The sequence below is a fragment of the Tamlana sedimenti genome (assembly GCF_038148895.1).
In the GTDB taxonomy this organism is placed as follows: domain Bacteria; phylum Bacteroidota; class Bacteroidia; order Flavobacteriales; family Flavobacteriaceae; genus Tamlana.
This window is the reverse complement of sequence record NZ_JBBVGQ010000003.1, coordinates 403700-461370: the sequence shown is the minus strand read 5'-3', so window position 1 is coordinate 461370 and position 57671 is coordinate 403700. Positions and strand designations below refer to the sequence as shown.

Here is a 57671-nt window from a genome sequence, read left to right as displayed (position 1 = left end):
CGTTAGCCACAATGTGCCTTTTAATGTGCCATTGTCACTTGTTCCTATGGAGATTTTGTAACAGGATTTTTTTCCAAGCGATGTACTAATGGTTTCTTTTCCCAAATAGGTAATCATGCCCTTAAATTCTTCATTATCAAAAATAATGGGGAAGGTCTTGATAGTTCCGAATGACATGCTTTCAAAATCCATAATACGGATGTAATACAACGTTGCAATAACGTCCTTTGTGTTGCTTCCAATGCTAACGGTTTTATTTAAGGTGTTGTTTTTTTTCTTCATCACCGATTTTACCGTTTTTGTTTTGTGGCTGTAGGTGTATTTCATGTTTTTGTAATAACCACCTTCATTGATGTCTCTGTTATACAGATAAGGGGTTAAGCTTTTTGGGCTAACATAACTTTCGTATAAATCCCTGATTTTGAAAAAAGTATCCCATTTGCTGTATGTAGTTGCCGTGCATTTTAATTTTAAAAGTGTTGCCGAAGATGTTTTTACCGGACTTGTTTCCATGGTAACTTCGGCCAAATCGGTTAGGATGCCAGACATATTATATGATGCCGTGTAAGTGAGTTTTTCGTTAAATCCGATGGCGTTATTCTGTGCACTTAAGGTTAAGGAAAATAAGCATATAAGTAAAAGTGATATGTGGCGCATGTATTTAAGTTTAAGATATAACGTGTTGCTTATCATTTATTGTGCCGAAAATACAATGCTTAAAATTATTATGCTAATTTTTTGTTTGCTTTAAACACGGTGGTTGCCACCTGATTTTTGTCATAGTTTTATTTTTATAACTCTTCTATATTTACTTGACAAACTAATTTTTTACAATAACACCCACCCATGAATCAGTGAACTAACTGAATGAAATTTAATTTTTTAAGCCGAATTAATACCTCAAACCGATGAAAAATATTTTACTGCCAACCGATTTCTCTAAAAATTCTATAGGTGCTATAAATTATGCCATGCAATTGCTTAAAGATGAAGCCTGCCATTTTTATATTCTAAATGTGCAAAAGGCATCGTCGTTTATTACTGACGACCTTATGGTGGTAAATTCATCAGCTACGGTTTATAAAACATTGATTGATGCCTCAAAAAAATCTATGGAAAACATTGTTTTGAGCATTAAAAAGAAGTTTAAGAACAGCAAGCACGAATTTCATACCATTGTGGATTACGACAATTTTGTGGATTCCATAAACCAAGTTTGTTCGAACCAAGATATCGATTTGATTATCATGGGTACGCACGGCGCATCAGGACTTGAAAAAGTTTTTTTTGGAAGCAATACAGCACATGTCATGCAGCGCAGTAAAACCCCAGTTTTGGCTATACCCCATGGCTACAAATTTACCAAGTTGGATGCCATTGCCTTTACCACCAGTAACCTAACATTTTTTAAAATAAAGGATTTAATGGCCTTAAAGTATTTGGTGAAATACCATCGGGCAAAGCTAAACATTTTGCACGTGGCCGACGAGCAATCAGCACAAAACCAAGCTTTAAATGAAGGCTTTTTTCAAGTGTATTTTAATGATGCCAATAATGAGCTTGTTAACCTTAATGGCAAAGATGTTTTTGATGTGATACATGATTACATAAAGAATCATGATATAAAAATGCTGGCCATGATGAACAAAAAACATTCGTTTCTTGAACGATTGTTTACAAGACACCCTGTTGAAACCTTCGCCTTTAAAATAGATATCCCGCTTTTGGTGATGCATAAAAATAACTAGAAAGGCATTTTTTCAATTGAAAATTTAATCTGAAGTCATCAGTTAATGCTTAACAATTTTTGTTGTTAAATATTAACCACTAACTTTATAAAATTATAGACCAACCTTTAATTTTATATGAAGTTAAGACCCCTCTTTTTTCTGTTTTTTATTTGTCTTCATAACCTATTTGGCCAATCCGCCAAGCTTGATAGTTTAAAAAACTCTTTTGAAAATAATAAGTTGACAGATTCCATAAGGTTTGAAGCTGGTTTGGATGCTTTTATGCTGCTGTTCAGACAAAATCTTGATACGGCAAGAGTTTATGGAAATGAGGTTTTGGAATTTTCTAAACAAAAAGGAAACAAAAATTGGGAAGCAACTTCGTTGCGCCTTTTGGGCAATACTTATGCGGTACAAGGCAATTATAATGAGGCCTTAAAGTTTTTTTATTCCAGCCATGAAATTCTAGAGGCATTGGACGATAAAAAGGGTTTGACCACCACTTATAACAACATTGGAAGCATTTATTATGAACTGGGCAATTTTACGAAGGCCTTGGAATATGAGCTAAAGGGGCTCAAATTGGCTGAGGAGAATGACGATAAGGTTAATTTGGCGCGCCTATCCAATAATTTGGGAAATGTATTTATTCGGCAAAAAAATAATGAAAAGGCTCTGGAATATTATACGTATAGCCTAAACATAAAAAAAGACTTGGGCGATAAATATTCCTTGACACATACGTACAATAATTTGGGATTGGCGCATCAAAACTTAAAGAATTACGATTTGTCCTTGAGCAATTTTTTAAAGTCGGCCGAGATTGCTGAGGAAATAAATGATGCACGTTCAGAGGCAAGGGCTTACAGTAATATTGGTGAAATGTATAGTGTGCAGGGGAAGTTTGCCGAAGCACTGGAATACTTAAACAGAAGTATGACGATGCACCATGAAATTGGCGATCGCGAGGGTATGATAAGTACCTATTTATATCGAGGAGCAGGAACTTATTTTCATCAAGGTAAATATCTTTTGGCGCGAGACGACTGCAAAAAATCATTTGATTTAGCTACAGAAATGGGTGTTCTAATCGCCAAAAAGGAAGCCTGTGATTGTTTGGCAAAGGTTTATGAAAAACTGGGCAATTACAGTGAATCCCTTAAATATTTTAAGATGTCTTCTATTGCGAAAGATTCCTTGTTCAATAATTCAAAAACACAAGAAATAACACGCAAGGAAATGGAATACCAGTTTGAGAGACAGCAACTGGCAGACAGTATTGCGTTCAACAAGGAAAAGGCGAAACAAGAATTGCGTTATTCGGAAGATTTAAGCAAGCAGCGCAACAAGGTCAATCTTGTCATTTTTGGCACCATTGGTTTGTTATTGATTGGTGGTGTTTATTGGCGGTCTAGGCAAAAAAGTGCAAAGTTAAAACAAGAGCGCAACGTTATTTCAAGATTAAAGCAGATAGACCAGCTAAAAGATCAGTTTTTGGCCAATACATCACACGAACTGCGAACACCACTTAATGGTATTATCGGACTTTCCGAATCCTTAAAGGATGGTGCAGCTGGCAAATTATCTGCAAAAGCCATGGAAAATTTAGATATGATAGCCAATAGCGGTAAACGCCTCTCTAATTTGGTGAATGACATTCTGGATTTTTCAAAGCTTAAAAATCAAGATTTAAAATTGGCACTACAACCAGTGGACCTTTATTCAGTAACGAAACTAGTACTGAAAGTTTCAGAGACTTTGGTTGATGGAAAACCCATAAGGCTCATCAATTCCATACCAAAAGATATTGCTTTGGTAGAGGCCGATGAAAATAGAGTGCAGCAAATACTTTATAATTTAATAGGCAACGCCATAAAATTTACGGAGGAAGGCAAAGTAGAAATTCAAGCTGCAAAATTAGACGATATGGTGGCTGTTGCCATCACAGATACTGGAATTGGCATTCCTGAAAATAAATTTGAGGATATTTTTAAATCTTTTGAGCAGATTGATGGCTCAAACATTCGGGACTATGGTGGCACAGGATTGGGGCTTTCGGTTACGAAACAATTGGTGGAGCTTCATGGTGGCGATATTAAGGTAGATTCCAAAGTAGGTGAAGGTTCAATGTTTACATTTACCTTGCCGATAAGTGACAAAACGCGAGAAGATTTGAGTGAAAAGGATATTGTTGGGATAGAGGAAAAAGTTCAAAGAACAACTCCTGAAAATTCACAATTGGCATCACCCTTGGAAAATAGGGATAGTTCCGATATTAAAATATTGATTGTTGATGACGAGCCCATAAATAGGAGGGTGTTGGAAAACCATTTAAACCTTGCGGGCTACCAAGTTTTTGAAGCCAGCAATGGCAAGGAGGCCCTAGAGCTGGTTGATAATAATGATTTTGATTTGATTCTATTGGATATTATGATGCCCAGAATGTCTGGATATGAGGTTTGCGAGATTATTAGAAAAACCTATTCGCCAAGTGAATTACCCATAGTCATGCTCACTGCCAAAAACAGGGTTAGTGATTTGGTGACGGGCTTTAATTTAGGCGCCAACGATTATTTGACCAAGCCTTTTTCAAAAAACGAATTGCTAAGCAGAATAAAAATGCATTTAAATTTGTATGGCATTCACAAAGCTACAAGTCGTTTTGTGCCATCTGCGTTTTTGAAATCCGTTGGAAGAGAGGCGATTACAGATGTGGTTTTGGGTGATTTCACAGAAAAGGAAGTAACAGTAATGTTTGCCGACGTTCGAGATTACACAAACCTTTCAGAATCCATGACGCCAAAGCAGAATTTTAAGTTTGTAAATGCTTATGTTGGTCGCATGGGGCCATTGATTCAGAATAATGGCGGCTTTGTCAACCAGTATCTTGGTGATGGCATTATGGCATTGTTCCCCGAAAATGCAGGTCACGCTTTACAAGCTTCTATTGAAATGCAAAAAACCATTCATGAATATAATAAAAGGAGAATTTCTGAGGGGTTTAAGCCGATTTCAGTCGGTATAGGTCTTCACACTGGCGATTTGGTCATGGGTATTATTGGTGACAGTGAAAGAAATGATACAGCCATTATAGCCGATACGGTCAATACAGCTTCCAGGATGGAGGGCGTTACCAAGCATTATGGTGCAAATATTATTGTTAGCGAAGATGCTTTAAACACCATAGAAAACAAAGATGATTTTAACTTTAGGTATCTTGGTAAAGTTCGGGTGAAGGGTAAGAATAAATCGGTTGGTATTTATGAGTGTTTTGATGGGGATGAAACTGAAAGTAAGGAGCAAAAGTTAAAAACAAAATCCACTTTTGAAAAAGGATTAAAATACTTTTTTAATAAAGAATTTCCCAAGGCATCTGCAGCATTTGATAAAGTTTTGAGCAAAAATCCACAAGATTATGTGGCAAGCTACTTTATTACCAAATCTGCAGAATATACCATTTCAGGAACTCCAGAAGATTGGGATAAGGTTAATGTGTTCGATAAAAAATAACCCAATAATTAAGGGCAATATACTATTGACCTTCCTTTATGTATCCCCAGCCTTCTTGCTGTTTTTCTATAATTTCTAATATACCATCCGGTACGGTTTTTACGCCTTTTATGAGTTTTGATTCGTCAACATTATGGCGTTTCATGGTCCCTTCGCAAATAACAAAGTCAATATTGTCTTTTTGTGCCAGTGCTTCTAAATCTTCTGCAACTGAAGATTTGTCTTTAAGCACCATGTCCATGGCACCACTGTACATAACAACTTCAAATTTAGAATCCGGGTAGGCATTAGACATCGCTTTAACGTGTCTTACAGCAGATTTATGCACTTTTGTGTCATTACTGGTTACGTCAAATACTATTTTAACAGGTTTGGCTTGTGCATAAGCCACTCCTGTAAAGGCCAATGCCAAAACTAGATTAATTAATGTTTTCATAATTTATTATTTGTTTTTATTCTCCTGCAAATATGTATCCGCAGCCATGTTCTTGAGCTCTACCTAAAGCCCAAACCCCTGAAGGTACTGGTTGTATGCCTGGAAGAATACCATCTACCCATTCTTCGTAAACTGCTTTAGGGTCTAAATTCATTTGGGTTGCTACTGCGTTACTGTATACCTTCGTTGCTAAATCACATGCACAGAACATAGCACCTCTTTCTTGTAGCCTTTTGATGCCCTCAATCATGGGAAGGGGGAAGTCGCCTTCTTGAGGTTCATAATATGGGTTTCTTTTATAAGGGGTTCCATCCGCTTTCTTAACATTAAAGACTTCACCTAACGGGTATTTTTCCCATAGACTATCTTCTAGTGCCAATCCTAGTGCGCTATGTCTTAAAACAGTCATGGCAGTCATGTCTTCATCAGGTGTGCCAGTGCCATTATTGGTTAAATAAAAGGCCCAGTTCCATGTAATGGGAAACCCCATATGAGGTGTAGAACCATCATACACGATTCTGTGTGATCCTTTAATGTTGTCAAACCAGTTTTCAGCGTCATTCATTTTCTTTGTGTCAGAAACAGGAATATTCGCGTAAATTGGATTGGATAGCACAGAAAAAGTGCTTGCTGTTGCGCCAAGGGCTAAAGCTCCTAGGAATTGTCGTCTGGAATTGCTGTTGTTTGTTTTCATAATTACTTGGTTTTGGTGATGTTATACTTCTCTTTATAAAATGCCATAATGGGCTGAAATGGACCTAGTTGATGTTGTTCAATCGAAAAATCGTCTGCATAAGGAGGGTAAGGTGTAGAGACCGGTTTTTTCTTTAAGTCTGGAAAATCTCGTTCAGGATTTTGCTTTTGGGGTCTTGGTTTTTGGTTGATATAACCCGCTACATCATAAGCTTCTTCATCGGTTAAAACGGGCACATCATATGAGGCTAGCTCAAAAGGCATGTTACCTTTTATAAATTTAGCTGCTGTGATTACGCGGTTCATGCCAGCACCATTATTAAAAGAGTTTTCTCCCCATAAAGGTGGATATTCGTAAGTATATCCGTCAATTGCCTTTTTACCCTGACCATTCTTGCCATGGCAGGTAACACAATGTTTGGTGAATACCTTGTTGCCATTATCCAGATTTACGGCTCTATTGGGAATTTCTAGTTTAACAAACCCTGTACCCTTAATTTTGCCATCTTTTGGGGCGTGTCTGCTTAACCATTCTAAATAGCTTACTATGGCTCTCATTTCTTTACTGTCTTCAGGTAAAACCCTACCATTCATACTACGTTCCATGCATCCGTTAATGCGTTCTTCAATAGTACCTATTTTATTTTCCCTTCCACGGAATTGAGGAAAACGCTGAATGATGCCAATCAAGGGGGCAGAAAAAGGTTGTGTTCCCAGATTTAAATGGCAGTTTCTGCAGGCTAGTCTGTTGCCTTGATATACCATTTGGGGGTTTCCATTGTCTGGACCTAAATACTTTGGCGTTTTTGAAAATAGTTCATAGCCATATTTTAGCATTTCATTATCTTTTGAATTACTAACTAATGAAACGTCATAATTCTTGTCATAAATACTGGATAGTTTATGGCCTGATTTGAAACCACTAAGCGGTATAACATCAAAACAGCAAAACAAAAAAAGAACAGCCAATATTATAATAGAACTAAAGTAAATCAATACCAGCCTGGTAGCTTTTTTATACATATGAAAGGCATCATCCTGCATTCTACTGTTTTATATAAAGTTATTTAAGCCAAAAATTTCATTATCCTTTAAAGGGCAACATTTAAATCTTAGTCTTTTAAGATCTTTTAAAACGTTAACGAATTTGGGGCGCGTTATTAGTAAACAGTCTTGAGAGGTTGAATGGCTAACTAGGGAGATTTTTCAAATAATTGAATAATACCTGACCTAAAGTTACAAAAAAATATGTGTTGATTGGGAAAACCAAGGTTTTTATATCTATTCGTTTTGTCATTTCCTCTTAAGGGTTCAATTTTTATTTGTTAGTTGTTGATTAATCTTTTTGTTCTGTAAAAGTTTAGCTCTATTCATAAATGGAGGGCAAGAAAGTGCTAGATATTTATCAAACCTTCTATCTATATGCTTTTGGATTTGCCGCGTTTTACTGTTGAATTGTAATGGGTCAGTGTAAAGAAGTTTTGAAAACCTGTCCTCCAATTTCAGATAATCTTGAATTTTAATTGATGGTTCTTTGGAATCCAATTGTAAAGTGTTCAAGCCTTTTTCAGCACGTCTGAGGTCATTTCTGTACAATAACCATTGCCCAGAGTCAACTGCAGCTTTGTGGTATTGTGAGGGGTTTTTCATGTCTATACCATGTGACTCACTGTGGCAGTAAGCAATTATTATTGAGGGACCATCAAAACTTTCAGCTTCGTTAAAAGCCTTCAAGGTTTGTTCTTGGTCGGCTCCAATGGCTACCGATGCCACATAAACATTGTTATAAGTCATGGCCAAAAGTCCTAAGTCTTTCTTGTGTTTTTGTTTTCCGTTGAATGTGAATTTTGCTTCTGCTCCAAAAGGTGTTGCTTTTGAGGCTTGTGCACCCGTATTATCGTAAACCTCATTGTCCAATACCAAGATGTTTATGTTCTTTCCGGTGGCAATAGCATGGTCTAATCCACCATAACCAATATCGTATGCCCAGCCGTCGCCGCCAACAATCCAAACGCTTCTTTTAATTAAACTATCAACAATAGCCAAAAGTTGTTTCACTTCTGGTTTTTGGATTTTGTTCAATAAACCCTTGAGCTTATTAACCCGGGCTCGTTGGCTGTTTATTTCAATTTCATTTTGTTGGGACGCTTTAAGAATATCATTCACTAAATCAATCTCTAAATGAGGCGCAAGTTTTATTAGAAGTTGTTTTGCTTGGTGTTCTTGTTGGTCTATGGACAACCTATAACCTAATCCAAATTCGGCATTGTCCTCAAACAGGGAATTTGACCATGCTGGCCCTTGTCCGTTCACATTTTTCGCCCAAGGGGTTGTCGGTAAAGCACCTCCAAAAATAGAACTCGCACCAGTTGCATTGGCAATGAGTAATCTGTCACCGAATAACTGCGATAATAGTTTTAAGTAAGGCGCCTCACCACAACCTTCAACACCGCTTGAATATTTAAATAAAGGTTCTTGTAATTGCTGTTGGCTTACTTTGTTTACATCAATTTTCGTTCTGTCGAATTCTGGAAGGGTTTCAAAATAGCCCCAGTTTTTGTTTTCATCGTTTAGCGTTTCGGACTTCTTAACTAGTTTTAAAGCTTTAACAGGACATGCATCAACACAGTTGTTGCAGCTGTTGCACTGATTGGGATTGACTTGGATGGTGTAGTTCATCAAGTCAAAATCTTGAGAAACAACATAGTCGAATTTTTCGGGTAAAGATGCTGCAAACGAATCGTCAAAAACTTTAATTCTTAATGCTCCTTGTGGGCAGGCCATACTACAGGCTCCACATTGTGTGCACAAATCGGTATTCCATTCTGGTAAAAAATGGTTGTTTGTTATTTGGTCATACTTTGAAGTACCTGTTGGATAGGTGCCATCTTTTGGAAGAATACTAACCGGTATGTCGTTGCCTTGGTTGTTTAAAAGTTGCCCTAAAAGGGATGCGTTAAATGCATCATCAAAGGGAATTTCATTTGATTCCTCTTTAATAACTGTTGTGTCAACTTCATAAATGAATTCCAATAAACTAGTTTGATTGTCATTAATGAGAATGTCATTTTTTAAAGCCAAAAAACAAGCATGAAATTCTGAAATATTTTTTTCGTTCAAAACAGTACTGGCTTTTATTTCATCTGTGTTGACGACTAAGAGTTGTATTTTTTTCTTAGTAATTAATTTTTGAGTTTTTGCCGTTAGCGATTGCCAAAATGCTTTTGATGTTTGTGAAGAGTTAACCAAGAGCGTGCCTCCTGTTATAAGTTTTTTTATGACATCAGTATTTTGTGTGAAGTGTGCATGTTGGCAACCAATAAAATTGGCCTGTTCTATTAAATAAGGTGCTTGAATTTGTTTTTTGTCAACGCGCAGGTGAGCGATGTTATGACTGTTTGATTTTTTATAGTCACAAGCAATATAACCTTGAACAAATAAGTTTTTGTTTTGTCCAATGTGCTCTACGGTATTATTGAAGCTTTCGGTGGCTAGTTTGTTTTTTTCTTGATAAAAAATGGCTTGGTAGTGACTGTTTTTTAAAATGACGGTTTCTGAATAGTCCAAACTTAAATTTGTTATGTCGTCATTAATGCCAATGGTAAAATTATTTTTTGGCTGCTCGTGTTTTAGGTTGTTGAAAATAGCCGCAACCATTGAAGGGGTAAATTCTTTTGAAGATAACCCATAGCGACCTCCAATAATTCTGGGGGTCGAGCTAATCTCACATTTTTGATAAGCCTCTGAAACAGATTGTAGTACATCTAAATATAAAGGTTCGCCGGTGCTTCCAGGTTCCTTGGTTCTGTCTAAAACAGCTATGGATTTCACCGATTTTGGTAATGCTGAAATAAAATGTTTGGTGCTAAATGGGCGAAATAATCTGACTTTTACTAAGCCGTATTTATTGCCGTTTTCATTCAATTGATTGATTGTAGTTTCAATAGTTTGAGTTGATGAAGCCATTGAAATGATGATGTGTTCAGCCTCTTCATGTCCAACATAATCAAAAAGTTTATACGTTCTGCCTGTAAGATTGGCGAACAAATCCATTTTGTTTTGAACAACTTCTGGACAGGAATTATAAAATGAATTGATGGCTTCCCGACTTTGAAAAAACACATCCGCACCTTGTGATGTGCCCCTTAAAACGGGATTGTTGGGGTTTAAAGCCCTTTCACAATGTTTTTGAATGTGTCGTTGATCAATTAGTGAATTGATAGTTGTATCATCAATGATTTCTATTTTATTGATTTCATGCGATGTTCTAAATCCATCAAAAAAATGTACAAAGGGAATTCTTGATTCAAGAGAAGCTGCCTGTGAAATTAAGGCGAAATCATGGGCTTCCTGAACGGATGCACTGCCTAACATGGCATATCCAGATTGACGAACGGCCATAACATCACTATGGTCACCAAAAACGGAAAGTGCATGGGTAGCAATACTACGGGTCGCTACATGAATAACATTGGGTGTAAGTTCAGCGGCTATTTTGTACATGTTGGGTAGCATCAAAAGCAAACCTTGTGATGCCGTAAACGTTGAAGATAACGATCCCGTTTGCAAGGCACCGTGCATGGCTCCAGCAACGCCTGATTCACTCTGCATTTGAAAAACTGATGGTACATAACCGTCTATATTGGGCTTGTTTTCTGCGCTCCATTGCTCTGCCAGTTCACTCATTTCAGATGCTGGCGTAATAGGGTAAATAGGAAACACTTCGTTAGTTTTGTACGCTATTTGAGCCACGGCTTGATTGGCATTCAATATTTTCGTAGTAGTGGATTTCATCTTGATGGTGTTGAAAAATGGAAGTGAAAAAAAATGGCTGCTTCATGTTGAGCAGCCATTTTTTTAATTGTTGTTACCCTTTAATGATTTCAATTTTTACAGGGGTTGGGTTTGTAATCATATCGAATACTGGAGAAAATTTGGCTAAATTTTCTAATTGCTCAGCACTTGCATCCGATTTAACCTTCAATTGCATGGTAATACCGTTAAAACCGGTTCTTACTTCTGGGTCTAATCCTAAAAAACCGTGCAAATCAGCAGTACCTTTAATTGTAGATTCTGCGCCTTCAATATCAATACCATTTGCTGCTGCATGATAAACCATGGCTCCTGTTAAGCAAGAACTTAAAGCATGCAATACTACTTCTGGTGGAGTTGCGGCTTCGTTTTTACCTAGCAATACATGTGGGTGGCTACATTCCATGGTGAATGTTTCTTCACGTGTTGCATCTTCTTGGCCTGCGCCATAGAATCCTTTGATGCTGGATACACAATGTCCGCCATCAATCCAATTGTTTTTTGCTCTGAATTCGAATTTTGCTAATTCTGGTTGTTCTTGAATGTGACCGATTGTTTCTACTAATTGGTCTACGTTTACTCCGTTTTTTACATTTGCTGTTGTAATCATTTTTTTAAAATTTAAATTGTTAAACATTATTGTTTGGTTGTGGTAAAGCCAATGGCGTGCCAAACCATATAACTAATTTATAATCAGATAAATACAATAAAATGCACTATGTAAAAATATAACGACATTTCGATGATTAACGAAATATCGTTATTTGATTAACGAGATATCGTGAAATAATTTGCAGTTTTAAAATAAGAATGAATTAAACAGGCCTTTCAATACCCAAGGCTTTAATTCTCGATGCAAGGGTTGTTGGTGGTAGTTGTAATAATTCGGCAGCACCGTTTTCACCAGAAATTTTCCATTTGGTCTGTTTCAGGGCTTTCAAGATGTTTTTCTTTTCAAGAGCGACCAGTTCTTTTGAAGTCAATATTTTTTCTTGGACTGGCTCTATTGCTCTTTCATCTGTACCAAGATTATTTGGGATGATGGTTTGCCAATTAATGTTCCCTTTTTTGGAGACAATAACGGCACGTTCAATCAAATTTTGAAGTTCCCTAACATTGCCTGGCCATGAGTAGGAGGTTAGTAGGGTCTTGTCATTGTCTGATAGTTCAGCAATGGGTTTATTTAGTTTTTTTGAAAACTGTTTGATCATTTCCTCGGCAATTAAACAAATATCATGGCCTCTGTCACGAAGCGCGGGTATTTCAATGGGAAAGACATTTAATCTATAATACAGGTCTTCTCTAAATTTTCCTTCTTTTGAAAACTCAAAAAGGTTTCTGTGTGTTGCCGCGATAATCCTAACATCAACTTTAATGGTTTCTGAACTTCCCACAGGGTCAAATTCGCCTTCCTGAATGATGCGCAGCAGTTTAGGTTGGAGTTCTAAAGGCATTTCACCTATTTCATCTAAAAAGATGGTGCCTTTGTCAGCCAATAAAAATCGCCCTTTTCTACTTGCAGTAGCTCCAGTGAACGCTCCTTTTTCATGGCCAAACAGTTCACTTTCAATAAGGTTGGCGGGAATGGCACCGCAATTAATCCTTATCAGGGGTTTATCATTTCTGTTGCTTTCTTTGTGTATGGCTCGGGCAACAAGTTCTTTACCTGTTCCTGTTTCGCCATGAATTAAAACAGTAGCGTCGGTTTTTGCGACTTGCTGAATGAGGTTCAAGGCATTTTTCATGCTTTTATCCTCGGCAATTATTCCATAGCTATTTGTGAGCTCCTGTATTTCTTCGGTTAAATATTCAGTCTGTTTGGTGAGCAAATTGATTTTATCTTCGGCAATCAAGCGTTCCTCGATATTTCTTAAAATAAGTGTGTAAAAGGTTTTGGAGCCTTCACCATATTTGCTAATTGTACCTTCGTTTAGGGTTTCTGTATCTTCTGACCCAATAACTTTAACAAAATTTGGTAAGTATTTGTTAATGGATTTACTGTTATTTTCTTCCCTAACAATGTCCTCAATTAAATTTGCACTGTTCTCATCAAAGAAAAACAAAACGTTGCGCTGCAGGACATCTTCATTTTCCAGTATTTTGTTAGCCGAAGGGTTCGTCAACAGTATTTTAAAGTCGTTACCAAACATAATGATGGCATCCATGGCACCGTTGATTAGGCCACTCAATTTGCTGTTTGCCGCTTCAATTTCCAATTTTGATGAAGCCAGTCGCTCTTGAATGGTATCAAGCTCCCGATGGCGTTTTATCATAACGGCCAAAATACCTTGTGCAAAACCACTATCATTTTTTATCAGATCTAAAAATTGTTCACGTTCAATTTTTAAAACTTTCGTATTCTCCAAGGCCGTTACTGAGGCCGAACGGGTTTCATTATCTATTAAGGCGTATTCACCAAAACAATCATTTGATTTTAGTGTGTCGTAGATATGTCCTTTTTCATGGACTTTAACTTTACCGTGGGTAATGACGTACATCGAATCTCCAGTATCTCCTTTTTTAAAAATCGTTTCATTTTTAATGAAAGTTTCCTCAGTAACGTTGTTGGATAAGTGTAGAAGGGATTTGTGAGATAACTCTGAAAAAAAAGGGGTTAGGGATAAAAACTTAGTGATATTTTCTGATGCTGCCTCGGCCATAGCATTGATTGTGTTATGATAAAGATATTAATTATTATGAGGTTTTTTGAGCTTTGTTTTTTTAACATTCAATTTCTAAAGATAATTAATTAAATTAGTTGTTTAACTCAACATACACAATGCCACAACATAGAGAACTTGTTGCGATTATGTTTACCGATATTGAAGGGTATACCTCATTGATGCAAGACGATGAGAAAGAGGCCTTATTGATAAGAGAAAAGCATCGAGAGATATTTGTGAGATGTACCAATAAATTTAAAGGAGAACTCATTCAATATTATGGTGATGGTACGTTAAGTACTTTTAGAAGTTCGGTAGAAGCCATTAAATGTGGCATTGAAATGCAGAAAGCATTTAGGGCTGAGCCATCTATTCCAGTTCGAATCGGTGTACATGTTGGTGATATTATTAGAACTGAATCAGATATTATAGGAGATGCAGTAAATGTTGCTTCTAGAATTGAATCTTTAGCAGTTGCAGGCAGTATATTGATTTCAGATAAAGTAAATGATCAAATAAGGAATCAAAAGGATTTATCTACACAATTCATTGATGCTGTACATTTTAAAAATGTAGATAAGGTTATTCCAGTTTTTGCAGTTGCCAATGCAGATTTAGTAATTCCTGATAAAGAACATCTTAAGGGAAAAACTAAACCAAATGATTTTGAAGTTTACAAAAGGTATAAGAAGAGGAGCTTTATTTTTTTAGGAATTCTATCACTTATTTTTTTCATTTTACTTTTTACCCTTAAGAAAGGAGATAAAGAATATGGACTTAAGCAGCCTACTTTGGCTGTTCTTCCTTTCAATAATATGAATGATGATGAACAATCCAATATTTTTACTGATGGAATCACTGAAGATATTATAACGCATCTTTCAAAAATTCAAAATTTACAAGTTATTTCAAGGGCATCAGCCATGCACTATAAAGGAACCAAAAAATCCATACAAGAAATAGCAAAAGAATTAGATGTGAATTATATTTTAGAGGGCAGTGTTAGGGTTAATAATAACCAAGTGCGCATTAACGCGAACCTTGTTGATGCGGATAACAATAAAAATTTATGGGCTGACAATTATGATAAGACCCTAGTGGAAATTTTTAAAATTCAGAGTAATGTATCTAGAGATATTGCAAATGCATTGAAAATTACCTTAAGTGAAGGAGAGGTACTCAGAATAGATAACCAACCAACTACAAATCCCGAAGCTTACAAAGCATTTAAAGAAGCTCAAATGTATTTTCACAGAGGAGGCGGCAAAGTAGAGGAATTAAAAATGGCGGAAAATTTATTTAAAAAAGCTATTGAAAAAGACCCCGAGTTTTGTAGGGCTTATGTTGGTGTTGCAGAAACTTATTTAGAATATATTTTTTGGGGAAGAGAATCGCCAAAAAAAATGATAGAAAAAGCTAGTGTACCCGCCTTAACGGCTTTAGCGATTAATTCAAATGATGGAGGGACTTTCGGGGTCTTGGGTGCAATAAGCTATTATAAATATGAAAAGGAAACCGCAATTAGATATTTGAAAAAAGCGATTGAACTTAATCCAAGTTATGTTGGTGCTTATAATAAATTGGCATGGATATATGCTTTTCAAGGTAAATTAGAATTAATGGAAGAAAATTTCAATAAAGTTTTGAAATTGGATCCTTTATCTCCAAAGTATATTGGAGATATGGGGCAGGCTTATTATTATTTAAATGAGTTTCAAAAAGCAATAGATCTTATTGATGAATCTTTGAAGAAGTTTCCCGATGATAATATGCTAATATGGATGAAAGCGACTAATTTAGCGGCCATTGGTAAATATCAAGAAGCAATTAATCTTTACACATCCAGAAGTGTTGCTTCACATACTAATTGGATGCTCGGGTATTGTTACGGTATGATTGGCGAATATGATAAAGCCAAAGAAATTTTGGATTATCAACTTAATAAGAGTGAAACGATTTATGTTCCAGCTTACATGATTGCAACAATTTACATGGGCTGTGGCGAAAAAGATAAGGCGCTGGATTACCTTGAAAAAGATTACGAATTTGGTGGTCAAGGATTGTTTTTTTGGGGATTGAAACAAGATATTAAGTTTAAATCACTTAGAAATGAGCCTCGTTTTATAGCTTTATTAAATAAGGTTGACTAAATACTGTAATACAATTATTAACATCTATTTGTAACATTTCCAATTTGAACGCGTCGTATAAGTGTCAATCAAAAACACAACCATCATCATGAGACAGGATAACCAACTTTTAGTTATTACACATTTAGCCCAGTTGCTCACTTTTTTAACTGGATTTGGCGGACTTATAGTTCCTTTAGTTATATGGGCTACCCAAAAGGAAAATGTTTACAAAATGGATGAACAAGGAAAGCATATTGTCAATTTTCAATTGAGTATGCTTGTGTACACGATAATTTGTATTCCTTTGGTGCTTATATTGGTAGGTATTTTTGGACTGATTATTTTGGGTATTATATCCTTTATATTTCCAATAATTAATGCCATAAAGGCGAGCCACGGAGAAAACCCAACATACCCTTTATCTCTTAATTTTATTAGTTAGTTTAGTTATATTGAGATAGATAAAACGCCCATCAATTTGGTGGGCGTTTTTAGTTTGCTGCCATAGGCAACTTATTTATCTAGTTTAGTTTAGAGGTTTTAAGGGAATTAATTGTTGAGCATTACAGGCATAACCAACATTGTTACCTTTTCGCCTTCATCAAGTCCGTCAATAGGCGTTAAAAGCCCCGCTCTATTTGGCATGCTCATTTCCAATTGTACATCATCGGAATTTAGGTTATTAAGCATCTCGGTTAAAAAACGAGAGTTAAATCCAATTTGCATATCATCGCCCTGATAGTCGCACGTTAAACGTTCTTCGGCTTTGTTGCTGTAATCAATATCTTCGGCAGATATATTCAATTCAGCACCTGCAATTTTTAAACGGATTTGATGAGTGGTTTTGTTGGAAAAGATACTCACGCGACGCACCGAGTTTAAGAATTGATTTCTGTCAATCACAAGTTTGTTCGGATTTTCTTTTGGGATTACGGCCTCATAATTAGGGTATTTCCCATCGATTAAACGACAAATCAATTCAGAATTTTCAAAAGTAAATTTGGCATTGGAATCGTTGTACTCAATGGTTACGTCATCTTCACTCGCAGCTAAAATACCTTTTAAAAGATTTAAAGGTTTTTTAGGCATGATGAACTCTGCTACCTGATTAGCCGAAACATCCTCGCGTGTATATTTCACCAATTTGTGGGCATCGGTGGCAACAAAGGTTAGTCCTTCAGTTGAAAACTGGAAAAACACACCGCTCATTACTGGGCGCAAATCATCGTTACCCGCAGCAAAAATTGTTTTACTAATTGCTGTTGCCAAAATATCGCCTGTTACAACTGTTTTGCTCGGATCTTCCAACGCTACCGCCTTTGGAAATTCATTTCCGTTGGCATAAGCTAAGGCATATTTACCATGGTTTGAACTTATTTCAACCGTATTGTTGTCCTCAACAACAAAGGTAAGCGGTTGCTCAGGAAATGTTTTTAAGGTATCCAATAACAACCTTGCCGGTATGGCCACGCTACCTTCGCTATCACTTTCAACATTTAAGGTTGACGACATAGTGGTTTCTAAATCGCTTGCAGAAACAGTTAATTGGCTGCCATTTAATTCAAATAAAAAATTGTCGAGAATAGGTAAGGTGTTCGAACTATTTATAACGCCTCCTAAAATTTGTAATTGTTTTAATAAATACGTGCTTGATACTATGAATTTCATCTGAAGATTTTATCGTTTTTCTCAGGTTAAAGGAAATAAAGGGTTTAAGCTATTTCTTGAAAGTTTACTAAGAAATCCAATTTATTTCGCCCAACCAGCTTAGTTTAAATTGTCATTATATTACTTACAAATATATCCCAATCAGTCTATATTTCGAAACAAACTTATTAACATTTAGGAAGCAAATTTTTTCCTTCTAACGTAACTGAACACAAACCCAAAAAGCCCCAATAAAACCAATGGTAAGGCAATGTTTATAAGCTGCCAATTCGTTTTTTCGTCCGAAATTTTTTCTTGGTTTAAAAATGCCACGGCAATTTCCTTGGAGCGAATGTTTATAAGTCCATTATCGTCCAAAAGGTAATTTACGGCATTCAGTAAAAATTCCTTGTTACCATACAACTGCCCCGTCCATCTATCAAAGCCCAATTCTTGCGGCGTGCCTCTAACTACGTCGTTTTTAATTACGTCACCGTCAGCTATAACAATCATTTTGGTTGGTTCGCTTTTATCTTTTGCTCCTGACAGTTTAAAAGGCTTAATGCGGTTGCTGTATACCGAGATGAATTCACCTTCCAAAAGAACGGCAAGGGTTTGGTTGCCTTTGTTGAACGATTGCGGATTTTGCTCTTTGGTAACAATGTCCAAACTCACCTCTCGTGGCGTGCCCTCCAATTTGGTCAATGGGGTGGACTCTAAAAGAACGGTTTTTTTAACTTCGTTTTTAAGGGTATCTATTTGGTTGGCAAAATCAAATTTTACTAAATTCAAATTGTTGACAATGGGGTGGTTACTGCTCGAACCCGCCAAGGGCGAATAGGGCCATTTTAGATGTTGAAATTGCGATTCGCTGCCACTACCCATGGCCAATGTAATTGGTGCAGAATATAAAGAACTAACCATAACCGGATTTATTCGAACACCATATTTAAAGAAAAAGTCGGTTAAGTTTAAATCCCTCGTAACAGCATAATTTTTACCCGAAGCATTGTATAGGCTGTCTTTTTCCATGATTACGGCATCAATCAACCAAAGGCTCTTTCCACCATTCATGGTGTATTGGTCCAAAACCAGTTTTTCTTCTTCGGTAAACGCTTTGGTGGGTTTTGCGGAAATTACCAAATCATAGGTTTCAATTTCCTTAAGTGTTTTTTGTGGGTTTGAAGCAACACTGTCCAACGTAAAAGGTGCGATAAAATAGTATTCACCTAGTTTTTTTACGAAGTCGGCTATGTATTTGTCCTCTAGTTGTTTGTTGCCTTTTAAAATGGCTATTTTTTGGTGTTTTGGTTTGGTGAGTTTGTTAAATCCGTCAGCAAAAGCATATTCCAAATGTTGCACGGAATTGGTAACCAATTCTTGTTGTGATGCACCAATTTTGTTTTTTACTAAAGGAATAATAACCGTTTGCCCATTATAACTTGCCAAAGCCCACGGAAAAATGACCGCCTGAGAGGATTTCCCACTTTCTTGAACGCTGAGTTGCATTGGTGTTAAACCACGTTGGGTAAGTTGCTGAATGTTCTGTTCCTTAGTGCTTTCTTCTTCTAACGGGTTGATAAAATGGAAGACAATATTTTTATTTTGTGCTGCAAACTCTTCAAGTAATTGTTGTGTTTCTTTTTGAAGTCGTCTAAATTCCGAGGGGAAATCTTCACCCTCCAAAAAAACGTCAACAATAATGGGAGATTCAATATCCTTTATGATGTTAATTGCCGATTCGCTTAAAGTATAACGTTTATCCGAAGTTAAATCAAAACGTTTGTAAACCTTGTTGCCTAAAAAGTTAACGGCAACCAAAGCCGCGATAAGAATGACGATATGTTTTAAATATTTAGTCAAAAGTTTTTTCTAATTGATATGAGGTAACCGACTTCACTTTGTTGTTTTCAAAATTCAGTTCAATGCATTCTTGCATGTTGTTAAACGCTCCGGGTTTAAAACCCATGTTGTAGTTCCATTTATCCGGTGAGTTGGCTTTTATGGCATTATCCCACCCGTACCATTCGCTTTCACCTAAAAGACTTTTTACTTCATCTTTGTTTTTCTCGATAAAAATGCTGTCGTTTAAAATTTCATGTGCCATTTCGAAGCGTAAAGCGGGTTCTGCTTCCCAAGCCTCGGCATCAAAATGCTTTTCATGATGGTAACTGCTAAAAATATTCAAAATAGGATAAAACACATAAAAATAAACAATTGGCGTCAAAACCAAACTGACCAAAAAAGTCAGCCACTTACGATTGTCAATGGTGTTGACAAACAGCCAAACCAAAACAAAAACCAAAATCAAGGAAATAACAAAAGTGGGTGTAATAATCATTTGCGTTCGGTATTCAATTTTAGTTTGGTTAACATTAAAAAAAACATGGTGATGCTCAAAAAATAAACAATATCACGTGTATCCAAAACACCTCGACCCATGCTCTTAAAATGGGCATTCATACCCAATTGTTCAATAAAATTGCTGGATGCATAATCAGCAATACCTTCAAAACCAATGTAAAAGAAAAAGCAGATAAAAACGCCAACGATAAAGGCCACAATCTGGTTGTCTGAAAGGGTAGAGGCAAACACGCCTATTGAAGTGTAGGCAGCAACCAAAAACAAAAGCCCAAAATAAGAACCCAATGTACTGCCCATATCTAAATTTCCAACAGGGTTGCCCAATTCGTAAACGGTATAAACGTACAACAGCGTTGGAATTAACGCTATAATAATCAAGATAAAGGCACCAAAATATTTACCCAAAACGATATTGAAAGCCGAAATGGGCTTGGTGAGCAACAGTTCTAAAGTGCCTTGTTTTTTTTCATCTGAAAAACTGCGCATGGTTACTGCAGGAATCAAGAATAGCAAAATCCATGGAGCCAAAAGAAAAAATGATGACAGGTCGGCAAAACCGTAGTTTAGAATATTAAAATCGCCCTTAAATAGCCAAAGGAACAAACCATTAAGTACTAAAAAAATTCCAATAACCAAATACCCTATTGGTGAGGCAAAAAATGAATTTATTTCTTTTTTTAAAATGGCTAACATTAAAGGTTTTTGTGGTTCAAGGTTTCAGAATTAAAATTCAAATATCGTTAATTTAATTCGTTATTTCAGTGTTTCCACTTTATCGACACTCCAGGCTTCGGGGCGAATGCTGAAAAGCGGTTTAATCCTGCCCCAGACTTTTTTGAATAAATCCGATTTTCGATATTGTTCCAAATGTTCTTCAGATTCCCAATAACTATAGGTGAAAAATACGCTGGGGTTACTTTTATCTCTGTACAACTCCAAATAAGAACAGCCTTTAAAAGCCCTGATGTCTGCCTTGGTGTCATGAAAATTATCCAAAAAAGCATCAATATTTTGCTTGTAAAATCCCATTTTCACTATTCTTACTATCATAAATTTTTTTGTTTAAAAATCGGTGGCTTTAGACACGATTTGCTGGATATCGATACCTTTCGGTGTCAATGGAGCAGCGATAAAATTAATACTCACGGCATCCATTAATCTAAGTCCCAAAAGTGTTGAGGCGCTGCCTACATTTTCACTGTTACTTTTGTAAACGGCAATTTCCAAAAAATCTCCAGAGTTAAAAACGGCTAGTTTACGGCCCTCGTCGTGTCGTTTGTTTTCGGGAATTTCAAAGTTTACAATGCCGCTATATTTTTTGTGTATTTTTTTAAATGTGTAGTTTCTCGCAGAAATTTCGAAAGACCGACCTTTCTGAATGGCCTCAAAGAAACTGCGTTTGATGTTGGTCACCACATTTCCGTAATTATCCACGTATATCACACTGCCCACAATTTGCGTTTTGTCGTCGTTCACATAAGGCACAATATTCTTGATGGGTTTTATTTCTTCAATGTTTTTGCCAATAACCTCCAAGGTTCCGCCGCGCGCAATATGGCAGGCTACCTTTACAAACACATCCAAAACAGGAAAACTAGTTTGTATCTTATCATGGATGTTAATTTCAACAATTTTTTGTGGTGCAATTTCAGAACAAATCATGCTCATAATACCATTGTTGGCACATATAAAATAGTGGTCGTCCAGTTTTAGGGCAATATGTTTGTTTTCAGGATTTAATTCAGAATCAATCCCAATAATATGGATGGTGCCCTTCGGAAAACTTTTATAAGCATTTTGAATGATGTAAGCCGCCTCAGGAATATTAAATGGCGAAACGGAATGCGAGATATCAACAATTTTCACTTCGGGCAGTTCACTGTAAATAGCGCCTTTTGTTGCGCCAGCAAAGTGGTCTTTTTCGCCAAAATCGGTAGTTAGGGTGATGATTGCCATGGGCAAAATTGTTGATATGTTTTTAGTCCGTGGTCACTCAAATTTAGTATTTTTGAGTTTTAATAACCAATTACAAAACTAAGAAATCATTTTGTCTGATTGGATATAAATCACATTTAATCAAACGGAAATTTTAAAAAATAATTATAAGCCTTTGAACGAAATCATTCTTGAACTTGAAGAGATTGCTCCTAAAGAACTTTTTGGAGCTCAAAATGCCAACATCGAACTTATAAAAAAACACTTTCCTAAGTTAAAAATAGTAGCACGGGGCAATAAAATTAAAGCTTTTGGCGATGAAGAGTTGCTGGAGGAGTTTGACCATCGTATGACTATGCTTTTTAAGCATTATGGCAAGTATAATAAGCTAGACGAAAATACCATTGAACGTGTATTGACCAGCCAAAGCAGTGACGATTATAACACGTCGCAACAAAGTGGTGAAGTTATTGTGCATGGTGTAGGTGGAAGGTTGATAAAAGCCCAAACCACCAATCAGCGCAAATTGGTAGAGCTGATTCGTAAAAACGATATGGTTTTTGCCATCGGGCCAGCAGGTACGGGAAAAACCTACACAGGAGTGGCTTTGGCGGTTCAGGCCTTAAAAAACAAGGAAGTAAAGCGTATTATTTTAACACGACCAGCTGTTGAAGCAGGGGAGAACCTTGGGTTTTTACCAGGTGATTTAAAGGAAAAACTAGATCCATATATGCAACCGCTTTACGATGCGTTGCGTGATATGATTGCACCAGAAAAACTGGCGCATTATATTGAAAATGGTACCATACAAATTGCACCGTTGGCATTTATGCGCGGTAGAACTTTGGATAATGCTTTTGTAATTCTTGATGAAGGTCAAAACACGACCCATGCGCAAATGAAAATGTTTTTAACCCGGATGGGGAAAAACGCCAAATTTTTGTTGACTGGAGACCCAGGGCAAATTGATTTGCCGCGCCGCACCATTTCAGGACTCAAGGAAGCCTTATTGATTTTGAAGAATGTAGAAGGCGTGGGCATGATATTTTTAGACGATAAAGACGTGATTCGTCATAGCTTGGTTAAAAAGGTCATTGAGGCCTATAAGAGTATTGAAAACAGAGAGTAATGAGTAACACCATAATCGATACCAATTTCAATTTTCCAGGACAAATAAGCGTTTACAAAGGAAAGGTTAGAGAAGTTTATAACATAAACGACGAGCAGTTGGTTATGATAGCCACCGATAGGCTTTCGGCCTTTGATGTAGTTATGCCAAAAGGTATTCCGTATAAAGGGCAAATACTGAACCAAATTGCGACCAAAATGATGGCTGCTACCGAAGATTTGGTGCCGAATTGGTTAACTGCCACCCCAGACCCCAATGTAGCCGTTGGGCATTTATGCGAGGCTTTTAAGGTAGAAATGGTGATTCGTGGCTATATGAGTGGTCATGCTGCCCGCGAATACAAAGCAGGTAAGCGTATGCTTTGCGGTGTGCCCATGCCGGAAGGTATGAAAGAAAATGATGCTTTTCCAGAACCCATCATAACACCGGCTACCAAAGCCGAAATGGGCGACCACGATGAGGATATTTCCCGAGAAGATATTTTAAAACGGGGTATTGTTTCAAAAGAGGATTATGAAATCTTGGAAGATTACACCAAAAAACTCTTTAAGCGCGGTACTGAAATTGCAGCGGCCAGAGGCTTGATTTTGGTAGATACCAAATACGAATTTGGTAAAACCAAAGATGGAAAAATTGTATTGATTGACGAGATACACACCCCAGATTCCTCAAGGTATTTTTATGCTGATGGCTATGAAGAACGCCAACAAAAAGGCGAACCGCAAAAGCAGTTGAGCAAAGAGTTTGTGCGCCAATGGCTAATCAGCAATAACTTTCAAGGCTTGAAAGGGCAGACCGTGCCTTTTATGAGCGACGAGTATATTGAAACCGTTAGTGAGCGCTATATAGAGCTTTACGAAAACATTACTGGAGAAACTTTTGTTAAGGCTGATGTAAGCAACATACAGGAACGTATTGAAGCTAATGTTTTGGCTTTTTTGAAAAAGTAAAAATAAATGACATGATTAAAAAAGGCTTTATATTTTGTAAAGCCTTTTTTATTATGTTAATTTTAAGATGCGCTTATCGGTTTAGCATGGTTCCGTTGCGATGAAAATCCGTAGGATTTTAGGAGTAGGAATCGAGCCAAGTTAAAAGTAATGAATTTTGGTGTAGCATGTTGCAAGCAATGGATTATGGCCGTTGCTACCTGTTGGCTTTATTTTTCAAATTCGGATTTATTCTTTGTAGTTTTTTCACATGTTTCACAAGCATCTTCAATTAAATTAAATAATTCTTTAAACTCTTTTGAATATCCTGAAAAATCTTCAAAGAACATATATTCATAGTGTTTATTATTTCTATTATACTGTTTTACTATTATATGAAGAATGATTTTTTCACTTTCTATATTCAATCCAGCACGCTCATTATTAATGGGCTCCTTATCATAATCAAATGAATTCAATAATTCTTCTAATTCTTTAGTAATGTTTTCATTTACTTTAGAAGGATAAAAAACTCTATTTCCATTAGGCAAGTTATCACATCCTAACTTACCATTATTAATGACTAACTTGTAACTCTTTAAGGAGTAAGCATTGAAAACCCTTATTTCATAATTTCTGTCTGATTTAGAATCAGAATGTAAACAAGAGTAAAAAGTAAGGAGTATTAACAAATAAAAGCATTTATGTGTCATTTTTAACAAATTTTCTTGAGGTACTTTTCGCTTGCAGGTAACACATTATTATATGCATTGTTTTTAATGACTTATATCAGTCGATACTGAAACAAGTTCAGTACATGTAAGCGAATTTAGTTTTTTAAAATCAAAAAGTAAATATTTAGGGCATATATCAAAAAGAAAAGTTGTCAACTTTTTAAAGTTAACAGATTCGTTTTTTTCACATTTAAAACAAATCTATCAGCTCCAACGGATGGTTTAATAGGTGATCGGCACCACTTTCAACCAGTTCGTTTTTATCCCTAAAACCCCAACTCACGCCAACAGCAAGCATGTTGGCGTTTTGAGCGGTTTGTATATCTATGGCGGTGTCGCCTACAAATATTATATCTTCTGGCGGTAATTTTAAGGTTTTACTAATTTCCAATGCTTTTATGGGGTTGGGTTTTTTATGCGCTTCATCGCTTAAACCTTCAACCGCTTCAAAATAATTAGGAAATAACGCCAATACGATTTTTTTGGTCAGTTGGTCTGCTTTGTTTGAGAGTACAGCTAGTTTTATATTTTGGTTTTTAAGTTGTTTTAACAGGTCCATGATGCCATCGTAAGGCTTGGTTTTTTGTGTACATCGGGTACTATAAATACGCATCATTTCATTAAAAACAGTATCAATTTGTGCTTCCTCGCACTGGTTTTCTGGTAAAGCCTTTACAACCAAGCGTTTTATACCACTTCCGACAAATTGTTTATAGATTTCATAACCATGCGTTGGGTAATTGTAGCTTTGCAGCACGGTATTCATGGCATCGGCTATATCTTCAATTGAATTTACCAATGTGCCATCTAAATCAAAAATTACGGCTTTATAACCCATATTGCACTAATAATTTAAGGTTACCACCCGGTCGTTTAAGGGTTGTTCGTTACGGTAGTTGTTTAATGGCATGTTGTTTTTAAGTTTTACTACTTCTTCAACCGAAAGTACAATGGGTTGTTTAAAAACCACCCAATTTACATTTTCACTGCATGGTGGGGTGGTTAACGAGCCATTGTAAGAGTAAAAATTATTGTTGCCCTTAAATAGGGAAGACAAATCTATGTTGTGATGAATGTCTTTACTAGCTCCGTTTTCAATGGGTAAAAAGCTATCGAAAAACTCGAACAACTCACTGTCGTCACCTTCTTCTCCCAAAATGCTCAAAACGGTGATTTCCCCTGATTTACTGAGGTGTACCAAATGCATTTCAATAGGATAGATAATGCCGTTAATTCGATGTTCTGAAGGCTCATGAAAATGAATTTGTTTAAGGTAAAAGGTTTCGTTTTTGTAGTTGATGGAATCACCAGTTTCAAAATCAAACTGGATGGAATGCCCATTGTTTTCAACCTTACTGATAAGTGTTGTAGGTGTGTATAGTATTTTCAAATTGTTTTTGGTAGCCGAAGAATCTGTGTCTTTATGAATAATGTTTATGGGTGATTGGTGTTTTCCATCGCAATCGGAATTTTTTTCAATTTCTGCCCAATGCTCCGGTGATGTTTCTCCAGAATAGCTCCAATGTTGTTCGTGCTTAGTTTGTTCGTGGGTGGTTGTGGTTTCTTTTTTACCGTTTTTACAAGATATAGCTAATAATAAGCCGCAAGCCATTAAAGTGAAGGATTTGGCATTCATAATGTTGATTTTGTTTAAACTTCAAAATTAAATAATGTGGCATTTTTAAAACTTGATTTTTATCAGTTCATATTGAATTATTTATTATTCAGAATTTAAGTTTTTAAGCCAAATGTTTTTAAATTCAATTTTCATGGGTGGTCCAGTATGTACCTGTACACCAATAAACCCTGATTGTTTTCGGTTTAGGGTATCGTTATCGGTAACATCGCTCATAAGCTTGCCGTTAACAAAGTGCTGTAATCTGTTGTTTTTTGCAATAATGTGAAAAGTGTTCCAATCTCCATTGTTAATATAATTTAAAAGACTGTCAGGGTTTCCCAAAGATGACACAACCTCTGAACTTTGCCATGCGTTGCTAATGATGTTGTCTTTTAACGAATTTGTGTTTTCTGGGTTGGGCTGGGTATTCACGACTGCTTTTTCGCCACGACGTGCAAGTGTGGTACGGCCACGTTCTTCATAACTCATACCTGTGTATCGGTTTCGGCCATCAATATCACCTTGGTAGCCTTTCAATGCAAATGGTAACGTATCGATTAATGAGCTTCTATAGTTTATACCACTGTTTCCTTTATCGGAAATTTTAAAGTCTAATTTTAATTCAAAATCTGAAGGGGTGCCACCTTTCCAAATAATAAACGTATTTCTTTTAAGCAACGTTTCTGGGGTAATTTCACCAACTAAAATGCCTTTTTCAACACGCCAGTAGGTTGTGTCGCCTTCCCAGTTTTCGAGATTTTTACCGTTAAATATTTTGGTAAATCCATTTGAGTTTGTTTCTGTTTTCGTCTTGCAATTAATGTTTACGGCTAAGGCAAAAGATATTAGCAGTAACTTTATATGACTGTTTGCTACCATAATTATTTTATTTCTGGATTTTGAATGGCGTTTTTTGTAATAAATGAAAAAGCCCAATCAAACGATTGGGCTTTGTTTTATTTGAAAACAATTTTTAGTTTCCTGCTTCTAAATTTTTCATTTCTTTTTCAATCATGTCGTAAAACTGATCGATTTTTGGAAGCACAACAATACGGGTACGTCTATTTTTCGCTCTGTTTTCAGCAGTATTGTTATCTACCAATGGCACATAGTCAGCACGTCCGGCAGCAATTAATTGTGCAGGGTTTACGCTCAATTCTTCTAAAACCCTTACAACAGAGGTAGCACGCTTAACACTTAAATCCCAGTTGTCTAATAAAGGAGGTTTGTTGTAAGGAACATTGTCAGTGTGGCTTTCTACCATACATTCAAAATCAGGCTTACTGTTTACAACTTTAGCAACTTTGGCAAGGACTTCTTTAGCTCTTGAAGTTACGTTGTAGCTTCCGCTTTGGAACAATAATTTATCAGCAATTGAAATGAATACAACACCTTTTTCAACATTAACCTCAATGTCTGGGTCGTTAATTCCAACTTCACGTTTTAAACTTGTTACAAGCGCTAAAGTAACACTGTCCTTTTTAGTAAGGGCATCTTGTAAGCGAGTAATTTTTAAATCTTTTTCTTTGATGCTCTCTAATGTTTTTTCAACGTTTGAAGCACCTTTTGCAGATAAAACCTGAAGATTTTCGTTATAATTTTTCAAAGTTGCTACTTGATCTTCCAAAGCTGTAACCCTAGCAGTTGCAGACGCTCTATCTTCTAAACAAGAATTTAACTTTACGGTGGCAGAGTTTAATAAATCTTGAGTTTCTTTTTGTTTGGCTTGAAGGTCGGTATATAATTTTTTAGATACACATGAACTTAGTAATATCATTGAAGATACACCAAGTAATAAAACTTTTTTCATAATTGTTTAAGGATTAATTTTTCTTGTTAATTGCTTGCACAAAAATATATAAAAATCAGCCGTTATTAACATTTTAACAAAACTTTTACTAACTATTTATAAACTTTTGTAATTAGTTTTCTTATTTACGAAATAATCAATGACAATAGATGATTTTTTGTAATAATTTATTTTCTGTTTTATTGACTTGCGCTGTTTCAATAAACGATAAAAATTTGAATAAAAACCCAAATGGGCCTTTACGATAGCTAATGTGTGTTTAGGTTTCAATTCCAGAAGAAATTTTATTCCGGCAATACCATCTAAAATCAGTCGGGTTAATATTTTTCCAAATAAAATCCCTTTTGCGTTTTTGGTAAGTGTAAATAGACTATTTCTAAAATTTAGATGTGTTTTTTTTGGATTTAAGTTACTGAGTGTGGCGCCTCCAACATGGTAAATTTTAGAATCACCAACATATTTAACGGAATAGCCCATGTTTTTTGCCCGCCAGCATAGGTCAATCTCTTCCATATGGGCAAAAAAATCTCCATCCAAACCTTTTAGTTCTTGAAAAACTTTACTTCTAATAAAGAAGCATGCGCCCGATGCCCAAAATATTTCAGCAACATCATTATATTGACCCAAATCCTTTTCAATGGAATTAAAAATTCTTCCCCTGCAATAGGGATAGCCATATTTGTCTATAAAACCTCCAGCGGCACCTGCATATTCAAAATAATCTCGGTTATTGAAATCCAAGATTTTTGGTTGAATTATGGCAGTTTCAGGGAATTTATTAAACGCTTGAATAACTGGGACGAGCCAGTTTTCTGTTACTTCAACATCACTATTTAAAAGACAATAAATATCTGCTTCAATATGTTTTAGACCGTCATTATAACCTTTAGAATAGCCACCATTTTCAACATTCTGAATTATTTTAACATCGGGAAAATTTGATCTAACGAAGGTAACAGAGTCGTCCGATGAAGCATTATCAATCACATAAACCGTGGCTTCTCTAGAATATGTAACCACAGAAGGCAAAAACTGTTCGAGTAATTTTTTTCCATTCCAATTTAGTATGACAATGGCAATATTCATGATTTGTAATCTGGTATGTCCTTTAAAAATTGGTAGCGTTCGTTTTCAAAATCCATTTGGCAATAATAATGATTTAATCCGTTGGTAACCATCAAATAGGTAGCATTCAATTCCAAATTATAACGCGCAACTTGGTCAAAGGTATCTTGGTTTATGGTTATAGTAGGTGCTTTGCATTCAACAATTAGATGAATGCTTCCGTCTGAATTAAAAACAACAACATCATAACGTTTTTTCAAGTTGTTTATAGTCAGTTCCTTTTCAACGTTGATTAATGATTTTGGATAGTTTTTCTCTTGAATTAAATAAAGCACACAATGTTGACGTACCCATTCCTCAGGTTGTAAAACCACGAATTTTTTACGGATGTCATCAAAAATAGAAAGTTTATTTTCTTTATTTTTGAAACGAAATGAATACTTGGGGAAATTAAGTGTTTGCAATACTGATGCATTTAATTTTTCAAAGTTAACCACAAAATAATAAATAGCAATTTCCAAATACCAAATTCCGTAGCAAGTATGTTTTGCAAAGAATATTGTTGTTGTTTTAAAACTTTTTGAACGATTTGGACGAAGTAAAAGAATTGGTCACCGATATAAAAAATGGAAATGTAAAGCCCATCTATTTTTTAATGGGTGAAGAGCCATATTATATTGATAAGATTTCCGATTTTATTGAAAGTACCATACTCCAAGAAGAAGAGCGCGGATTCAATCAAATGATCTTGTACGGGCGTGATGTAACCATCGAGGATATTGTTAGCAATGCAAAGCGATACCCCATGATGGCAGAATATCAGGTGGTTATTGTTAAGGAGGCGCAAGATTTGTCACGAAGCATTGAAAAATTGACTCCATATGCCGAAAACCCTCAACCCACAACGGTTTTGGTTATTAATTACAAATACAAAAAGATTGATAAGCGTAAGGGATTGTACAAAACCTTGAAAAAAAAGGGTGTGGTTTACGAAAGTAAAAAGCTTTATGAAAATCAGGTAGCAGATTGGATTCGCAGAGTGCTTTCACCAAAAAAATATGCCATTTCTCCAAAGGCAGCACAAATGCTTGTTGAGTTTTTAGGAACAGATTTGAGCAAAATCAATAATGAACTAGAAAAACTTCAAATTATTTTGCCTGAGGGAACACAAATAACACCGGAACATATTGAGCAAAATATAGGAATAAGTAAAGATTACAATAACTTTGAGTTGCGAAAAGCTATCGGTGAAAGGGATACAGGCAAGGCTTTTAAAATAATTAATTACTTTGCTGAAAACCCGAAAGACAACCCCATGGTAGTGACAGTTTCGTTGTTGTTTAATTTTTTTTCACAATTGCTGCATTTTCATGGACTCAATGATAAATCTCCGCGCAGTGTGGCTTCGGCATTAAAAATCAATCCGTATTTTGTTAATGAATACATCAATGCAGCCCATAATTTCCCCATGAGAAAGGTGAGTGAGGTTGTGGCTGTTTTAAGGGAATTTGATGTTAAAGGAAAAGGAGTTGGGTCAAACGCTGTACCTCAAGGTGATTTGTTGAAGGAACTTCTAGTTAGAATTTTAAATTGATTTTTTAATGGATGTTGCTATTCACGAAAGTTGGAAACCTTACTTGGAAGAAGAATTCAATAAACCTTATTTCAAAAACCTAGTCGACTTTGTAAAATCCGAATACAAAAACCACAAATGTTTTCCTCCTGGAAATCAAATATTCAATGCGTTTAACCATTGTCATTTTGAGGATGTAAAGGTTGTGATTATTGGGCAAGATCCCTATCACGGTCATGGCCAAGCTAATGGTTTATGCTTTTCGGTTAATGACGGTGTTGCTCATCCGCCTTCTTTAATAAATATTTTTAAGGAAATTGAAACCGATTTAGGAATTCCATATCCAAAAACTGGAAATTTAGAGCGTTGGGCAGATCAAGGAGTGTTATTGCTCAATGCAACTTTAACAGTTAGGGCTCACCAAGCCGGAAGTCACCAGAATAAAGGTTGGGAAATATTTACAGATGCTGTTATAAAAGTAATTAGTGGCAAAAAGCAGAACGTTGTGTTTTTACTTTGGGGCGGTTTCGCAAAGAAAAAGTCAAGATTGATAAACGATGAAAAGCACAAAATAATTCCTTCTGGTCATCCGTCACCATTGAGCGCAAATAGAGGGTTTTGGTTTGGAAACAAGAGTTTCAGCTATACCAATGAATGGCTAAAATTTATTGGTGATAAACCTATTCAATGGTAAAAAATGTAATACACCAACAAAAGATGAATCTTAATCGTTTAAACAACCAAAATCTTAACTTCCAGTTGGAGCCAATACAATAGACCGGTCTTCCAATTTTAGAATAACTGGCCTTTTGGTTATTTCTGATTTTCTGTTTGTTTTATTACAGCTAAACTTTAGCAATAAAAAGTTAATGGCAATAAGTGTTGAAAGAACAAGGGTAATTGTTAGTATCATAGGCGGTTGGGGTTTGGTTCTTTAGGCAAAAAGATTAAAATTTAAAATTTTCGCCCTCTCAAATTTAATAACAAAAATACTACAAAACAATAAGCAGAAAGATTATTTATATATTTTTCCTACATTCAATTTATTTTTTATGAAATTTTGCACATTTGTTAATATGTTAACATATTTTTTGATAAAGTATTAATTTTAGATAAAAATAGACTTTATAAAACCTAATCGAATCAGTTGTTTTTGCCTAAGAAATTGTGATATTATGTTCCGTGTACTTAAATTTTGAAAGTTTAATTATTGCTGTTTTTTTATCATTTGACTGCTATGTTCTTGAAATAAAATTTATTTTTGGCATAAATAAAATAGACTATGGAGGAACCAAAATGGGTTATAGCCAAAGAATACCAAGATATCACTTATAAAAAGTGTAATGGAGTGGCTAGAATTGCTTTCAACAGACCCAATGTTCGGAATGCATTTCGCCCCAAAACCACCAGCGAATTATACGATGCCTTTTATGATGCCAATGAAGATGTAAATATTGGTGCGGTTTTGTTGTCGGCAGAAGGTCCTTCTACTAAAGATGGTGTGTATTCTTTTTGTAGTGGTGGTGACCAAAAAGCACGCGGACATCAAGGGTATGTTGGAGAAGATGGCTATCACAGATTAAATATTTTAGAAGTACAGCGTTTAATTCGTTTTATGCCAAAAGCGGTTATAGCAGTCGTACCAGGCTGGGCGGTTGGTGGCGGACACAGTTTACATGTAGTTTGCGATTTAACTTTGGCGAGTAAAGAACATGCCATTTTTAAACAAACGGATGCCGATGTTACAAGTTTTGATGGAGGCTACGGGTCGGCTTATTTAGCCAAAATGGTTGGTCAAAAAAAGGCGAGGGAAATCTTTTTTCTGGGAAGAAATTATTCTGCACAGGAAGCTTTTGATATGGGCATGGTCAATGCTGTTGTGCCTCATGACGAATTAGAAGTAACAGCCTATGAATGGGCTCAAGAAATATTGGCCAAATCGCCAACTTCTATTAAGATGTTGAAATTTGCCATGAACCTCACAGATGACGGTATGGTCGGTCAACAGGTTTTTGCGGGTGAGGCAACCCGATTGGCATATATGACTGATGAAGCTAAAGAAGGACGAAATGCATTTCTTGAAAAGCGCAAACCGAATTTTGATAAAAAATGGATTCCATAAATCAGAAAATTTCCATTTGGGTTTCGGCTATTCGTTTAAGAACACTCCCATTATCAATTTCGGGTATTATTCTTGCTTCATGTTTGGCGTATTATAATGGGGTTTTTAAATGGGAAATCTTCATTTTGGCCATTCTAACTACATTGAGTTTTCAAATACTTTCCAATCTTGCCAATGATTATGGTGATGGGGTTAAAGGCACCGATAACGAAAATAGAATTGGTCCAGAACGTGCCATACAATCGGGTAAAATTTCACCGGAAGAACTGTATAACGCCATAAAAATTAACGTGCTTATTTCAATTGGTTTAGCCTTTGCCCTTATTTTTTTGGCCTTGGGAACAAAGCATTTTTGGCTTACAATGACATTTTTTGTGTTGGGCGTAGCCTCCGTTGGAGCTGCTTTGCGGTACACCATTGGTAAAAACGCATATGGATATAGGGGTTTGGGCGATATATTTGTATTTGTTTTTTTTGGGTTGGTCAGCGTTATTGGCTGTTATGTGCTTTATGCCAAACAAATTGATCATGTTACATTTCTACCAGCTATTACAATTGGACTTCTAAGTACAGCAGTATTAAACCTAAACAACATGCGGGATAGGCAGTCTGATAAACAATCAAACAAAATAACTTTGGCGGTTAAGTTGGGAGAAAAAAGCGTTAAGCTTTACCATAATTTCTTGATTATATTGGCTATGGTTTTATCTGGTTTTTTTGGTGTTTTGTATTATACGTCACCATTGAATTTAATTTTTGCAGTAGCTTACTTGCCTCTTATTTTTCATTTAAAAAAGGTGAATACAACTGACAATCCTAAAAATTTGGATCCAGAATTAAAAAAATTGGCGCTTACAACGGTTGTGTTGGCAATATTGATGGGGATAGGTCATTTATTCTAGAATTTTTGTAAATTAATGATTTAAATTTTTTTCGATGAAAATCACATTTTACGGACATTCTTGTTTTGGAATCCAGATTAATGATGTTAATCTTTTAGTAGATCCATTCATTACCCCAAATGCAAAAGCTTCAAGCATCGATATTAATAATATCGAAGCAGATTATATTCTGTTAACCCATGCACATAATGACCATACGGCTGATGTTATGGACATCGCAAAACGAACCGAAGCTGTTATCATTTCAAACTTTGAAATCGTTACCCACTACAAAAACTTGGGTTTAGAGGGACATCCTATGAACCATGGAGGTAAGTGGGATTTTGAGTTTGGTACTGTAAAATATGTTAATGCTGTTCATTCTTCCTCTTTCTCTGATGGAAGCTATGGAGGTAATCCAGGTGGTTTTGTACTTGAAGGCGAACGCAAAAACATCTACATTGCCGGAGATACAGCCTTAACTTATGACATGAAATTGATTCCGCTTCAAACTAAATTGGATTTAGCTATTTTACCCATTGGGGACGATTTCACCATGGGTATTGATGACGCCATAATTGCGAGTGATTTTGTTGAATGTGACAAAGTTTTGGGTTGCCATTATGATACATTCGGATATATTGAAATTGACCATGAAGAGGCCAAACGCAAGTTTTTTGAAAAGGATAAAGATTTAATGCTTCTTGAAATAGGAGAGCACATAGAACTGTAAATGATACATGCCACTTACCAGCAATACATTTTGAATTTTAAGCAAGCCAGTGGCACTTCCCGTGGTATATTGAAGACCAAAGAAACTTGGTTTATCATATTAAAAACAGAAAATAAACTGGGTATTGGCGAATGTGGTTTGTTCAAAGGGCTTTCAGCTGATGATAAACCAGATTACGAGCAAAAATTAAAATGGGCCTGTGAACAAATGGATTCCGGATTGGATTTTTTATTAGGCCAATTAACGGAATATCCCAGCATTCAATTTGGATTGGAAATGGCTTTTAAATCTTTGGAAAGCAAAGATTCATTTGAATTATATCCTTCAGAATTTACAAAAAGTGAAGATAGTATTCCAATCAATGGTTTAATATGGATGGGTAACGAAGCCTTTATGAAAAAGCAAATTCAAGATAAAATTGAGGCGGGTTTCAGTTGTATAAAAATGAAAATTGGCGCGATTGATTTTCAGTCTGAAGTCAATTTGATAAAATCAATTAGAAAAGACTTTTCTTCAAAGGAAATAGAATTGAGGGTAGATGCCAACGGGGCATTTTCACCAAATGAGGCTCTGGAAAAGCTAAAAATTTTATCAGATTACGACTTGCACTCCATAGAACAGCCCATAAAGCAGGGGCAGATTGATGAAATGGCAAGGTTGTGTCGGTTAACACCATTACCTATAGCTCTTGATGAAGAATTAATCGGGGTTTTTTCCTTGAAAAATAAAAAGGAGTTGCTCCAAATCATAAATCCCCAATATATTATTTTAAAACCCAGCTTAGTTGGTGGTTTTAAAGGTACAGATGAGTGGATTGATACGGCTGAAAAACAAAATATTGGTTGGTGGATTACTAGTGCTTTAGAAAGTAACATAGGTTTAAGTGCCATTGCCCAATACACTTACTTAAAACATAGCAGTTTGCCACAGGGCTTGGGTACGGGCAGTTTATTTACCAATAATTTTAGTTGCCCTTTACACGTAAAAAATGGTACATTGCAATACCAAAAAAATAAAACTTGGAATTTAGAAAATTTATGGTGTTAAATCAATGATATATGTATATAGCTCAAGCATTTAAGGGGTTACATGAGTGGTGGAGATATTTAATAGGCGCTCTAATTGTATTTGTTGCATGGCAGATTATTGGTATGATACCATTAGGTGCAGCCATAGTAATAAAAAGTTTTGGAGGAGGTGCAGAGCAAATACCGACCGACATTCCTGAAATGATAACCCTTTTGGGAAGCAACCTTTTTCTGTTTCTAATGCTGATTTCATTTGTTTTTGGTTTGGTAGGAGTCTTTGTTTCTGTTAAGGCGTTACACAAGCAATCTTTAAAAAGTTTAACAACGGCTAGGCCCAAGATAGATTGGAAGCGCTTTTGGTTTATTTTTATTCTTTGGGGTATTGTTTCAATAGGTTTTGTGTTGGCTGATTATTTTTTCAGCCCTGAAGATTACCAATTAAACTTTCAGTTAGAACCGTTTTTAGTTTTGGCAGTAATAGCTATTTTATTGATTCCGTTGCAGACCAGTTTTGAAGAATATTTGTTTCGCGGATATTTGATGCAAGGATTAGGGGTGATATTTAAAAATAAATGGCTACCCCTTTTATTCACTTCGTTAGGTTTTGGGTTACTCCATATTGCCAATCCGGAGGTTGAAAAATTGGGTTATGTTATCATGGTATACTACATCGGTACGGGTTTGTTTTTGGGAATAATAACCCTTATGGATGATGGCTTGGAGCTTGCCCTTGGGTTTCATGCAGCCAACAATTTGTTTACAGCGCTATTGGTAACTGCCGATTGGACAGCCTTTCAAACAGATTCTATTTTAAAAGATATGTCCGACCCTTCCGAAATGGCAATAACCGAAATATTTGTGCCTGTATTTGTTGTTTTTCCAATTTTGTTGTTTATACTAGGTAAGAAATATAAATGGACCAATTGGGGAGAGAAACTACTCGGAACTGTTGTTGAACCACTAAAAGAAGATTATAAAATTTTAGATTAAATATGATACCAAATTATACAAACGTTCACCTTAAGTTCAAGCTAGATGGCTTAAGTTATAAATATGATGACCTTATGGAAATAGCCTATAGTTATGTTAAGGAAGGGGAGCCTTATCAGCAAGACTTGGGTAATTTTTTATTGGATTGGCTAGATAGGCATGATTATGTGGTCGTTAAAACATCTGGCTCTACAGGAAAACCAAAGAGTATAAAAATAAAAAAGCAAGCCATGGTAAACTCTGCCATAGCCACTGGGGACTTTTTTAATTTACAACCTGGTGATAAGGTACTAAACTGTTTACCCTCAAATTTTATAGCTGGGAAAATGATGATTGTTCGTGCAATTATGCTTGGATTGGAATTGGATATGACCGAACCAGCAGCGCTACCTTTAATAGATTACGAAAAAGATTATACGTTTTGCGCCTTTACCCCAATGCAACTTAAAAACTTTGCAAAATACCTGCAGAGCATTAAGGTCGCGATTGTTGGTGGAGGTATGGTTTCGAAGCCTATTATTGAATCTATTAAAGACAAAAAACCATTGGTTTACGAGACCTACGGTATGACTGAAACCGTTTCGCATATTGCCGTAAAAAAATTAAACAATTTTTCGGGATCGGAGTCAATCGAAACATCTTATTTCAACACATTGCCAGACATAACGGTTTCGCAAGATGAAAGAAACTGTTTGGTTATTGATGCGCCACAACTTTCTGATAAAAAAATTGTCACGAATGATGTTGTAAAATTACATTCCAATACCAGTTTTGAATGGTTGGGCAGGTATGACAATGTTGTAAATTCTGGAGGAATTAAATTGTTCCCCGAACAGATTGAAAAGAAACTTCAAAATAAAATAAAAGGTGAATTTTTTATTGCTTCAAAACCAGACGATACTTTAGGTGAAAAACTGATTTTAGTTATGGAAGCCAAAGAAGATAACTTAGATCGTTCTATTTTTGATGTTTTGGACAAATATGAAAAGCCGAAGGAGGTTATTGTGGTTCCAAAATTTAAGGAAACTTCATCTGGAAAAATCCATCGAAAGAAAACATTAAAAATGATAAATATCTAGCCGCACTGCGTAACATTATTTACTTTTTTAATACTGATAGAGAAAATATAATTCCATGGATTTTTTAAAGCGAGTTTTGTCTACCGTAACTGGTATTTTTGTTTTTTTAATCATTTGTTTTTTCGGTCTCATTATTTTGGGTGCCCTTTTTGGAAATGACCCCAATGAAGTGGTAAAGGTAAAGCCAAACACAGTTCTTGAATTACGGCTTGATTTTCCAATAAAGGATTATGCGGGCAAAGTAGAGTACGACGATTATCCTTTTTTAAATGAAAATGAAAAAAATGGACTTTTCAATATTATTGATGCCATCAATTATGCCGCAACTGATGATAAGATTAAAGGCATCTCAATAGACAATAATTTTATAGATGCGGGTATTTCGCAAACCAAAGCAATTCGAGGGGCTTTGTTAAAGTTTAAGGAGTCCGGCAAGTTTATTGTTTCATATTCAGATATTTATACTCAAAAAGATTATTATTTAAGTTCTGTTGCAGATACCATTTACATCAATCCAGCTGGAATAGTGGAGTTTAAAGGTTTATATTCAGAGCGATTGTATTTTAAGGATTTTCAGGAAAAGACTGGCTTTAAGATGGAAGTTGTGAGACTTGGCAAGTATAAAGAAGCCGTTGAGCCGTTTTTGGATAGCAAAATGAGCGATAACAATCGCGAACAGATTACGGCGTATTTAAATTCTCTATGGAGTGAGATTAAAAAAGACATTTCCATAAGTAGAAACCTATCCGTAGAACAACTCAATACAATTGCAGATAGTTTATTGGCCAGAACCCCAGAAATGGCAAAAGCCTCAAGCCTTATTGATAAAATAGGCTATTATGACGAGTATATGAATGGCATTAAAAGTGCTATGGGTATTGCCGTTAATGAAGATATTGAAACCGTAACTGTAGAAGATTATGCGCAATACGCTGCAACAAAAATGCACAATTATAGTAAAAACAAAATTGCTGTAATTTATGCTGAAGGTGAAATCATTTATGGTGAAGGCAATCAAAATGCCGTTGGTCAAGGTACGATGAGTAAGGCTTTGGTTGAAGCTAGGGAAGACGATAGAGTTAAAGCAATTGTGCTAAGAGTAAATTCACCTGGAGGGAGCGCTTTGGCAAGCGAGCTTATTTGGCGAGAGGTTGAACTTATAAAACAAGTAAAACCGGTTATTGTTTCTATGGGCGATATGGCTACTTCGGGAGGCTATTATATTTCTTGCAACGCTGACAGAATCATAGCTGAACCAACAACAGTTACCGGTAGTATAGGTGTATTTGGTATTTTGCCTAACGGAAAAGGTTTGGCCGATAATATGGGCATTAACGCAGAACAAGTTGCTACCAACAAAAATGCCGTAACCTACAGTTTTTTCGAGCCTTTAAATGATGGCCAACGTCAATTTTTTCAAGAAAGCATTTTAGGCACATATGAATTGTTCTCAAAACGGGTTGCCGATGGAAGGGGCATAAGCTTGGGAGATGTTGAATCTGTAGCACAAGGAAGAGTTTGGACCGGAGCAGATGCTTTAAAAAATGGCCTTGTTGATGAACTTGGAGGACTGGATTTGGCCTTGCAACGTGCCGCTGAAGCTGCTGAGATAGAAGATTACCAAATTAAGGAATTGCCAATTTTTAGGAGAAACCTGGAAGAAATTCTTGAAAAATTTGGATTGGCTAAAACCAAGGAAACCATTTTAAAAGAAGAATTGGGCGAGGAAAACTATAAACTTATGAAGGAAGTAAAGGCCATGACCCAAAGAAAAGGAATTCAATTGTTGTTTCCCTTCAGTACTGAGATAAAGTAACAAAAGATTATTATAGGTTTAAAAATGGTGGTTGCTAAATCTTAAGCAAACACCATTTTTAGTTTACTTCTGCATTTTAAAATAATAATCTAATGAGTGTTTACCTGACCCGTAAACCAAAAAGAAAGCACAGGCCAATAGGGTTATTAAAGCCATTGTTAAATTACCTGAATTCATTTCACCAACAAAATTAATGGCAACAGCGCCAATTAAAATGGGTAATTGGGCAATAATCGTCCAACGGGTCAAAAGTCCAAAAGCTATTAAAACACCACCAATAAAATGTGCTGGGGCAAGGTAATGAACCAAAACCATGCCTCCGGCCATATTTTGCATGGGTTTAAAAAGATCCATCAGCATAGCACTGTCTGACATAAAATTAATGCCCTTATAAAATAAAAAGGCTCCCAGTGCAACGCGTAACAAGTCAAGGGGCAAATAAGTGTGCACATTGGCCCACTTATTCAGGGTTTTTATTGTATCCATGATTGAATTTGTTGATTTTCAATCATTAAGTTACTGAATTTTGATGAGATTAGAAAATTAAACTTGCAAAACCCCCATGTTAAAGGGTTTCTCGATAGGGGAATGGTTGGCCGCTTCAATGCCCATACTAATCCATTTGCGGGTGTTCAAGGGATCTATGATTGCGTCGGTCCAAATACGTGCTGCAGCATAATATGGTGAAACTTGGTTATCGTATCGGTCCTTAATTTTATTGAATAGTTCAGCTTCTTTGTCTTTGGTAATTTTTTCTCCTTGCTTTTCAAGTGAAGCCTTTTCAATTTGTAACAAAACTTTTGCGGCAGAATTACCACTCATCACGGCGAGTTCGGCACTTGGCCAAGCCACAATAAGTCGAGGGTCATAAGCTTTACCGCACATGGCGTAATTTCCGGCGCCATAACTATTGCCAATAATTACGGTGAACTTTGGCACAACCGAATTACTAACGGCATTTACCATTTTGGCGCCGTCCTTAATAATGCCACCGTGTTCACTTTTGCTACCCACCATAAAACCGGTGACGTCTTGCAGAAACACCAATGGAATCTTCTTTTGGTTGCAATTGGCAATAAATCTTGTGGCTTTATCGGCACTATCGTTGTAAATAACACCGCCAAATTGCATTTCGCCTTTTTTGGTTTTCACCAATTTGCGTTGGTTGGCAACAATGCCGACTGCCCAGCCATCAATTCTGGCATAGCAAGTAATGATGGTTTGTCCATAACCCGCTTTATATTCTTCAAATTCGGAATTGTCGACCAAACGTTTTATAACCTCATACATATCATATTGGTCTGCTCTAGATTTCGGTATAATACCATAAATATCCTCGGGGTTTTCCGTTGGCTTTTCAGCCTCAACTCTGTTAAATCCAGCTTTTGTGAAATCACCAATTTTATCAATAATGTTTTTAATGGTATCTAGGGCATCCTTGTCGTCTTTCGCTTTGTAATCTGTAACTCCAGAAATTTCACAGTGTGTTGTAGCCCCACCCAAAGTTTCGTTGTCTATTGTTTCACCGATGGCTGCTTTCACCAGATAACTTCCCGCTAAAAAAATGCTTCCCGTTTTATCAACAATAAGGGCTTCGTCACTCATAATCGGTAAATAGGCACCACCGGCAACACAGCTTCCCATAACTGCCGCAATTTGGGTAATACCCATACTGCTCATCACCGCGTTGTTTCTAAAAATGCGACCAAAATGCTCTTTGTCAGGAAAAATCTCATCCTGCATGGGCAAATAAACGCCAGCGGAATCCACAAGATAAATAATGGGCAATCGGTTTTCAATGGCAATTTCTTGGGCTCTTAAATTCTTTTTCCCCGTAATGGGAAACCATGCACCTGCTTTAACCGTGGCATCGTTGGCCACAACAATGCACTGCTTTCCTTTAATATGACCTATTTTAACTACCACACCACCTGATGGACAACCACCGTGCTCTTTGTACATGTCCTCACCGGCAAATGCCCCAATTTCAATGGACTTATGTTTATCATCAAGCAGATAATCAATGCGTTCTCGGGCGGTCATTTTACCTTTTTCGTGCAGTTTTTCAATTCTACTTTTGCCCCCGCCAAGATGTATTTTTGCCAAGCGTTTATTCAATTCTGACAGCAAAAGTTTGTTGTGATCTTCGTTTTTATTGAAGTTGATATCCATGTAAAACAGTTTAGGGCTAATGTACAAAAGTTGACATTCCTGTGAAAACAGGAATATTAATTATTTAGAATTCGAAATTGTTTCTAGTGTTAATGAAATCATAAAATATATAACATGGAAATATATTCCTTGGAATATAAATATTTTGATTGTATCTTTGCTCAAAAGAAACTAAATTATGAAGAAGATAATAGCCTTTGCGGGCAGCAACAGTAAAAATTCTATTAATAAGCAATTGGCAACTTATGCATCAGGTTTGGTAATAGATGCCGAGGTTGATATTTTAGATTTAAATGATTTTAAATTACCACTTTTTGGCGTGGATTTAGAAAAACAACTTGGTGGACAGCCAGAGAACGCCCACAAATTTCTAAATAGAATTAAAGAGTCAGATGGTATTGTTTTGTCTTTGGCAGAGCACAATGGGGCTTATGCTACAGTCTTTAAAAACTTGTTGGATTGGATGTCTCGTATAGAAAGCAAAACCTTTTTTGGAAAGCCTATGTTGCTCATGGCCACATCAACAGGTGGAAGAGGAGGAAAGTCAGTGTTGAGTATAGCACAAAACAGGTTCCCTTACCATAATGCCAATATTGTTGACGTGTTTTCGTTGCCATTATTTAACGATAACTTTTCCAGTGGAAAAATCAGCAATGAAGAATTGAACGAGGAATTAAAATCGAAAGTTAAAGCATTTCAAGAAGCTCTTTAAGTTTTTGAATTAAAAACTGGACATTATGGGAGATATTTCAAAAGACATAAATTCAAAATTTGCGAACAACCGCACAAAAGCATTAATCAATATTGTCTATACGGCAAATTGGATTAATAGTCATCAAAACGAATTTTTTAAAACTTTTAGGATATCGCCACAGCAATACAACATTTTAAGAATATTAAGAGGTGCCGGTGAGCCATTGAATGTGCAAACCATAAAAAATAGAATGATAGAGCGTTCGCCAAATGCAACGCGTTTAATGGATAAATTGTGCGCTAAAAATTATATTGAACGTTTGCCATCGCCACACGATAGACGGGTGGTTAAAATAGCGATTACTGAAAAAGGTATCGGTTTACTTAATGATATTCCAAGTACGTTCAACGCCAAACTGTTACAAAACTTAAGTGAGGAAGAAGCTGAACAGCTTAGCAACTTACTTGATAAAATGAGATAATTTAAAGAGAAAGGAGAGAAAAGATGAAAACAATAATTCACAGAGCAAAAGATAGGGGTTTTGCCAACCACGGTTGGTTGCAAGCAAATCATTCATTCAGTTTTGCGGGCTTTTTTGATGCCGAAAAAATACAATTTGGGGCACTAAGAGTTTTAAATGACGATGTTATAGCACCAAATATGGGATTTGGAACACATCCGCACGACAATATGGAAATTATAACCATTCCGTTAAAAGGGGTTTTAAAGCATCGCGATTCTATGCACAACCACTGGCAACCTGTCGTTCCTGGTGAGGTTCAGGTAATGAGTGCTGGAACGGGTGTACAACATTCCGAAATAAATGGTTCGTCAGATGAATATTTAAGTCTGTTCCAAATTTGGATTATTCCTAATAAACGAAGTTTAAGTCCGCGTTACGACCAAAAGAGGTTTGAAGCCGGAGACCGAAAAAACAAACTTCAGGTTTTGGTAACGTCAATTGAGGAAAGCCATGAGGGCAGTTTAAAAATCCATCAAGATGCCAAAATATCGCGGATAGATTTAGACGAAGGAAAAACGGTGAACTATGATTTAATCAGTGAAAACCACGGCGTTTATGTAATGATTATTAATGGGGAGATAAATGTTGATGGTAATAGCTTAATTACCCGCGATGCCATGGGCGTTTCTAAAACGGATTCCTTTGAGATTAAGTCTGAAACAGATTCCAGTGTTTTATTGATTGAAGTGCCCATGCAATAAAACTTTATAGTTTTTTGGCAACAATAATACACTTGTCATTATCGATGGTGGTGGTAAAAAACAAATAGATATCACCACCATCTTTTATTTTAAGCTTTTTGCGAATATTTTGAACCGTTTCCGGGAAATCCCGGGTAGTAATATTGGCCTTGGTAATACCCAATGCTTTAATTTCCTTTTTGTTATATGGGACTGTTTTTTCAATTTTAAATGAGCGCCCAGGAAAGTCCAAAAGTTTATCAGAAGTATATAAATGTGCATGTTTACTGAGTTTGAATACAGATAGCTGATTTGATACCGAATGAAACCCTCCAGCTTTTAAAATGGCACTATTAGGTTCGTAAAGATAGGTGAGTGGAGCACGATATTCCGATTCCAATTGCTTTTCATTTTCAAGTAAAAAACTAAAATGCTCATTTTGTGTTTTTTTAAGATTGACCGTTTCGATTGAAATAGAACCGTTATATTCTTTTTCCGAAATCCAGAGCAATTCTTTTACTTCACTGTTTACCGCAACAACATAAACGGTTTTTACATGTTTTAGTTCGCCAATGCCAACCGAAATATCCAACAAAGGCGATGTTTTAATCAATATATTTTTTGAACGCTGAAATAACAAATCGATATGCTCTGGAACGTTTGGTAAACAGTCGTTTAAAAAGAAAACCTTGCCCTTACTGTCGTGTCGTCTTGAAGGGTCGATATAAATCCAATCGTATTTTTTGGTCGACTTTTTTAAATATTCAATGCCATCGGCATTAATGGTTGTAATATTTTCAATGCGAAGTTGCTTATAATTGTGATGAACGATTTTTGAAAGAGATTCATTTATTTCACAATGCTCAACTATTTTAAAGTTTTTTGAAAAGTAGAAACAGTCTACCCCAAAACCACCCGTTAAATCAATTAGGGTATCTCCGTTAATCAAATCGGATTTATGCTTTGCAGTTGCTTCCGAAGAAGTTTGCTCAATATTCAGCTTATTGGGATAGTAAATATTTTCTGCATTAAACCAAGTTGGAAGTTTTTTTTCGCAGCGTTTTTTCGCTTCAATTTGCTCAATAATTTCTTTGGTTTCTGCAGAAACAAAGTCGGTTCCTTTTAATAAAATCGATGTGATATTTGAGTTTAAATTAACATCAATAAAATCTTGAATATCAGTATTTAAAATGGAATAATTCAAGTAAAACTACAAGTCTTTGGTCAATTTTTTTACAATCTTGTTTTCAGATAAAAACTCTTTTAAAATCACCTTAATGGCGGTATAGGCAGGAACAGCCAAAATAAGGCCAATAATGCCAAATAAGATGCCTGTGATGAGGATGACCAAAAATATTTCCAAAGGGTGCGACTTTACACTTTTCGAAAAAATAATGGGTTGGCTACCAAAGTTGTCCACCAATTGGCCAATGGCAAAAACCAAAAATACCCAAAAGGTTTTTGGTAATATAACAGTACTAAAACTTTGCCCTAGGTTGCTGGTCATGGTTAAAGTAAGCATTAAAAACGCGCCAATTAAAGGACCAACGTAAGGTATCAGGTTCAACAAAGCACATAAAAAGGCAATTACGATGGCATTTTCTACATCGATAATGAGCAAACCAATGGTGTAAATGATAAAAAGAATTAAGATTTGAAAAATAAGCCCAACAAAGTATCGAGAAAGTAAGTCTTTAATTTTTGTTGATGAGGTTTTCCAACGCGATTCTTTATCATCTGGAATAAAGGTCATAATACCGCTTTCAAATAACCTGCTGTCCTTTAAAAAGAAAAATGATATAAAAATTACTGAAAACAGACCAACGCTAAAACTGCCTAAGCCACTTATAACCGAGTTTAAAAAGTTCGGTATTAAGGAATAATCAATGTTTGAAAGCAGATTGGAATCTTTTATAGATTGCTCAATATCAATTTGATGCAAATCAAAATAGGTTATGATTTGGGAATACAAATTCTCAATATTCTCTTGCAATTCTTCAATATTCAAAAGTGATAAATTATGCCCTTGTTTGATGACCAAGGGAATAAACAAACCAACCAAGCTTACAAAAACACCGAGTAAAAGTACCATGGTAACAACGACAGCGATAGTGTTTTTAAATTTCAATCGTCGTTCCAAAAACAAGACTATTGGTCGTCCAATTAGTGAAATGACGGCAGCAATTGCTATATAACCAATAACGGATTGAATTTTATACAAAAAGTAAAGGATAAGGGCAATGCCCAAGATAATGCCCACTGCTTTTAAAATGCCGTTTGAGATGGTGTTGGAGTTCATTCAGTAAATATATAAAACGGTTTACAATAACTGTCGGGTCATTTCATATAAAGTAATGTTGGTGGCCTGAGCAACGTTCATGCTACTGTTTTGGCCAAACATATCAATATGGATGATAGCATCCGATTTTTTCAAGATATCTTCTGAAACCCCAAAATTTTCATCACCAACAACTAGAGCAATAGGTTTTCCTTTTGAAAATTGAAAGTTGTGAAGGGGTTGGCTTGTTGAAGTAATTTCCAATGCAATAATTTGATGACATTTTGTTTTTAAAGTTTCAACAACTTCTGAAGCTGACGGTTTAATTTCAAAATCCACCACTTTTTCGGTAGCCCTTGAGGTTTTTGTCATTTTCCTGCCCATAGGAATAGGCTCGCCACAAAGGATGAGGTTTTTAACACCAAAAGCATCACAAATACGGAACAAACTGCCAATGTTCGGCGCATTGGTAACGTTGTCGCAAACTAGAGTAATAGGGAATGTGCGTTTTTTAAAGTTGGTATTGTAGTGTGTGAGTTGCATGTTATTTACGACTTTGGAGTCACGATTTAAGAATCTAAAATCGTCATTCGTAATTCTGACATCAATTTAGTTTTCAAAAGCAAACTTAACAATATTCGCACCCATTTTCAGGGCTTTTTCCCGAACATCGGCAGGGTCGTTGTGTACTTCAGGGTCTTCCCAGCCATCGCCTAAATCACTTTCATAAGTAAACAATAAAACTAGTCTACTTTCATCAAAAATACCAAATGCTTGCGGACGTTTTCCATCGTGTTCATGGATTTTTGGCAGTCCATTTGGAAAGGGATATGCCATGTTGAAAATAGGATGGTTGGCTGGGAGCTCAATTAAATCTTTATCCGGAAAGACCTTTTTCAGTTCTTTGGTAATGTAGGGTTCCATGCCGTAATTATCGTCAATATGTAAAAAACCTCCAGAGAGCAAATAGTTGCGAAGATTTTCGGCATCAGCCTCACTAAAAAACACATTGCCGTGCCCTGTCATATGCAAAAACGGATATTGAAAAATATCGGTGCTTCCAGCTTCAACAGTTTCGGGCTTTTGGTTGATTTTTGTGTTGATGTTACTGTTACAAAACGCTATAAGGTTAGATAAAGCTGTGGGATTGCTGTACCAATCACCTCCGCCTTTGTATTTTAAAACAGCTAGTTCTTGAGCGTTTAAGCTTAAAAGCGAGAAGTGAAAAATCAAAAGTAATACAACTTTTTTCATGTTATTCATTGGTAAATGAAACAGAATGGCACGCTACAATAGCTGCTGTTTCGGTGCGTAATCTTGTGTCTCCCAAAGTTACGGGAATGAAATTATTTTCAAGGGCTTTTTCAATCTCTTTAGATGAAAAGTCACCTTCAGGGCCAATTAAAATGGTAATGTCCGTTTTTGGTTTAAGTTGTTGCTTTAATGACTTTCTGTCGGTCTCTTCGCAATGGGCGATGAATAAATCCCCTTCAAAATCCTGATCGATAAATTCAGAAAACGAAATAGCCTCATGCAATTCGGGCAAGTAGCAATTTAAACTCTGTTTCATGGCCGACTGCAGAATACGTAGAAAGCGCTCCAGCTTCACAACCTTACGCTCACTATGGTCGCATATAATGGGTGTTATGGTATCGATACCGATTTCGGTGGCTTTTTCTAAAAACCATTCGTAGCGGTCGTTCATTTTTGTAGGTGCCACGGCCAAGTGCAGGTTGTAATATTTCTTTGGTTGAAGTGTTTTTGAAACTACCAAAGCCGTACACTTATTAATGTTTGAATTAGAAATTTCAGCGGTAAACAGCCATCCTTTTCCGTTGGTGATGTGTACTTGGTCACCAACAGATTTGCGCAATACTTTTGCAATATGCCTGCTTTCTTCTTTATCAAAGGTAAATTCAGTGGTGTGTTCGGTTATTTCGGGATTATAGAAGAGTTGCATCAAACGAATATAAAACAATTTAATTTTTGTAGCGAATTCGGTTATGATTTTCTAGAATTTCAAAAATTATTTGTGTAAAAGGCTCATTTATATTTTCAACCTCGCCGAAGCCACAACATCCTGTTGAGCAAAATCACCTTCCAAATATTTTAAATGACCAACTATGGCAATCATAGCTGCATTATCAGTTGTGAATTCAAATTTTGGCACATAGGTAGTCCATCCGTATTTTTTTTCGCCGTCTTTTAAGGCCTGCCGTATTCCCGAATTAGCCGAAACCCCGCCGCCAATAGCAATATGCTTGATACCCGTTTCTTTTGATGCCTTTTTCAATTTATCAATCAAAATACCAATAATGGTGTGTTGTATGGAAGCGCAAATATCGTTTAGGTTTTCTTCAATAAAATTGGGGTTTAGTTTGGTTTCCTTTTGCACAAAATACAAAATGGCCGTTTTTAGTCCGGAAAAACTAAAATTCAACCCATCTACCTTTGGTTTGGTAAATTTAAAGGCTTTAGGATTTCCCAATTTAGCACGTTTATCAATTTCAGGCCCCGCAGGATAGCCCAAGCCTAAAATCTTCCCACTTTTATCAAAGGCTTCACCAACAGCGTCATCGATGGTTTCACCAATAACGGTCATTTCAAAATAATTGTCCACCCGCACAATTTGTGTATGTCCGCCAGAAATGGTCATGGCCAAAAAAGGTAAAGGTGGTTTTTCATAGCCTTCTTCATCAATAAAATGTGCCAGAATATGGCCTTGCATGTGGTTCACATCAATAAGTGGAATATTGAGTCCAAAGGCCAAAGATTTGGCAAACGAAGTACCTACTAACAAGCTACCCATTAAACCAGGGCCTTTGGTAAAGGCAATGGCGTTCAACTGTTCTTTGGAGACATTGGCTTTTTTTAACGCTTGGTGTACCACTGGAACAATGTTTTGCTGGTGCGCCCTAGAAGCCAATTCTGGCACAACACCGCCATATTCTTCGTGTATTTTTTGATTGGCAACAACATTACTTAAAATGCGTCCGTTATGCATTACAGAAGCCGCCGTATCGTCGCATGAAGACTCAATTCCTAAGATGAAAATATTTTGTGAGGACATTAATAAATATTAGGCACAATAATTGTTAATTTTGAAAACGAATAAACATCTCAAACACTGGTTTTACTCGTAATTACAAAAGTAGTTTATTCCTAACAAAGTTATAACTTTAAGCGTATCAAAAAATTCTTCAAAATACTGTACAAAATATTGGGTATTCTGCTCATGTTGTTCATCATTTTGGTGCTTGTGCTTTCCATTCCCTTTGTTCAAACCGGTTTAGGGAATTATGCCACAAAACGTTTGAATGAAGAATTTAACACCAACATTAATATTGACCGCGTAAGCATGCAATTTAATGGCGATGTTGAGTTGAAGAATATCTATATTGAAGATTACAAACAAGATACGCTTATAAGCATCAAGGAGCTCAATACGTCCATTATTAACGTTAGAAATTTAATTAATGGGAAATTGAATTTTGGTGATATTGATATTGAAAAACTTTTGTTCAATATAAAAACCTACAAAGATACAACCGAAACTAACTTGGATATTTTTGTACGAAAGTTTGAAAGCGACAATCCAAGAAAAGAGAAAAGTGGCTTTTTATTGTCGTCGAGCGATGTTTCCATATACGACAGCACATTTCTTTTATCTGATGAAAACAGGGAAACTGTTGAAAGGCTCCACTTTAACGATTTAAACATTAATGCCACCAATTTTTTAATAAACGGAAGCGATGTAAGTGCCAGGATAAATACTTTGGCTTTTGAAGATAGTAGGGGCGTAGTGGTTAAAAATTTGATGACCAACTTCAGTTATACCTTAACGGATATGACTTTTGAAAACCTTCAAATTAAAACCCCTCTTTCCATTTTAAAAGGTGATTTGAAGTTTTCTTATGCGAGGGAAGATTTGCAGTTTTTTGAAGACAAGGTTTTGGTTTCAGCCAGTTTTAATGGATCTAATGTTTCATTGGACGAGCTAAACACCTTTTACAATGAGTTTGGCGCCAATCAATCGGCAAGATTTGATGTTGACCTATTAGGTACATTAAACGATTTGCAAGCCAGCAATTTAAGATTGACCACCAGCACAAGGACTTTGGTTTACGGTGATATTAAGTTTAAAAACCTCTTCAACAAAGAGCCTGGTAATTTTTACATGGACGGTGATTTTAGCAATCTGTCATCCACGTATAAAGATTTAAAGTCCCTTCTCCCCAATGTATTGGGAAACGCTATTCCGAGTTCTTTTGATAGGCTTGGTAATTTTACGATTGTAGGTAATTCGCAAATTACATCTTCTACGGTCATCGCAAATATTCAAACCGATACAGAACTTGGTTTTGTGGATTCCAACCTTAAAATCACCAATGTTAATGATATAGATAATGCCGATTATAGAGGGAAGATTATTTTTGAAAACTTCGATTTCGGAACCTTTTTAAACGACCCAAATGTGGGTACAGCCTCGTTGGATTTTGATGTGAACGGCAAAGGATTTGTTACCAAAACGATTGATACACAGGTAAAGGGCGATATATTTCAACTGGAATATAATAAATACAACTACCAGAACATAAAAGTAGCTGGAAACGTGAGAAATAAGATTTTTGATGGATTTTTGCTTGTGAACGACAACAACTTAAAGTTGAAGTTTAACGGCTTGGTGGATTTCTCTGAAGCTGTTAAGAAGTACGATTTTGAGGCCGACGTGGACTATGCTAACCTTAATGCCATGAACTTTGTAAAGCGAGACAGCATCTCGAGTTTTAGCAGTAAGGTGCGAATGAACATGAATAGTAGCAGTTTGGATGATGCCTATGGTAGAATATCCTTTAAGAACACGGTTTACAAAAATGAATTCGACACCTATACTTTTGATGAATTTGATGTGTCCTCCCGCTTTGAGGATGATATTAGGTTTGTGGAGTTTAAATCGCCCGATATCATTGAAGGTAATTTACGCGGCCGTTTCTTTTTAAAGGACTTAAAGAAGCTGTTTGAAAATTCTATTGGGCATATTTACACCAATTATATTCCGCATAAAGTCAAAATTGATCAAAGTATCGATTTTAATTTCAAAATATATAATAAAATTGTTGAGGTGGTTTTTCCGGATATTGAACTCGGTAAAAACACATTTATACGTGGCAGGGTAGAAAGTGAAGAAGAACGGTTCAAGCTCACCTTCAAATCGCCCATGATTAAATTATTGGATTATTATGCGCAAAATATCGAATTACAGGTAGATAATAGTAATCCGCTTTTCAACACCTATGTGGAGATTGATAGTTTGGATGCCAAATATTACCAAGTTTCCAAGTTCAACCTTATTAATGTAACCGTTAACGACACGTTGTTTATGCGTTCGGAGTTCAACGGCGGGAAACGAAGCAGCGATAGTTATAATTTAAGTTTTTATCATACCATAAATGAGCAAAACGAATCAGTAATCGGGTTCAAAAAATCTGATTTCACCATCAAGGATAACAAATGGTTCATCAATGAGGATCAGGACAAATTCCATAAAATAGCTTTCGATAAAAAATTGACAAAACTGGATATCGATAAGTTTAAAATCAATCATAAAAATGAAGAAATTAGACTTTCAGGTTTCCTTAAGGATTCTACCCAGAAAGACATCAAGTTGAATTTCACCAATGTTGATTTAGCCAAAGTAACGCCAGATATTGATAGTTTGTCGTTGGCCGGAAACATTAACGGAAAACTGGACATTCTGCAAAAAAATGGAAGTTACCTGCCCAATTCAACCATTTTAATAGACGATTTTACGGTGAATGATTTTCTCTTGGGGTCATTTGATGCCACCATCACCGGAAACGAATCGCTCACCGATTATATTGTTGATATTACCATTAAGGATGATGAACAAAAATCCTTTGTTGCAAAAGGCGATATCAACGTTTTGGGCACGCAATCCAACATCAATGTATCGCTCGATTTTAATAAATTCAATTTGTTTCCGTTAAACCCCCTTTTGGATGGGGTCCTATCTAATATTCGAGGAGACGTTACTGGAGCGGTTAAAGTAGTTGGTGATTTAAAACGTCCAGATATTAATGGCGATTTAAGGATTCACAACGGGGGCATGGGCATTCCTTATTTAAATGTTGATTATGGTTTTAACAATAACGCCTCAGTCACCTTAAAGAATCAAACGTTTAATTTTAACAATGTTATTATAACGGATTCCAAATACAATTCAAAAGGAGTATTAAATGGTTCGTTAAGTCATATTAACTTTTCAAAATGGAGTTTGGGGCTGGATATCAGTACGCCACGCTTGTTGGTTTTGGATACCAAGGAAACCGAAGACGCCCTTTATTACGGTACTGGCTTTATAGGAGGTAGAGCCAACCTTGTAGGCCCAACAGAGCAATTGGTGATTAGTGTTGTTGGGGAAACCAAACGAGGCACTGTTTTTAAAATACCATTAACTGATGCTGAGTCTTTTGGTGATAATTCATTCATCCATTTCATCACCAAGGAAGAAAAAGAGGCCAGAAAAGATGGCGCTGAAATTGTTTTTGAGGAATTGCAGGGATTGGAACTGGATTTTGATTTGGATGTTACCGAAGACGCCGAAGTGGAAATCATTATTGATAAGAACACAGGGCATTCATTAAAAGGTCGAGGTCGTGGTGGTTTGTTGGTAGAAATAAACACCAATGGCAAATTTGATATGTGGGGGGATTTCGCCGTGTTTGAAGGGGTTTACAATTTTGCTTATGGTGGATTGATTCAAAAAGAGTTCATCGTGCAACCAGGAGGAACCATTGCTTGGGACGGCGACCCTTTAAAAGCTCAAATAGATATGTTGGCCATTTACAAAACTCAGGCCAACCCATCGCCATTGTTGGATAATCCAATAAACAGAAGTATTCCTGTTGAACTCAATATTGAATTAACTGGTGATTTGGAGCAACCCAATCCCGAGTTTAGTTTTGAATTCCCCAATGTAAATTCAACCGTAAAATCCGAGCTTCAATATAGGTTGGAGTCACCAAACGATAGGCAAAACCAAGCACTTTATTTAATATCGACAGGCTCATTTTCTAGAGGACTTAACGAGCTTAATTTCTCAGGTACCATTGCTGAACGACTTAATGGCATCATCAACGGCATTTTTACCAATGGTGATAGTAAAATCAATATTGGCTTAAACTACGAAGCGGGACAAAACAGACCTGATTATCAAACCGATGATAGGGTTGGCGTTACTTTACAAACACAAATCAGTGACCGCGTATTGATAAACGGTAAAGTTGGTGTGCCCGTTGGTGGTGCTACAGAGACTGTTGTTGCTGGCGATGTGGAAATAGATTTTCTTTTAAATGAAGAAGGAACCCTTACTGCTAAAGTATTTAACCGTGAAAATAGTATTCGAAACTTTGGAGAGGCCATAGGCTATACACAAGGTGTGGGACTTTCCTATAATGTAGATTTTGATACCTTTAAGGAGTTGCTTCGAAAACTGTTTAAAAAGCCAGAAAAGGAAAACGACCTTCTTGAAGAGCAACCTGAGCCAGAAAATGCAGAAGTGTTACCTAACTACATATCTGTGAAATCGGCCACAGAATAGATTAAGTTCTATTTTTGCCCCACTTTTTTATCACATTGCTATTTATTACAAAACTAAAACGTTATAGTTTTAAAATTGTATGAATTTGCAATAAATACCATAGATATATGCCATATGTTTATTAATTTTACGCTGCAAAAAATTAAAATAAACGAATGCCTAAAACAATAAAAAGAATAGCTGTACTAACTTCTGGTGGTGATTCTCCAGGAATGAATGCAGCAATACGATCGGTAGTTAGAACGTGTGCCTATCATGGTGTAGAATGCGTTGGTGTTTATCGTGGATATCAAGGCTTAATAGAAGGTGATTTTGAGAAAATGGATGCCCGTAGTGTTAGGGGCATCATCAATAAAGGAGGAACTATTTTAAAGTCGGCTCGTTCCAATGAGTTTAGAACTGTAGAAGGACGAAAAAAAGCATATCAAAAATTAATTGAAGCTGAAATTGATGGCTTGGTGGTTATTGGTGGTGACGGTTCGTTTACAGGAGCCTTAATATTTAACGGTGAGTTTGATTTCCCTGTAATGGGCATTCCCGGAACGATTGACAACGATATTTTTGGTACATCCCACACTTTAGGGTTTGATACAGCGCTAAACACCGTGGTTGATGCCATCGATAAAATCCGTGATACAGCAAGTTCGCATAACAGATTGTTTTTTATAGAGGTTATGGGACGTGATGTTGGACACATTGCCCTAAATACGGGAATAGCCGGTGGTGCTGAGGAAATATTGATTCCAGAAGAAGATTTAGGGTTGGATAGATTGGTAGAATCGCTCAATAAAAGTAGAAAATCTGGAAAAACTTCAAGTATAGTCATCGTGGCTGAGGGTGATAAAATAGGTAAAAACATTTTCCAACTTAAGGAATATGTTGATGAAAACATGGAAGGTTACGATGTGCGTGTATCTGTGTTGGGTCATATGCAACGCGGGGGGGCACCATCTTGTTTTGATAGGGTACTTGCCAGCAGAATGGGGGTAAAAGCTGTAGAGTCTATGCTTAACGGCCAAACTAACTTTATGGTTGGGCTATTGTGTAATAAAATGGAACTTACCCCATTGGAAAAAGCTATTAAAGGAAAAACTAAAATAAACTTAGAATTATTGCGTGTCTCAGATATAATGAGCACTTAACATTAACAAACATAATTATGTCAAAATTAAAAATTGGAATTAACGGATTTGGACGAATAGGTAGAATCGCTTTTAGAGTAGCAGCTTCAAGACCTGATATTGAAATAGTGGGAATCAACGATTTGTTGGATGTAGATCATTTAGCTTACTTGTTAAAATATGATTCAGTACACGGAAGATTCAACGGAACAGTTGATATACATGCTAACGGAAATTTAGTAGTAAACGGAAAAGAAATTAGAATTACTGCAGAGCGTAACCCAGAAGATTTAAAATGGGATGCTGTTGGTGCAGAGGTTGTATTGGATTGTACAGGTATTTTCACAACTTTAGACAAAGCAAAGGCACACCTTACGGCTGGTGCTAAAAAGGTGGCTATTTCTGCCCCTTCTGCTGATGCTCCAATGTTTGTAATGGGTGTAAACCACGATAAAGTTACTGCTGCAGATACAATCGTTTCTAATGCCTCTTGTACTACAAACTGTTTAGCTCCATTAGCTAAAGTAATCAATGATAACTTCGGAATTGTTGAAGGTTTAATGACAACCGTTCATGCTACAACAGCAACGCAAATGACTGTTGATGGTCCTTCCAAAAAAGACTGGAGAGGCGGACGTAGTGCCTTGGCAAACATCATTCCTTCTTCAACCGGTGCTGCAAAAGCTGTTGGTAAAGTAATTCCAGAATTAAACGGAAAATTAACAGGTATGGCATTTAGAGTGCCAACTCCAGATGTTTCTGTGGTTGATTTAACCGTTAGAACTGAAAAAGCTGCATCTTGGGATGAGGTTAAAGCTGCTTTAAAAGCTGCTTCAGAAGGCCCTCTTAAAGGTGTTCTTGGATACACTGAAGAAGCTGTTGTATCTCAAGATTTCGTTTCAGAATCATTAACCAGTGTTTTTGATGCTGAAGCTAGTATTGCATTAAATGATAATTTCCTTAAATTAGTATCTTGGTACGATAACGAGTTTGGTTATTCTACTAAATTGGTTGACCTTGCGCAACACATCAGTAAAATATAATTGAGAAAATTTAATTAATATTAATAACTCCACAGCCCCGTTTATAGCAAATTATAAGGTTCTGTGGAGTTTTTTTATCCCATAAACTCATGATTTTAATTGTTGATAGTGGTTCTACAAAAAGCGATTGGATTGCGGTAGACAGTAACGGAAAACAGCTTTTGGAAAAGCAAAGGACAAAGGGGCTTAACCCAGAGATTCTTTCTGAGGAAAAGTTAAAGAAACTAATTAAAAAGAATGAGCATTTAAGGGCCAATAGAAAGACCGTTACCCACGTGTTTTTTTATGGTGCTGGTTGCGGTACAGACCGTGGTAAGGACATTGTTCGCAATGCTTTGGTTGAAGTTTTTCCAAATGCTGCCATCAATGTGGATGAAGACACCATGGCCGCTGTTTATGGCACCATAAATCACGATACCGAAGCCGCTGTGGTTTGTATTTTGGGTACAGGCTCCAATTGCAGTTATTACGATGGTAAAAAACTGCACCAACGGGTACAGTCGTTGGGCTATATTTTAATGGATGATGCCGCAGGAAATTATTATGGCAAGGAATTGATTCGTGAGTATTATTTCAACCACATGCCTGTAAATATTAAACTGGCCTTTGAAAGTAAATATAATCTGGAAGCCGATTACATTAAGTATAATATTTACAAACAGCCTAACCCCAATGCGTATTTGGCAAATTTTGCCGAATTCATGTTTTTAAACAAAGATTCCGAATACATTGTAGAACTCATAAAAAAGGGCATTCGCGTATTTGCCAAAAACATGATTTTACAGTACAAAGAAGAGCTTAAAACCGTACCCGTGCATTTTGCAGGTTCCATCGCATTTTTTGCTCAGGACGAAATTAAAGCCGTTGCCAAAGAGATGGGCTTTACTGCTGGTAACTTCGTGCGCAGACCTATTGAGGGCTTGGTAACCTACCACATTAAAAATTTGTAGGTTAATTGGGGCGATAAATTGAAGTTTTGGAAAACACCCTCCTTAATCCTCCCTCAAGGGAGGAATTAAAATATCCCCTTGAGGGGATGATAGGGGTGTTATTTAATTTTAATCGAACAAACGTTAAATTGCGATTCCTGTATTTTATTTAAAAGGGTGTCACACTGAGCGTGTCATACTGAGCGCAGTCGAAGTACAGTTGAAGTGCAATAGACGTGGTGGAAATCTATAATTTTATGGGATGCTGAAACAAGTTCAGCATGACAGTTAAACCGTCAAAATGCCGCAAAAAGCACATGTAGCCTTTTATATTTCCAATCAAGACAATAAGCTCTTGCTTATTGAACAGGTTCTTTCTGGGGAATTGATTCCAGAATTAAAAAGTTTAAAATCGGCACTTTTTTCGGAAATCACCCTCAATCAATTCATTTTAGAGGAAATTCGGCATGACGATTTTAGCGTACAAACCGATACCAAAAATAGCCTTAAAAACTCTTCGGAAGGCGAGCGAAAAAAAGCCTTGTTACGCCACTTAATCAACCAAAACCCAGATTATATGGTGGTCGATAATGTTTTTGACAGTCTGGATGTGGCGACCCAAGAAAGTATTGCCAAAACTTTGGAGAAATTAAGCGCTACAACTTCTATCATCCAAATAGCCAATAGAAAGCGGGATATGCTTCCGTTTATAAAACTGAAATATACCTTGCAAAATGGGATTCCAAAGAAAGTGATGGAAGTTACCCGTTCACAACCACGCTCCAGATTTGTTAACGACTTGCCCAGTCCGGAACACATTACCACCAAAACCTTTAACCCCTTGGTAAAGTTTACCGATGTTTCGGTGGCCTATGGTGAACGCCCCATTGTAAAAAATATTTGTTGGGAAATAAAGGCTGGCGAGTTTTGGCAATTGCTTGGGCCAAATGGCTCGGGTAAAAGTACCTTGCTCACCTTAATTTCGGGCGACAACCCCAAAGCCTACAACCAAGATATTGTACTGTTTGGCAGAAAAAAGGGCAGTGGCGAAACCGTTTGGGAAATAAAAAATAATATTGGGCATTACACCGCTGAAATGCTACGCGGGTTTAGACGGTTGGATTCTATTGAGAAAATGATATTGTCTGGTTTTTTTGATTCCATTGGGCTGTACAAATACC

At 36.3% G+C, this 57671-nt stretch carries 52 protein-coding genes (2 of these 52 running past the window's edge); 23 read left to right on the top strand and 29 right to left on the bottom strand.

Going from position 1 to position 57671, the window contains the following annotated elements; all coding sequences use genetic code 11:
- Positions 1 to 657: the 5' portion of a DUF3108 domain-containing protein gene (locus WJN01_RS10235; protein WP_445197062.1), read on the bottom strand. 96 nt of this gene lie to the left of the window's left edge; 657 of the gene's 753 nt are visible here — the first part of the coding sequence; the start codon lies at positions 655 to 657; its stop codon lies beyond the left edge, outside the window.
- A gap of 251 nt (positions 658 to 908) precedes the next feature.
- On the opposite strand from WJN01_RS10235, the gene WJN01_RS10230 reads away from it, so the two are divergent.
- Positions 909 to 1748, top strand: coding sequence for a universal stress protein (locus tag WJN01_RS10230; protein ID WP_445197061.1), 840 nt, complete (start codon positions 909 to 911; stop codon positions 1746 to 1748).
- 117 nt (positions 1749 to 1865) lie between these two features.
- Positions 1866 to 5240 (top strand): tetratricopeptide repeat protein, encoded by a 3375-nt coding sequence (locus WJN01_RS10225; protein ID WP_508493503.1) that lies wholly within the window; start codon positions 1866 to 1868, stop codon positions 5238 to 5240.
- Between the two features lie 22 nt (positions 5241 to 5262).
- On the opposite strand, the gene WJN01_RS10220 is transcribed toward WJN01_RS10225, so the two are convergent.
- The 6 genes from WJN01_RS10220 to WJN01_RS10195 all read right to left on the bottom strand — a co-directional run bounded on the left by WJN01_RS10220 (position 5263) and on the right by WJN01_RS10195 (position 13841).
- Entirely contained in the window at positions 5263 to 5676 is a 414-nt protein-coding gene (locus tag WJN01_RS10220) for a DsrE family protein (protein WP_445197059.1), read from the bottom strand.
- A gap of 16 nt (positions 5677 to 5692) precedes the next feature.
- Entirely contained in the window at positions 5693 to 6370 is a 678-nt protein-coding gene (locus WJN01_RS10215) for a Tat (twin-arginine translocation) pathway signal sequence containing protein (RefSeq protein WP_445197058.1), read from the bottom strand.
- 2 nt (positions 6371 to 6372) lie between these two features.
- Positions 6373 to 7413 (bottom strand): c-type cytochrome, encoded by a 1041-nt coding sequence (locus WJN01_RS10210; RefSeq protein ID WP_445197057.1) that lies wholly within the window; start codon positions 7411 to 7413, stop codon positions 6373 to 6375.
- A 267-nt stretch (positions 7414 to 7680) separates the two neighbouring features.
- Positions 7681 to 11163: a 4Fe-4S binding protein gene (locus WJN01_RS10205; RefSeq protein ID WP_445197056.1), complete on the bottom strand. Its 3483-nt coding sequence runs from the start codon at positions 11161 to 11163 to the stop codon at positions 7681 to 7683.
- Between the two features lie 73 nt (positions 11164 to 11236).
- A complete protein-coding gene (locus WJN01_RS10200; RefSeq protein WP_445197055.1) occupies positions 11237 to 11791 on the bottom strand; it encodes an OsmC family protein in 555 nt (184 codons plus the stop codon).
- 205 nt (positions 11792 to 11996) lie between these two features.
- The gene (locus WJN01_RS10195; protein WP_445197054.1) at positions 11997 to 13841 is read right to left on the bottom strand and encodes a sigma 54-interacting transcriptional regulator; all 1845 of its coding nucleotides are present in this window, start codon (positions 13839 to 13841) and stop codon (positions 11997 to 11999) included.
- A gap of 119 nt (positions 13842 to 13960) precedes the next feature.
- Here WJN01_RS10195 and WJN01_RS10190 point away from each other — a divergent pair, with 119 nt between their 5' ends.
- Together WJN01_RS10190 and WJN01_RS10185 are read left to right on the top strand one after the other, a co-directional pair.
- Positions 13961 to 15994, top strand: a complete 2034-nt coding sequence (locus WJN01_RS10190) for an adenylate/guanylate cyclase domain-containing protein (protein ID WP_445197053.1) — start codon at positions 13961 to 13963, stop codon at positions 15992 to 15994.
- An 88-nt stretch (positions 15995 to 16082) separates the two neighbouring features.
- Positions 16083 to 16418: a DUF4870 domain-containing protein gene (locus WJN01_RS10185; protein ID WP_445197052.1), complete on the top strand. Its 336-nt coding sequence runs from the start codon at positions 16083 to 16085 to the stop codon at positions 16416 to 16418.
- Positions 16419 to 16525: 107 nt separating this feature from the next.
- Here the strand turns inward: WJN01_RS10185 and dnaN are convergent, their stop codons facing one another.
- The 6 genes from dnaN to WJN01_RS10155 all read right to left on the bottom strand — a co-directional run bounded on the left by dnaN (position 16526) and on the right by WJN01_RS10155 (position 21943).
- Complete coding sequence (gene dnaN / locus WJN01_RS10180; protein ID WP_445197051.1) at positions 16526 to 17644, bottom strand: DNA polymerase III subunit beta; 1119 nt, start codon at positions 17642 to 17644, stop codon at positions 16526 to 16528.
- Positions 17645 to 17818: 174 nt separating this feature from the next.
- On the bottom strand, positions 17819 to 19486 hold the full coding sequence (gene gldG / locus WJN01_RS10175; protein WP_445197050.1) for a gliding motility-associated ABC transporter substrate-binding protein GldG: 1668 nt from the start codon (positions 19484 to 19486) through the stop codon (positions 17819 to 17821).
- A complete protein-coding gene (locus tag WJN01_RS10170) occupies positions 19479 to 19964 on the bottom strand; it encodes a hypothetical protein (RefSeq protein ID WP_445197049.1) in 486 nt (161 codons plus the stop codon). Before WJN01_RS10170 ends, gldG begins: the two co-directional genes overlap by 8 nt.
- Positions 19961 to 20680: a gliding motility-associated ABC transporter permease subunit GldF gene (gene gldF, locus WJN01_RS10165; RefSeq protein WP_445197048.1), complete on the bottom strand. Its 720-nt coding sequence runs from the start codon at positions 20678 to 20680 to the stop codon at positions 19961 to 19963. Before gldF ends, WJN01_RS10170 begins: the two co-directional genes overlap by 4 nt.
- Before the next feature lie 60 nt (positions 20681 to 20740).
- Complete coding sequence (locus tag WJN01_RS10160; RefSeq protein WP_445197047.1) at positions 20741 to 21037, bottom strand: putative quinol monooxygenase; 297 nt, start codon at positions 21035 to 21037, stop codon at positions 20741 to 20743.
- Positions 21038 to 21049: 12 nt separating this feature from the next.
- Positions 21050 to 21943 (bottom strand): SAM hydrolase/SAM-dependent halogenase family protein, encoded by an 894-nt coding sequence (locus WJN01_RS10155; protein ID WP_445197046.1) that lies wholly within the window; start codon positions 21941 to 21943, stop codon positions 21050 to 21052.
- Between the two features lie 154 nt (positions 21944 to 22097).
- Between WJN01_RS10155 and WJN01_RS10150 the strand changes: the two genes are divergently transcribed.
- Positions 22098 to 23051, top strand: a complete 954-nt coding sequence (locus WJN01_RS10150; RefSeq protein ID WP_370476463.1) for a PhoH family protein — start codon at positions 22098 to 22100, stop codon at positions 23049 to 23051.
- The gene (locus WJN01_RS10145; RefSeq protein ID WP_445197045.1) at positions 23051 to 24001 is read left to right on the top strand and encodes a phosphoribosylaminoimidazolesuccinocarboxamide synthase; all 951 of its coding nucleotides are present in this window, start codon (positions 23051 to 23053) and stop codon (positions 23999 to 24001) included. The genes WJN01_RS10150 and WJN01_RS10145 overlap by 1 nt, the downstream gene beginning before the upstream one ends.
- A gap of 209 nt (positions 24002 to 24210) precedes the next feature.
- Here WJN01_RS10145 and WJN01_RS10140 read toward each other — a convergent pair whose 3' ends face one another.
- The 7 genes from WJN01_RS10140 to WJN01_RS10110 form a co-directional block, all read right to left on the bottom strand.
- The gene (locus WJN01_RS10140; protein WP_445197044.1) at positions 24211 to 24693 is read right to left on the bottom strand and encodes a hypothetical protein; all 483 of its coding nucleotides are present in this window, start codon (positions 24691 to 24693) and stop codon (positions 24211 to 24213) included.
- A 211-nt stretch (positions 24694 to 24904) separates the two neighbouring features.
- Positions 24905 to 25552, bottom strand: coding sequence for an HAD family hydrolase (locus tag WJN01_RS10135; RefSeq protein ID WP_445197043.1), 648 nt, complete (start codon positions 25550 to 25552; stop codon positions 24905 to 24907).
- 6 nt (positions 25553 to 25558) lie between these two features.
- Positions 25559 to 26350 (bottom strand): carbonic anhydrase, encoded by a 792-nt coding sequence (locus tag WJN01_RS10130; protein WP_445197042.1) that lies wholly within the window; start codon positions 26348 to 26350, stop codon positions 25559 to 25561.
- An 84-nt stretch (positions 26351 to 26434) separates the two neighbouring features.
- Positions 26435 to 27211: a 3-keto-disaccharide hydrolase gene (locus WJN01_RS10125; protein WP_445197041.1), complete on the bottom strand. Its 777-nt coding sequence runs from the start codon at positions 27209 to 27211 to the stop codon at positions 26435 to 26437.
- Between the two features lie 94 nt (positions 27212 to 27305).
- A complete protein-coding gene (locus WJN01_RS10120; protein ID WP_445197040.1) occupies positions 27306 to 28142 on the bottom strand; it encodes an OmpA/MotB family protein in 837 nt (278 codons plus the stop codon).
- 96 nt (positions 28143 to 28238) lie between these two features.
- Complete coding sequence (locus WJN01_RS10115; RefSeq protein ID WP_445197039.1) at positions 28239 to 29228, bottom strand: glycosyltransferase family 2 protein; 990 nt, start codon at positions 29226 to 29228, stop codon at positions 28239 to 28241.
- Positions 29225 to 29671, bottom strand: coding sequence for a type I restriction enzyme HsdR N-terminal domain-containing protein (locus WJN01_RS10110; protein ID WP_445197038.1), 447 nt, complete (start codon positions 29669 to 29671; stop codon positions 29225 to 29227). Before WJN01_RS10110 ends, WJN01_RS10115 begins: the two co-directional genes overlap by 4 nt.
- A 125-nt stretch (positions 29672 to 29796) precedes the next feature.
- On the opposite strand from WJN01_RS10110, the gene holA reads away from it, so the two are divergent.
- Both holA and WJN01_RS10100 read left to right on the top strand, forming a co-directional pair.
- Positions 29797 to 30801 carry a DNA polymerase III subunit delta gene (gene holA, locus WJN01_RS10105; protein ID WP_445197037.1) on the top strand — a complete coding sequence of 335 codons (1005 nt, stop codon included), beginning with the start codon at positions 29797 to 29799 and terminating at the stop codon, positions 30799 to 30801.
- A 7-nt stretch (positions 30802 to 30808) separates the two neighbouring features.
- Positions 30809 to 31474, top strand: coding sequence for a uracil-DNA glycosylase (locus tag WJN01_RS10100; RefSeq protein ID WP_445197036.1), 666 nt, complete (start codon positions 30809 to 30811; stop codon positions 31472 to 31474).
- Positions 31475 to 31528: 54 nt separating this feature from the next.
- Here the strand turns inward: WJN01_RS10100 and WJN01_RS10095 are convergent, their stop codons facing one another.
- Positions 31529 to 31693, bottom strand: coding sequence for a hypothetical protein (locus WJN01_RS10095; RefSeq protein ID WP_445197035.1), 165 nt, complete (start codon positions 31691 to 31693; stop codon positions 31529 to 31531).
- Between the two features lie 369 nt (positions 31694 to 32062).
- Here WJN01_RS10095 and WJN01_RS10090 point away from each other — a divergent pair, with 369 nt between their 5' ends.
- From WJN01_RS10090 to sppA, 7 genes are read left to right on the top strand one after another with little or no spacing between them, the layout of a single operon-like run.
- On the top strand, positions 32063 to 32902 hold the full coding sequence (locus WJN01_RS10090; protein ID WP_445197034.1) for a 1,4-dihydroxy-2-naphthoyl-CoA synthase: 840 nt from the start codon (positions 32063 to 32065) through the stop codon (positions 32900 to 32902).
- Positions 32890 to 33804 (top strand): 1,4-dihydroxy-2-naphthoate octaprenyltransferase, encoded by a 915-nt coding sequence (gene menA / locus WJN01_RS10085; protein ID WP_445197033.1) that lies wholly within the window; start codon positions 32890 to 32892, stop codon positions 33802 to 33804. Before WJN01_RS10090 ends, menA begins: the two co-directional genes overlap by 13 nt.
- Before the next feature lie 34 nt (positions 33805 to 33838).
- Positions 33839 to 34516 (top strand): metal-dependent hydrolase, encoded by a 678-nt coding sequence (locus WJN01_RS10080; protein WP_445197032.1) that lies wholly within the window; start codon positions 33839 to 33841, stop codon positions 34514 to 34516.
- On the top strand, positions 34517 to 35563 hold the full coding sequence (locus tag WJN01_RS10075; RefSeq protein WP_445197031.1) for an o-succinylbenzoate synthase: 1047 nt from the start codon (positions 34517 to 34519) through the stop codon (positions 35561 to 35563).
- Between the two features lie 11 nt (positions 35564 to 35574).
- On the top strand, positions 35575 to 36534 hold the full coding sequence (locus tag WJN01_RS10070; protein ID WP_445197030.1) for a CPBP family intramembrane glutamic endopeptidase: 960 nt from the start codon (positions 35575 to 35577) through the stop codon (positions 36532 to 36534).
- Between the two features lie 2 nt (positions 36535 to 36536).
- Positions 36537 to 37613 (top strand): AMP-binding protein, encoded by a 1077-nt coding sequence (locus tag WJN01_RS10065; RefSeq protein ID WP_445197029.1) that lies wholly within the window; start codon positions 36537 to 36539, stop codon positions 37611 to 37613.
- A gap of 55 nt (positions 37614 to 37668) precedes the next feature.
- Positions 37669 to 39429 carry a signal peptide peptidase SppA gene (sppA, locus tag WJN01_RS10060; RefSeq protein WP_445197028.1) on the top strand — a complete coding sequence of 587 codons (1761 nt, stop codon included), beginning with the start codon at positions 37669 to 37671 and terminating at the stop codon, positions 39427 to 39429.
- Between the two features lie 63 nt (positions 39430 to 39492).
- On the opposite strand, the gene WJN01_RS10055 is transcribed toward sppA, so the two are convergent.
- A complete protein-coding gene (locus WJN01_RS10055) occupies positions 39493 to 39915 on the bottom strand; it encodes a DoxX family protein (protein WP_445197027.1) in 423 nt (140 codons plus the stop codon).
- 57 nt (positions 39916 to 39972) lie between these two features.
- Positions 39973 to 41601 (bottom strand): acyl-CoA carboxylase subunit beta, encoded by a 1629-nt coding sequence (locus tag WJN01_RS10050; RefSeq protein ID WP_445197026.1) that lies wholly within the window; start codon positions 41599 to 41601, stop codon positions 39973 to 39975.
- A 178-nt stretch (positions 41602 to 41779) separates the two neighbouring features.
- Here WJN01_RS10050 and WJN01_RS10045 point away from each other — a divergent pair, with 178 nt between their 5' ends.
- Genes WJN01_RS10045 through WJN01_RS10035 form a run of 3 tightly spaced genes read left to right on the top strand, consistent with a single transcriptional unit; the run spans position 41780 to position 43519 of the window.
- Positions 41780 to 42313 carry an NADPH-dependent FMN reductase gene (locus WJN01_RS10045; RefSeq protein ID WP_445197025.1) on the top strand — a complete coding sequence of 178 codons (534 nt, stop codon included), beginning with the start codon at positions 41780 to 41782 and terminating at the stop codon, positions 42311 to 42313.
- Between the two features lie 25 nt (positions 42314 to 42338).
- A complete protein-coding gene (locus WJN01_RS10040; protein ID WP_445197024.1) occupies positions 42339 to 42776 on the top strand; it encodes a MarR family winged helix-turn-helix transcriptional regulator in 438 nt (145 codons plus the stop codon).
- A gap of 23 nt (positions 42777 to 42799) precedes the next feature.
- Positions 42800 to 43519, top strand: a complete 720-nt coding sequence (locus tag WJN01_RS10035) for a pirin family protein (protein WP_445197023.1) — start codon at positions 42800 to 42802, stop codon at positions 43517 to 43519.
- A 4-nt stretch (positions 43520 to 43523) separates the two neighbouring features.
- On the opposite strand, the gene WJN01_RS10030 is transcribed toward WJN01_RS10035, so the two are convergent.
- The 6 genes from WJN01_RS10030 to tsaD form a co-directional block, all read right to left on the bottom strand.
- On the bottom strand, positions 43524 to 44702 hold the full coding sequence (locus tag WJN01_RS10030) for a THUMP-like domain-containing protein (RefSeq protein ID WP_445197022.1): 1179 nt from the start codon (positions 44700 to 44702) through the stop codon (positions 43524 to 43526).
- Between the two features lie 6 nt (positions 44703 to 44708).
- On the bottom strand, positions 44709 to 45797 hold the full coding sequence (locus WJN01_RS10025) for an AI-2E family transporter (RefSeq protein WP_445197021.1): 1089 nt from the start codon (positions 45795 to 45797) through the stop codon (positions 44709 to 44711).
- Between the two features lie 21 nt (positions 45798 to 45818).
- A complete protein-coding gene (locus tag WJN01_RS10020; protein ID WP_445197020.1) occupies positions 45819 to 46319 on the bottom strand; it encodes a TrmH family RNA methyltransferase in 501 nt (166 codons plus the stop codon).
- Positions 46320 to 46385: 66 nt separating this feature from the next.
- Positions 46386 to 47030 carry a DUF4159 domain-containing protein gene (locus WJN01_RS10015; protein WP_445197019.1) on the bottom strand — a complete coding sequence of 215 codons (645 nt, stop codon included), beginning with the start codon at positions 47028 to 47030 and terminating at the stop codon, positions 46386 to 46388.
- A gap of 1 nt (position 47031) precedes the next feature.
- Entirely contained in the window at positions 47032 to 47736 is a 705-nt protein-coding gene (locus WJN01_RS10010; protein WP_445197018.1) for a 16S rRNA (uracil(1498)-N(3))-methyltransferase, read from the bottom strand.
- An 87-nt stretch (positions 47737 to 47823) separates the two neighbouring features.
- The gene (gene tsaD, locus WJN01_RS10005) at positions 47824 to 48846 is read right to left on the bottom strand and encodes a tRNA (adenosine(37)-N6)-threonylcarbamoyltransferase complex transferase subunit TsaD (protein WP_445197017.1); all 1023 of its coding nucleotides are present in this window, start codon (positions 48844 to 48846) and stop codon (positions 47824 to 47826) included.
- A gap of 150 nt (positions 48847 to 48996) precedes the next feature.
- On the opposite strand from tsaD, the gene WJN01_RS10000 reads away from it, so the two are divergent.
- The 5 genes from WJN01_RS10000 to WJN01_RS09980 form a co-directional block, all read left to right on the top strand.
- Positions 48997 to 53397 carry a translocation/assembly module TamB domain-containing protein gene (locus WJN01_RS10000; protein WP_445197016.1) on the top strand — a complete coding sequence of 1467 codons (4401 nt, stop codon included), beginning with the start codon at positions 48997 to 48999 and terminating at the stop codon, positions 53395 to 53397.
- Positions 53398 to 53552: 155 nt separating this feature from the next.
- A complete protein-coding gene (gene pfkA, locus WJN01_RS09995; RefSeq protein WP_445197015.1) occupies positions 53553 to 54539 on the top strand; it encodes a 6-phosphofructokinase in 987 nt (328 codons plus the stop codon).
- Between the two features lie 17 nt (positions 54540 to 54556).
- The gene (gene gap, locus WJN01_RS09990; RefSeq protein ID WP_445197014.1) at positions 54557 to 55561 is read left to right on the top strand and encodes a type I glyceraldehyde-3-phosphate dehydrogenase; all 1005 of its coding nucleotides are present in this window, start codon (positions 54557 to 54559) and stop codon (positions 55559 to 55561) included.
- Between the two features lie 89 nt (positions 55562 to 55650).
- The gene (locus tag WJN01_RS09985) at positions 55651 to 56511 is read left to right on the top strand and encodes a BadF/BadG/BcrA/BcrD ATPase family protein (RefSeq protein ID WP_445197013.1); all 861 of its coding nucleotides are present in this window, start codon (positions 55651 to 55653) and stop codon (positions 56509 to 56511) included.
- Positions 56512 to 56791: 280 nt separating this feature from the next.
- Positions 56792 to 57671, top strand: the 5' portion of a protein-coding gene (locus tag WJN01_RS09980; RefSeq protein WP_445197012.1) for an ABC transporter ATP-binding protein. Its footprint extends 341 nt past the window's final position; the window shows 880 of its 1221 coding nt (coding positions 1–880); the start codon lies at positions 56792 to 56794; the stop codon falls past the right edge of the window.

Bases quoted from the DNA above. Each gene is read 5' to 3' on its own strand.
- WJN01_RS10145 (WP_445197045.1), top strand. From the start codon at position 23,051: ATGAGTAACACCATAATCGATACCAATTTCAATTTTCCAGGACAAATA.
- WJN01_RS10155 (WP_445197046.1), bottom strand. From the start codon at position 21,943: ATGGCAATCATCACCCTAACTACCGATTTTGGCGAAAAAGACCACTTT.
- WJN01_RS10160 (WP_445197047.1), bottom strand. From the start codon at position 21,037: ATGATAGTAAGAATAGTGAAAATGGGATTTTACAAGCAAAATATTGAT.
- WJN01_RS10045 (WP_445197025.1), top strand. From the start codon at position 41,780: ATGAAGAAGATAATAGCCTTTGCGGGCAGCAACAGTAAAAATTCTATT.
- pfkA (WP_445197015.1), top strand. From the start codon at position 53,553: ATGCCTAAAACAATAAAAAGAATAGCTGTACTAACTTCTGGTGGTGAT.
- WJN01_RS10135 (WP_445197043.1), bottom strand. From the start codon at position 25,552: ATGGGTTATAAAGCCGTAATTTTTGATTTAGATGGCACATTGGTAAAT.
- WJN01_RS10055 (WP_445197027.1), bottom strand. From the start codon at position 39,915: ATGGATACAATAAAAACCCTGAATAAGTGGGCCAATGTGCACACTTAT.
- WJN01_RS09985 (WP_445197013.1), top strand. From the start codon at position 55,651: ATGATTTTAATTGTTGATAGTGGTTCTACAAAAAGCGATTGGATTGCG.
- WJN01_RS10230 (WP_445197061.1), top strand. From the start codon at position 909: ATGAAAAATATTTTACTGCCAACCGATTTCTCTAAAAATTCTATAGGT.
- WJN01_RS10080 (WP_445197032.1), top strand. From the start codon at position 33,839: ATGAAAATCACATTTTACGGACATTCTTGTTTTGGAATCCAGATTAAT.
- WJN01_RS10205 (WP_445197056.1), bottom strand. From the start codon at position 11,163: ATGAAATCCACTACTACGAAAATATTGAATGCCAATCAAGCCGTGGCT.
- WJN01_RS10130 (WP_445197042.1), bottom strand. From the start codon at position 26,350: ATGAATGCCAAATCCTTCACTTTAATGGCTTGCGGCTTATTATTAGCT.
- WJN01_RS10210 (WP_445197057.1), bottom strand. From the start codon at position 7,413: ATGCAGGATGATGCCTTTCATATGTATAAAAAAGCTACCAGGCTGGTA.
- WJN01_RS10225 (WP_508493503.1), top strand. From the start codon at position 1,866: ATGAAGTTAAGACCCCTCTTTTTTCTGTTTTTTATTTGTCTTCATAAC.
- WJN01_RS10010 (WP_445197018.1), bottom strand. From the start codon at position 47,736: ATGCAACTCTTCTATAATCCCGAAATAACCGAACACACCACTGAATTT.
- WJN01_RS10090 (WP_445197034.1), top strand. From the start codon at position 32,063: ATGGAGGAACCAAAATGGGTTATAGCCAAAGAATACCAAGATATCACT.
- WJN01_RS10040 (WP_445197024.1), top strand. From the start codon at position 42,339: ATGGGAGATATTTCAAAAGACATAAATTCAAAATTTGCGAACAACCGC.
- menA (WP_445197033.1), top strand. From the start codon at position 32,890: ATGGATTCCATAAATCAGAAAATTTCCATTTGGGTTTCGGCTATTCGT.
- WJN01_RS10095 (WP_445197035.1), bottom strand. From the start codon at position 31,693: ATGATACTAACAATTACCCTTGTTCTTTCAACACTTATTGCCATTAAC.
- tsaD (WP_445197017.1), bottom strand. From the start codon at position 48,846: ATGTCCTCACAAAATATTTTCATCTTAGGAATTGAGTCTTCATGCGAC.
- gldF (WP_445197048.1), bottom strand. From the start codon at position 20,680: ATGTTAGCCATTTTAAAAAAAGAAATAAATTCATTTTTTGCCTCACCA.
- WJN01_RS10200 (WP_445197055.1), bottom strand. From the start codon at position 11,791: ATGATTACAACAGCAAATGTAAAAAACGGAGTAAACGTAGACCAATTA.
- WJN01_RS10020 (WP_445197020.1), bottom strand. From the start codon at position 46,319: ATGCAACTCACACACTACAATACCAACTTTAAAAAACGCACATTCCCT.
- dnaN (WP_445197051.1), bottom strand. From the start codon at position 17,644: ATGAAATTCATAGTATCAAGCACGTATTTATTAAAACAATTACAAATT.
- WJN01_RS10025 (WP_445197021.1), bottom strand. From the start codon at position 45,797: ATGAACTCCAACACCATCTCAAACGGCATTTTAAAAGCAGTGGGCATT.
- WJN01_RS10070 (WP_445197030.1), top strand. From the start codon at position 35,575: ATGTATATAGCTCAAGCATTTAAGGGGTTACATGAGTGGTGGAGATAT.
- WJN01_RS10220 (WP_445197059.1), bottom strand. From the start codon at position 5,676: ATGAAAACATTAATTAATCTAGTTTTGGCATTGGCCTTTACAGGAGTG.
- WJN01_RS10215 (WP_445197058.1), bottom strand. From the start codon at position 6,370: ATGAAAACAAACAACAGCAATTCCAGACGACAATTCCTAGGAGCTTTA.
- WJN01_RS10125 (WP_445197041.1), bottom strand. From the start codon at position 27,211: ATGGTAGCAAACAGTCATATAAAGTTACTGCTAATATCTTTTGCCTTA.
- WJN01_RS10120 (WP_445197040.1), bottom strand. From the start codon at position 28,142: ATGAAAAAAGTTTTATTACTTGGTGTATCTTCAATGATATTACTAAGT.
- WJN01_RS10050 (WP_445197026.1), bottom strand. From the start codon at position 41,601: ATGGATATCAACTTCAATAAAAACGAAGATCACAACAAACTTTTGCTG.
- WJN01_RS10115 (WP_445197039.1), bottom strand. From the start codon at position 29,228: ATGAATATTGCCATTGTCATACTAAATTGGAATGGAAAAAAATTACTC.
- WJN01_RS10190 (WP_445197053.1), top strand. From the start codon at position 13,961: ATGCCACAACATAGAGAACTTGTTGCGATTATGTTTACCGATATTGAA.
- WJN01_RS10140 (WP_445197044.1), bottom strand. From the start codon at position 24,693: ATGACACATAAATGCTTTTATTTGTTAATACTCCTTACTTTTTACTCT.
- WJN01_RS10185 (WP_445197052.1), top strand. From the start codon at position 16,083: ATGAGACAGGATAACCAACTTTTAGTTATTACACATTTAGCCCAGTTG.
- WJN01_RS10035 (WP_445197023.1), top strand. From the start codon at position 42,800: ATGAAAACAATAATTCACAGAGCAAAAGATAGGGGTTTTGCCAACCAC.
- WJN01_RS10015 (WP_445197019.1), bottom strand. From the start codon at position 47,030: ATGAAAAAAGTTGTATTACTTTTGATTTTTCACTTCTCGCTTTTAAGC.
- WJN01_RS10065 (WP_445197029.1), top strand. From the start codon at position 36,537: ATGATACCAAATTATACAAACGTTCACCTTAAGTTCAAGCTAGATGGC.
- sppA (WP_445197028.1), top strand. From the start codon at position 37,669: ATGGATTTTTTAAAGCGAGTTTTGTCTACCGTAACTGGTATTTTTGTT.
- WJN01_RS10075 (WP_445197031.1), top strand. From the start codon at position 34,517: ATGATACATGCCACTTACCAGCAATACATTTTGAATTTTAAGCAAGCC.
- gap (WP_445197014.1), top strand. From the start codon at position 54,557: ATGTCAAAATTAAAAATTGGAATTAACGGATTTGGACGAATAGGTAGA.
- WJN01_RS10195 (WP_445197054.1), bottom strand. From the start codon at position 13,841: ATGGCCGAGGCAGCATCAGAAAATATCACTAAGTTTTTATCCCTAACC.
- WJN01_RS10170 (WP_445197049.1), bottom strand. From the start codon at position 19,964: ATGATTATTACACCCACTTTTGTTATTTCCTTGATTTTGGTTTTTGTT.
- WJN01_RS10100 (WP_445197036.1), top strand. From the start codon at position 30,809: ATGGATGTTGCTATTCACGAAAGTTGGAAACCTTACTTGGAAGAAGAA.